54 protein-coding genes, 1 tRNA gene and 1 other RNA gene (1 of these 56 cut by a window edge) are annotated in these 54,817 nt (G+C 71.3%); 19 read left to right on the forward strand and 37 right to left on the reverse strand.

Translation table 11 applies throughout. The features are described from left to right. On the forward strand, positions 1 to 1,303 hold a 1,303-nt coding region (locus IEX89_RS15030), incomplete at its 5' end, for a porin (protein ID WP_188914067.1). Positions 1,304 to 1,401: 98 nt separating this feature from the next. On the opposite strand, the gene IEX89_RS15035 is transcribed toward IEX89_RS15030, so the two are convergent. Both IEX89_RS15035 and IEX89_RS15040 read right to left on the reverse strand, forming a co-directional pair. Further along, entirely contained in the window at positions 1,402 to 2,382 is a 981-nt protein-coding gene (locus IEX89_RS15035; protein ID WP_188914068.1) for a tyrosine-type recombinase/integrase, read from the reverse strand. A 587-nt stretch (positions 2,383 to 2,969) separates the two neighbouring features. After that, positions 2,970 to 3,260: a YggT family protein gene (locus IEX89_RS15040; RefSeq protein ID WP_188914069.1), complete on the reverse strand. Its 291-nt coding sequence runs from the start codon at positions 3,258 to 3,260 to the stop codon at positions 2,970 to 2,972. A gap of 198 nt (positions 3,261 to 3,458) precedes the next feature. Between IEX89_RS15040 and IEX89_RS15045 the strand changes: the two genes are divergently transcribed. Then, positions 3,459 to 3,534, forward strand: a tRNA-Ala gene (locus tag IEX89_RS15045). A 132-nt stretch (positions 3,535 to 3,666) separates the two neighbouring features. On the opposite strand, the gene IEX89_RS24785 is transcribed toward IEX89_RS15045, so the two are convergent. Beyond that, complete coding sequence (locus IEX89_RS24785) at positions 3,667 to 3,894, reverse strand: DeoR family transcriptional regulator (RefSeq protein WP_210317646.1); 228 nt, start codon at positions 3,892 to 3,894, stop codon at positions 3,667 to 3,669. A gap of 4 nt (positions 3,895 to 3,898) precedes the next feature. Continuing rightward, positions 3,899 to 6,133 carry a pyrroloquinoline quinone-dependent dehydrogenase gene (locus tag IEX89_RS15055; RefSeq protein WP_188914070.1) on the reverse strand — a complete coding sequence of 745 codons (2,235 nt, stop codon included), beginning with the start codon at positions 6,131 to 6,133 and terminating at the stop codon, positions 3,899 to 3,901. 171 nt (positions 6,134 to 6,304) lie between these two features. On the opposite strand from IEX89_RS15055, the gene IEX89_RS15060 reads away from it, so the two are divergent. The 3 genes from IEX89_RS15060 (at position 6,305) to IEX89_RS15070 (ending at position 11,382) form a co-directional block, all read left to right on the forward strand. After that, positions 6,305 to 9,169 (forward strand): FtsK/SpoIIIE family DNA translocase, encoded by a 2,865-nt coding sequence (locus IEX89_RS15060; protein WP_188914071.1) that lies wholly within the window; start codon positions 6,305 to 6,307, stop codon positions 9,167 to 9,169. A gap of 110 nt (positions 9,170 to 9,279) precedes the next feature. Then, positions 9,280 to 10,368 carry an outer-membrane lipoprotein carrier protein LolA gene (locus tag IEX89_RS15065; RefSeq protein WP_188914072.1) on the forward strand — a complete coding sequence of 363 codons (1,089 nt, stop codon included), beginning with the start codon at positions 9,280 to 9,282 and terminating at the stop codon, positions 10,366 to 10,368. Between the two features lie 84 nt (positions 10,369 to 10,452). Beyond that, positions 10,453 to 11,382, forward strand: coding sequence for a DMT family transporter (locus tag IEX89_RS15070; protein WP_188914073.1), 930 nt, complete (start codon positions 10,453 to 10,455; stop codon positions 11,380 to 11,382). On the opposite strand, the gene IEX89_RS15075 is transcribed toward IEX89_RS15070, so the two are convergent. From IEX89_RS15075 to IEX89_RS15085, 3 genes are all read right to left on the reverse strand, one after another. Continuing rightward, complete coding sequence (locus tag IEX89_RS15075) at positions 11,337 to 12,842, reverse strand: L-lactate permease (protein WP_188914074.1); 1,506 nt, start codon at positions 12,840 to 12,842, stop codon at positions 11,337 to 11,339. The two genes, IEX89_RS15070 and IEX89_RS15075, sit on opposite strands and share 46 nt — an antisense overlap. A 10-nt stretch (positions 12,843 to 12,852) precedes the next feature. Next, entirely contained in the window at positions 12,853 to 13,617 is a 765-nt protein-coding gene (locus IEX89_RS15080; protein ID WP_188914075.1) for a DUF502 domain-containing protein, read from the reverse strand. A gap of 385 nt (positions 13,618 to 14,002) precedes the next feature. Further along, the gene (locus IEX89_RS15085) at positions 14,003 to 14,599 is read right to left on the reverse strand and encodes a c-type cytochrome (protein ID WP_188914076.1); all 597 of its coding nucleotides are present in this window, start codon (positions 14,597 to 14,599) and stop codon (positions 14,003 to 14,005) included. 268 nt (positions 14,600 to 14,867) lie between these two features. Between IEX89_RS15085 and IEX89_RS15090 the strand changes: the two genes are divergently transcribed. Both IEX89_RS15090 and IEX89_RS15095 read left to right on the forward strand, forming a co-directional pair. Next, positions 14,868 to 15,608 carry a 3-deoxy-manno-octulosonate cytidylyltransferase gene (locus IEX89_RS15090; protein WP_188914077.1) on the forward strand — a complete coding sequence of 247 codons (741 nt, stop codon included), beginning with the start codon at positions 14,868 to 14,870 and terminating at the stop codon, positions 15,606 to 15,608. After that, entirely contained in the window at positions 15,605 to 16,462 is an 858-nt protein-coding gene (locus IEX89_RS15095) for a prephenate dehydratase (protein ID WP_188914078.1), read from the forward strand. The genes IEX89_RS15090 and IEX89_RS15095 overlap by 4 nt, the downstream gene beginning before the upstream one ends. A 24-nt stretch (positions 16,463 to 16,486) precedes the next feature. Here the strand turns inward: IEX89_RS15095 and nudC are convergent, their stop codons facing one another. From nudC to ffs, 4 genes are all read right to left on the reverse strand, one after another. Further along, positions 16,487 to 17,401, reverse strand: coding sequence for an NAD(+) diphosphatase (gene nudC / locus IEX89_RS15100; protein ID WP_188914079.1), 915 nt, complete (start codon positions 17,399 to 17,401; stop codon positions 16,487 to 16,489). Between the two features lie 26 nt (positions 17,402 to 17,427). Continuing rightward, a complete protein-coding gene (locus tag IEX89_RS15105; RefSeq protein WP_188914281.1) occupies positions 17,428 to 17,874 on the reverse strand; it encodes an HIT family protein in 447 nt (148 codons plus the stop codon). Between the two features lie 47 nt (positions 17,875 to 17,921). Beyond that, positions 17,922 to 19,865, reverse strand: a complete 1,944-nt coding sequence (locus tag IEX89_RS15110) for a DNA polymerase III subunit gamma/tau (RefSeq protein WP_188914080.1) — start codon at positions 19,863 to 19,865, stop codon at positions 17,922 to 17,924. Between the two features lie 69 nt (positions 19,866 to 19,934). Beyond that, positions 19,935 to 20,031, reverse strand: an RNA gene (gene ffs / locus IEX89_RS15115) — signal recognition particle sRNA small type. Between the two features lie 167 nt (positions 20,032 to 20,198). Between ffs and IEX89_RS15120 the strand changes: the two genes are divergently transcribed. Next, positions 20,199 to 20,891: an aspartate/glutamate racemase family protein gene (locus tag IEX89_RS15120; RefSeq protein ID WP_188914081.1), complete on the forward strand. Its 693-nt coding sequence runs from the start codon at positions 20,199 to 20,201 to the stop codon at positions 20,889 to 20,891. Positions 20,892 to 20,912: 21 nt separating this feature from the next. On the opposite strand, the gene IEX89_RS15125 is transcribed toward IEX89_RS15120, so the two are convergent. The 7 genes from IEX89_RS15125 to IEX89_RS15155 form a co-directional block, all read right to left on the reverse strand. After that, positions 20,913 to 21,206 (reverse strand): type II toxin-antitoxin system RelE/ParE family toxin, encoded by a 294-nt coding sequence (locus IEX89_RS15125; protein WP_188914082.1) that lies wholly within the window; start codon positions 21,204 to 21,206, stop codon positions 20,913 to 20,915. A gap of 9 nt (positions 21,207 to 21,215) precedes the next feature. Further along, positions 21,216 to 21,443, reverse strand: coding sequence for a type II toxin-antitoxin system ParD family antitoxin (locus IEX89_RS15130; RefSeq protein ID WP_188914083.1), 228 nt, complete (start codon positions 21,441 to 21,443; stop codon positions 21,216 to 21,218). Positions 21,444 to 21,547: 104 nt separating this feature from the next. Then, positions 21,548 to 21,754, reverse strand: coding sequence for a DNA gyrase inhibitor YacG (locus IEX89_RS15135; protein WP_210317647.1), 207 nt, complete (start codon positions 21,752 to 21,754; stop codon positions 21,548 to 21,550). 37 nt (positions 21,755 to 21,791) lie between these two features. Further along, positions 21,792 to 22,439 carry a Maf-like protein gene (locus tag IEX89_RS15140; protein WP_188914084.1) on the reverse strand — a complete coding sequence of 216 codons (648 nt, stop codon included), beginning with the start codon at positions 22,437 to 22,439 and terminating at the stop codon, positions 21,792 to 21,794. Positions 22,440 to 22,504: 65 nt separating this feature from the next. Further along, positions 22,505 to 23,356 (reverse strand): CDP-diacylglycerol--serine O-phosphatidyltransferase, encoded by an 852-nt coding sequence (pssA, locus tag IEX89_RS15145; protein ID WP_188914085.1) that lies wholly within the window; start codon positions 23,354 to 23,356, stop codon positions 22,505 to 22,507. A gap of 31 nt (positions 23,357 to 23,387) precedes the next feature. Then, a complete protein-coding gene (locus tag IEX89_RS15150; protein WP_188914086.1) occupies positions 23,388 to 24,086 on the reverse strand; it encodes a phosphatidylserine decarboxylase in 699 nt (232 codons plus the stop codon). A gap of 97 nt (positions 24,087 to 24,183) precedes the next feature. Beyond that, positions 24,184 to 25,362 carry a pyridoxal phosphate-dependent aminotransferase gene (locus IEX89_RS15155; RefSeq protein ID WP_188914087.1) on the reverse strand — a complete coding sequence of 393 codons (1,179 nt, stop codon included), beginning with the start codon at positions 25,360 to 25,362 and terminating at the stop codon, positions 24,184 to 24,186. 177 nt (positions 25,363 to 25,539) lie between these two features. Between IEX89_RS15155 and IEX89_RS15160 the strand changes: the two genes are divergently transcribed. The 6 genes from IEX89_RS15160 (at position 25,540) to aat (ending at position 30,986) form a co-directional block, all read left to right on the forward strand. Beyond that, on the forward strand, positions 25,540 to 26,964 hold the full coding sequence (locus IEX89_RS15160) for a M48 family metalloprotease (protein WP_188914088.1): 1,425 nt from the start codon (positions 25,540 to 25,542) through the stop codon (positions 26,962 to 26,964). Positions 26,965 to 27,004: 40 nt separating this feature from the next. Next, positions 27,005 to 27,799: a DsbA family protein gene (locus IEX89_RS15165; RefSeq protein WP_188914089.1), complete on the forward strand. Its 795-nt coding sequence runs from the start codon at positions 27,005 to 27,007 to the stop codon at positions 27,797 to 27,799. Between the two features lie 144 nt (positions 27,800 to 27,943). Continuing rightward, a complete protein-coding gene (gene aroQ / locus IEX89_RS15170) occupies positions 27,944 to 28,405 on the forward strand; it encodes a type II 3-dehydroquinate dehydratase (protein ID WP_188914090.1) in 462 nt (153 codons plus the stop codon). Between the two features lie 17 nt (positions 28,406 to 28,422). Continuing rightward, on the forward strand, positions 28,423 to 28,911 hold the full coding sequence (accB, locus tag IEX89_RS15175) for an acetyl-CoA carboxylase biotin carboxyl carrier protein (RefSeq protein ID WP_188914091.1): 489 nt from the start codon (positions 28,423 to 28,425) through the stop codon (positions 28,909 to 28,911). A gap of 11 nt (positions 28,912 to 28,922) precedes the next feature. Beyond that, complete coding sequence (accC, locus tag IEX89_RS15180; RefSeq protein WP_188914092.1) at positions 28,923 to 30,281, forward strand: acetyl-CoA carboxylase biotin carboxylase subunit; 1,359 nt, start codon at positions 28,923 to 28,925, stop codon at positions 30,279 to 30,281. 27 nt (positions 30,282 to 30,308) lie between these two features. Next, positions 30,309 to 30,986, forward strand: a complete 678-nt coding sequence (gene aat, locus IEX89_RS15185) for a leucyl/phenylalanyl-tRNA--protein transferase (protein ID WP_188914093.1) — start codon at positions 30,309 to 30,311, stop codon at positions 30,984 to 30,986. A 43-nt stretch (positions 30,987 to 31,029) separates the two neighbouring features. On the opposite strand, the gene IEX89_RS15190 is transcribed toward aat, so the two are convergent. From IEX89_RS15190 to IEX89_RS15205, 4 genes are all read right to left on the reverse strand, one after another. Further along, complete coding sequence (locus tag IEX89_RS15190; protein ID WP_188914094.1) at positions 31,030 to 31,530, reverse strand: DUF533 domain-containing protein; 501 nt, start codon at positions 31,528 to 31,530, stop codon at positions 31,030 to 31,032. Positions 31,531 to 31,629: 99 nt separating this feature from the next. Beyond that, on the reverse strand, positions 31,630 to 32,271 hold the full coding sequence (gene eda / locus IEX89_RS15195; RefSeq protein ID WP_188914095.1) for a bifunctional 4-hydroxy-2-oxoglutarate aldolase/2-dehydro-3-deoxy-phosphogluconate aldolase: 642 nt from the start codon (positions 32,269 to 32,271) through the stop codon (positions 31,630 to 31,632). Positions 32,272 to 32,300: 29 nt separating this feature from the next. Continuing rightward, positions 32,301 to 32,606 (reverse strand): ArsR/SmtB family transcription factor, encoded by a 306-nt coding sequence (locus IEX89_RS15200; protein ID WP_244645487.1) that lies wholly within the window; start codon positions 32,604 to 32,606, stop codon positions 32,301 to 32,303. Between the two features lie 167 nt (positions 32,607 to 32,773). Then, the gene (locus IEX89_RS15205; protein WP_188914097.1) at positions 32,774 to 33,196 is read right to left on the reverse strand and encodes a protein tyrosine phosphatase family protein; all 423 of its coding nucleotides are present in this window, start codon (positions 33,194 to 33,196) and stop codon (positions 32,774 to 32,776) included. A gap of 239 nt (positions 33,197 to 33,435) precedes the next feature. On the opposite strand from IEX89_RS15205, the gene IEX89_RS15210 reads away from it, so the two are divergent. Beyond that, entirely contained in the window at positions 33,436 to 34,317 is an 882-nt protein-coding gene (locus IEX89_RS15210; RefSeq protein ID WP_188914098.1) for an MBL fold metallo-hydrolase, read from the forward strand. 8 nt (positions 34,318 to 34,325) lie between these two features. Here the strand turns inward: IEX89_RS15210 and IEX89_RS15215 are convergent, their stop codons facing one another. The 3 genes from IEX89_RS15215 to IEX89_RS15225 all read right to left on the reverse strand — a co-directional run bounded on the left by IEX89_RS15215 (position 34,326) and on the right by IEX89_RS15225 (position 37,044). Beyond that, a complete protein-coding gene (locus IEX89_RS15215; protein WP_188914099.1) occupies positions 34,326 to 34,763 on the reverse strand; it encodes a PIN-like domain-containing protein in 438 nt (145 codons plus the stop codon). Then, complete coding sequence (locus IEX89_RS15220; protein ID WP_188914100.1) at positions 34,751 to 35,431, reverse strand: DUF433 domain-containing protein; 681 nt, start codon at positions 35,429 to 35,431, stop codon at positions 34,751 to 34,753. The genes IEX89_RS15215 and IEX89_RS15220 overlap by 13 nt, the downstream gene beginning before the upstream one ends. A 206-nt stretch (positions 35,432 to 35,637) precedes the next feature. Beyond that, positions 35,638 to 37,044, reverse strand: coding sequence for an MATE family efflux transporter (locus IEX89_RS15225; RefSeq protein WP_244645489.1), 1,407 nt, complete (start codon positions 37,042 to 37,044; stop codon positions 35,638 to 35,640). Between the two features lie 248 nt (positions 37,045 to 37,292). Here IEX89_RS15225 and IEX89_RS15230 point away from each other — a divergent pair, with 248 nt between their 5' ends. Next, entirely contained in the window at positions 37,293 to 38,666 is a 1,374-nt protein-coding gene (locus IEX89_RS15230; protein WP_188914101.1) for an aminotransferase, read from the forward strand. Positions 38,667 to 38,711: 45 nt separating this feature from the next. On the opposite strand, the gene IEX89_RS15235 is transcribed toward IEX89_RS15230, so the two are convergent. From IEX89_RS15235 to IEX89_RS15270, 8 genes are all read right to left on the reverse strand, one after another. Continuing rightward, positions 38,712 to 40,103, reverse strand: coding sequence for a TRAP transporter large permease (locus tag IEX89_RS15235; RefSeq protein WP_188914102.1), 1,392 nt, complete (start codon positions 40,101 to 40,103; stop codon positions 38,712 to 38,714). A 5-nt stretch (positions 40,104 to 40,108) separates the two neighbouring features. Next, entirely contained in the window at positions 40,109 to 40,654 is a 546-nt protein-coding gene (locus IEX89_RS15240) for a TRAP transporter small permease subunit (RefSeq protein WP_188914103.1), read from the reverse strand. 94 nt (positions 40,655 to 40,748) lie between these two features. Next, complete coding sequence (locus IEX89_RS15245) at positions 40,749 to 41,111, reverse strand: hypothetical protein (protein ID WP_188914104.1); 363 nt, start codon at positions 41,109 to 41,111, stop codon at positions 40,749 to 40,751. Between the two features lie 131 nt (positions 41,112 to 41,242). After that, positions 41,243 to 41,623 carry a response regulator gene (locus tag IEX89_RS15250; protein WP_210317648.1) on the reverse strand — a complete coding sequence of 127 codons (381 nt, stop codon included), beginning with the start codon at positions 41,621 to 41,623 and terminating at the stop codon, positions 41,243 to 41,245. Positions 41,624 to 41,691: 68 nt separating this feature from the next. Then, positions 41,692 to 42,570, reverse strand: coding sequence for a response regulator (locus IEX89_RS15255; RefSeq protein WP_188914105.1), 879 nt, complete (start codon positions 42,568 to 42,570; stop codon positions 41,692 to 41,694). Between the two features lie 82 nt (positions 42,571 to 42,652). Continuing rightward, positions 42,653 to 43,702 carry a TerC family protein gene (locus IEX89_RS15260; protein WP_188914106.1) on the reverse strand — a complete coding sequence of 350 codons (1,050 nt, stop codon included), beginning with the start codon at positions 43,700 to 43,702 and terminating at the stop codon, positions 42,653 to 42,655. 168 nt (positions 43,703 to 43,870) lie between these two features. Further along, complete coding sequence (locus IEX89_RS15265) at positions 43,871 to 46,402, reverse strand: ABC transporter permease (RefSeq protein WP_188914107.1); 2,532 nt, start codon at positions 46,400 to 46,402, stop codon at positions 43,871 to 43,873. After that, positions 46,399 to 47,154, reverse strand: coding sequence for an ABC transporter ATP-binding protein (locus IEX89_RS15270; protein ID WP_188914108.1), 756 nt, complete (start codon positions 47,152 to 47,154; stop codon positions 46,399 to 46,401). The genes IEX89_RS15265 and IEX89_RS15270 overlap by 4 nt, the downstream gene beginning before the upstream one ends. Positions 47,155 to 47,326: 172 nt before the next feature. On the opposite strand from IEX89_RS15270, the gene IEX89_RS15275 reads away from it, so the two are divergent. Then, positions 47,327 to 47,854, forward strand: coding sequence for a type II toxin-antitoxin system antitoxin SocA domain-containing protein (locus IEX89_RS15275; protein ID WP_188914109.1), 528 nt, complete (start codon positions 47,327 to 47,329; stop codon positions 47,852 to 47,854). Positions 47,855 to 47,903: 49 nt separating this feature from the next. Beyond that, the gene (locus IEX89_RS15280) at positions 47,904 to 48,221 is read left to right on the forward strand and encodes a hypothetical protein (RefSeq protein ID WP_188914110.1); all 318 of its coding nucleotides are present in this window, start codon (positions 47,904 to 47,906) and stop codon (positions 48,219 to 48,221) included. Between the two features lie 31 nt (positions 48,222 to 48,252). Here the strand turns inward: IEX89_RS15280 and IEX89_RS15285 are convergent, their stop codons facing one another. From IEX89_RS15285 to IEX89_RS15300, 4 genes are read right to left on the reverse strand one after another with little or no spacing between them, the layout of a single operon-like run. After that, positions 48,253 to 49,281: an SIS domain-containing protein gene (locus IEX89_RS15285; protein ID WP_188914111.1), complete on the reverse strand. Its 1,029-nt coding sequence runs from the start codon at positions 49,279 to 49,281 to the stop codon at positions 48,253 to 48,255. After that, positions 49,278 to 50,183 (reverse strand): DMT family transporter, encoded by a 906-nt coding sequence (locus IEX89_RS15290; protein WP_188914112.1) that lies wholly within the window; start codon positions 50,181 to 50,183, stop codon positions 49,278 to 49,280. Before IEX89_RS15290 ends, IEX89_RS15285 begins: the two co-directional genes overlap by 4 nt. Positions 50,184 to 50,188: 5 nt before the next feature. Beyond that, complete coding sequence (locus IEX89_RS15295) at positions 50,189 to 52,606, reverse strand: PIG-L family deacetylase (RefSeq protein WP_188914113.1); 2,418 nt, start codon at positions 52,604 to 52,606, stop codon at positions 50,189 to 50,191. A 21-nt stretch (positions 52,607 to 52,627) separates the two neighbouring features. Further along, positions 52,628 to 53,887 carry an ROK family protein gene (locus IEX89_RS15300; RefSeq protein ID WP_188914114.1) on the reverse strand — a complete coding sequence of 420 codons (1,260 nt, stop codon included), beginning with the start codon at positions 53,885 to 53,887 and terminating at the stop codon, positions 52,628 to 52,630. Between the two features lie 183 nt (positions 53,888 to 54,070). Between IEX89_RS15300 and IEX89_RS15305 the strand changes: the two genes are divergently transcribed. Then, positions 54,071 to 54,817, forward strand: partial view of a sugar ABC transporter substrate-binding protein gene (locus IEX89_RS15305; protein WP_188914115.1) — the 5' portion only. 504 nt of this gene lie beyond the right edge of the window; 747 of the gene's 1,251 nt are visible here — the first part of the coding sequence; its start codon is at positions 54,071 to 54,073; its stop codon lies beyond the right edge, outside the window.

The raw sequence follows: 54,817 nt of genomic DNA on the forward strand, positions 1-54,817 counted from the left end.
CTTGGCAAGCGCACAACGTGCAAGCATCGCTGCGAACCGTACCCATTGCTCTGAAAGGGATTTGATCCAGCAAAAATGCCTTTCTAAGACTGCCGATCTTCCGGTCCGCGCCGCGGCGCCGGTCGAGTACGTTCGTATTTGCCCGGGTGATCTCGGAAACGAGGGCTTCTTCGTCATCCCCGGCACCGACAGCTGCCTGCGCATCGGTGGCCGCGTCCGTGCGGAGTATCGTTTCAGCGACGATCTCGACACGGCGGGTATCGCTCGCGTTCAGGACGACGTCACGTTCTTCGCTCGCGGGCAGATCGAGCTCGATCACCGCACCTCGATCGACGGCAACTCGCTCCGGACCTTCATCCGGCTGCAGGGCAACAGCACGGACGGCACCAGCTCGTTCACGCTTGACAACGCCTTCATCCAGTATGTCTTCGCGAACGGCTCCGGCATCACCGCCGGCCGCGTCGGCTCGTTCTTCAACTTCTGGGGCGGCGAGCTGATGTCCGGCGACAACGGCGTCTACGACCCGACGGTCGAGATGCTGGGCGCGACCTTCACGTTCGGTCCCGGCTTCTTCGCCTCGGTGTCGGTCGAGAACGCCAAGGCATCGCGCGACAGCATCTTCGACCCGCTCGGCCGCATCGCCGGCTTCGGCTACGGCGGTCAGCAGCTCCCGAACCTCGTCGGCGCCTTCGGCGTCGCGCAGGCTTGGGGTGGTGCGCAGGTGATGGCCGCGCTGCAGCAGGTGCGTCACAACGCCGACGTTAGCGTCGACGACGAGGTCGGGTTCGCCATCGGCGCCGGCGTGGATATTCTTCTTCCCGCTCTCGGCGCTCGCGATCGTCTGTGGCTCCAGGCGACCTATGCCGACGGTGCCATCAACTACGTCGACGCACCGACCTCGTTCAGCGACTTCAGCGTGGCGACGCACGACGCCTATCTGAACGCTGCCGGTACGAGCCTCTCTACGGCCGACGGTTGGGCGGTGGTCGCCGCTTTCCGCCACACCTGGACTCCGACGATCACGCAGACGATCCAGGGCGCCTACGGCGAGATCAACAACCCGACGGCGGGCTACGTCATGCCGGCGAACACCGTCCTCGCGAGCGGTTCGCCGGTCGACTACAGCTGGTACCAGCTCGGCACCCGCATCGACTGGACGCCCGTCAGCCGCTTCACCATCTCGGCTGACGTCGCGTACACCGCTATCGAGACGGACTACGCTGTTCGCAATCCTCTGACGGGCATTGCCGACGACAACTCGGACCGTTGGTCCGGCCGTCTGCGCATCCAGCGCGACTTCTGATCCGTCACTTCGGATCGACGGAAGCCCCGGCCTCGTGCCGGGGCTTTTCGCGTTTCGGGATGTGTGATGGCCGCACGGTCTGACGAGCGGAGCGCCGGTCACCCCCGGCGCTTCGCCACCTTCTCCATCTCCTCGTGGAGATCGTCGGTGCGCAGGTGTCCGTAGCGGGCGCTCATCTGGAGCGTGCGGTGGCCGAGCACACGGCTGAGCTTGTAGAGATCGCCGCCGGATTGCACCCACCACGACGCGAACGTGTGGCGCAGGTCGTGGAAGCGAAAGTCCATGATCGCCGCCCGCTCGCACGCGGCTCGAAATCCCTTCTTGTTGCAGAGGATCCGGGTTCCGTCCGGCTTGCAGAACAGGTAGCGCGAGCTCGGCCGTCCCGGTTTCGCGATCAGGTCGGCGATCGTCGCGATCGCCGCGTCCGAGAGCGGGACCCGCCGGGGCGAGTTCGTCTTCGTCTCCTGCAGGTGGATCTCCCGGCGCTTCAGGTCGATGGCGTCGAGGGTGAGCGAGAGCAGCTCCTCCTTGCGCATGCCGGTCTCCACAGCCAGGACGAGCTGCGGCTTCAGCGTCTCCGACGCCGCCGCATGCAGCCGCTCGAACTCGCGGCGCGTGAGGAACCGCGTGCGCGGCGGCGCCTCCTTGAGGAATTTCTTGCTCAGGGCCGTGATCGGGTTCGTCTCGAGCCAGCCCCACGCGATCGCCATGGAGCAGACCGTGCCGAGAAAGGCGATGTCGCGCCGGATCGTGGTATCGCTGACGCCGCGCTCCTTTCTTCGCGAGACGAAGAGGGCGAGGGTCGAGCGATCGATCTCGTCGAGCCGCAGGTTCGGGAACGCGGACAGCCAGTTCTTCGCATTCGAGCGATAGGTCCGGCGCGTGCCCTTCTTCACCGTCGCTTCCCGGAAGAAGCGCTCGATGGTCTCTACCAGCGTTTTCGCCTTCGATCCGCGGCTCGGTGCAAGTCGAGCAGATCGTACCAGCGTCTTGACGGAATGACTCGTCCCGAACGACTTCGGCTTGATCGTTTTCGCACCATCACGGCGAAGCGATTTTTCTCTTTCGACGGATAACATCGATCTTATCCACGCTGGACTACATGATCTTTTCTACACCTCCCGTGGGGGCCTTTCGAGACGGGGATCGTTTTTCTCTTCTTCGCTCCGGATGCAACCCGTTCGCGTCTTCCGCCGACTAATGGCCTCGCCGCGTCCCGCGCAAGACGGGTCATAGATGGCCAGCCTCCCGCAGCGGGACAGCTGCGCGGCGAGGCATCGAGGTTGCTCTGCACACCGAGGCATGCGCACGCCCACTTTATAAATACGAAGTTGCACGCAAAAGTTTCTTTTTACGAACCCGTCAGAAGAACGACAGGGAATATAGGTGGGCGAGCTGCGGCGTTCCGCCGCGCTGATAACATGACGATCTACGCGTGAGACGAGGTTGCGTGGCGTTCATGCCACACAGACGAGCGTGCACAAACGCCCAGATCGGCCGCCTGCACTGTCAAGCTTGTTGCCGAAATGCAATCTCTTCGAGGCACGCGTGCGCGGCGGCGAGCCCGCGGAAGCGGCGCGGCACACGCATGCGCAACCGGCCGCGCGCCGCCTCCGGCGCCGGCGAGCAGTCCCTCCAGCCGGCTTTCCCGACGCCGTACGCCCCGTCAGAGGACGGCGGGCGCGACGTCGTTCATCAGGAAGCTGCGCAGGAAGAAGATCAGCAAGAGGAGCACGATCGGGGAGATGTCGATCCCGCCGAGATTGGGCAGGATGTTCCGGATCGGCCGCAGCAGCGGCTCGGTGAGGCGGCTGAGCACGTCGTAGATCGCGCGCACGACGTCGTTGCGCATGTTCACCACGCCGAAGGCGATCAGCCAGCTGAGGATCGCCGAGCCGATGATCAGCCAGGTCAGAAGGCCGAGAACGAGGTCGATCGTTTGGAAGAGCGCGATCATGGAGCCGTCCTGTCCGGGGTCCCTCGTACGCGGGACCGTCGCGCTTCGTTTAGCGGGCTTCGCCGCGCGAAACAATGGCGGCGCGGCGATCGACGCCCGCGCGAAGAGCGTTGACAGGCGCCCCGGACCCCTCTATCAACCGCGCACCCGGACGGCGGCGCCCCCAAGCGCCGCCCGACACGTCCGGCCCGAACGGTCGGGGCTGTAGCTCAGTTGGGAGAGCGCTGCAATCGCACTGCAGAGGTCAGGGGTTCGAATCCCCTCAGCTCCACCAGTTCCGACATCGTCCTTCCCGCCATGGCGACGTAGCTCGTCGCAGCAGCCGGCCGCAGGCGCGCGATCGCCGCCACCGTATCGCCACCGACGCAGGCTCCCGAATGGGGACCGACCCGCCCGCCGACGAGCATCACCGAGACGCCGGGGCGATCGAAGAGCAGCGTGGCTCACCCGCGGCGGCCGTGCGCTCCCGCACCGGCTGCGGTCGGGGCTGCGCCTGCGGCGCCAGCGCGCCGCCATGGACCCCCTCGCAGACGCCCTGCGGCTCGAGCGCGCGCAGATCGCGGCGGAGGGTGTCCTCGGAAGACGGCGAGTTCCGCGGCGCGCGGCGCGAGGCCGTGCACCGCGCCAACGGCAAACCCTCACTCTCCGAGGCGATAGGCCACGATCTGGTCCGCCACCTGGTCCTTGAGGATCGGGTTGCCGCCCACCGCGAAGACGACGTAGTCGACGCCCTCGTGGGTGTAGATCGCGGGGATCGAGACGGCCGGCGCGTGGACGCGGTCCGACCAGATCTCCTCGCCGGTCGCGGCGTTCAGCGCGCGCACCCGCGCGTCCATCGAGGCGCCGATGAAGACGACGCCGCCCGCGGTGACGACCGGACCGCCGAGGGTCGGCGTGCCCCAGTCGCGCATCCCGTAGAAGCCCCAATATTGGCCCATGCCGAAGGGTACCTCGTAGAGCCGCTCGCCGGTCGCGAGGTCGATGGCCGAGAACGTCCCGAACGGCGGCTCCCAGCAGGGAATGCCGGCCCAGTTGCTCCAATCGGTGAGGAGGAAGCCGTAGGGCGAGCCCTCCTGCGGGTAGTAGCCCTGCTCGGCCCCCGATTCGCCTGCGATCTCCTCGTATTCCGCCCGCGGGATCAGCTTGATCAGCTGCACCACGCGCATGGAATTGACGTAGAGGATGCCGCGGCGCGGATCGACGGCGAGGCCCCCCCAGTTCGTCGCGCCCGCGGTGCCGGGATACATCAGCGTCCCCTGCTCGGAGGGCGGGGTGAAGAGCCCCTCGTAGCGGTATTGGTCGCGCTCGCGGGAGCATTGGCCGAGCGACATGATGTCGGAGAGGGCCCACACGTCCGGGATCTCGAGGGCGTTGCTCAGAGGCGCGGGGACGACCGCGAAGGGCTGCGTCGGCGCGGTGACCTCGCCCTGGGCGTCGCTCTCGGGGACGGGGCGCTCCTCCACGGGGAAGATCGGCTCGCCCGTGCGTCGGTCGAGCACGAAGAGGAAGCCTTGCTTCGTCGCCTGGACGAGCGCGGGGACCGTCTCGCCGTTCCGCTCGATGTCGACGAGCGTCGGGGCGGAGGGCGTGTCGTAGTCCCAGATGTCGTGGCGCACGTGCTGGAAGCTCCAGACGATCTCCCCCGTCTCGATGTCGATGGCGCTCACCGAGGTGGCGAGCGGAATCGGGTCGGTGCGGTCGCCGCCCCAATAGTTCGGGCTCGGCGAGGAGACCGGTGCGTAGACGAGCCCGAGCTCCGGATCGGCGGACATCGCGGTCCAGATGTTCGCCGTGCCGGTGCGCGGGATCATCGCCTCGGGGATGAACGCCGTGTCCCAGAGGAGCTCGCCCGTGCGCACGTCGATCGCCAGCAGGTTTCCGGGAGGCGCGACGGAATATTCCCAGTCCATCCCCGCCCAGCCGAGCAGGATCGTGTCGCCGACGATGGTCGGCGGCTGGAGGAGCGAGAACGGGAACTTGTCGTTGACGTCGTTCCACTGGTTGACGTTCAGGACGCCGCCATCGGCGAAGTCCGCGCAGGGCGCGCCGGTGTCGGCGTCGACCGCGTGCAGCTCGGCGTCCATCGTGCCCAGGAAGATGCGCTTCTCGCAGACGCCTTCGCGGCCGCTCTCCCAATAGGAGACGCCGCGATTCTTCAGGGCGGGCTGCGTCAGCGCCTCGAGCGTCGAGCGGCTGTCGTAGGACCAGCGCTCCGCACCCGTGGCGGGGTCGAGCGCGAGGATGCGGTAGAAGGGCGTGCCGAGATAGAGCGTGTCGTTGGCGTAGATCGGCGTCGCCGACCAGACGGTGGCGGGCAGCTCGCCCGATCCGTCGGAGACGTCGCCGGTCTGCACTTCCCAGGCGCGCACCAGGCGATCCACGCTCTGCGGCGTGAAGCTCTCGACGGCGGAGAACTTGCTCGCGGCGAGATCGCCGTGGAAGGACGACCATTCGGGCGCCTGCGCCTGCGCCTCCGCGTTCGGTGCGGGCAGCGCCAGAGTCGCGGCGAGCGGCAGGAGGGCGGAGCGCACGAGCGCGGCCTTGCGCGAGGCGGGCATGACGAGCGCCACGAGGAGGCCGAGGAGCGCGAGCACCATGGCGAGGACGAAGAGCTCCTGCATCAGGAACCACGCCGCGATCGCGGTCAGCACGGCGCCGAGCGCGAGCAGCGCGTCGAGGGCGCCGCGCAGGCCACGCCCGAGCGGGGCGAAGAGGCCGAGGAGCGCGCCGGCCGCGACCGCGACGGCGCCGATCAGCGCCAGGAGCGCGCCGAGCGTCCCGTCGACGCCGGTATGGGCTCCGAAATAGGCCAGCGCACCGAGCACCGCGCCGCAAGCGGCCGGAACGAACACCAGGACATACCGCTTGCGCATCGCTCTCGCTTCTCTTCTGGTTCAGCGAGGGCCCAACGCGGGGCGCACAGGAAGAGTTTCTCGCATTGCTCGGTGAAACGAGATACCGCGCGATGGATGCGGCGTGGTTAAGCGCCCCTTAACTCGGGGTTCCTACCCTTCGGGTCGTCTCTCACCAGCCTCGATCGGACCATGCCCGCACGACGCCGCGCCCCCTCCCCCGCCGACGAGCTCAAGGACGCGTTGCGCGCGTTCCTGCGCCGGCGGCTCGCCGAGACGACGGGGCTCGCGCTCCTCGCCGCGGCGCTGGCGCTCGCGCTGGCGCTGGCGACGTGGTCCGTGGAGGATCCGAGCCTCAACCACGCCACCGACGCGCCGGTGAACAACCTCCTCGGCTTCCCCGGGGCGGTGGCGGCGGATCTCGTCATGCAGCTCGTGGGCCTCGGCGCCGTGGCGCTGATCGCGCCCCTGGCCCTGTGGGGCTGGCAATTGCTGCGTGCGGGAGTGCTGCCGCGTCTCGCGCTTCGCGTGGGCCTCCTCGTCGTCGGCGCGGGCGCGGCCACCGCCGTCGCCTCCGCGCTGCCCGCGACTGCCCGCTGGCCGCTGCCGACGGGGCTCGGCGGCGTGTGCGGCGATGCGCTGCTCGGCGCCGTGCGCACCGTCACCGGCATCGCCGACGGTCCGGCCGCCGCCTTCGTCGGCTTCGTCTTCGCGGGCATCGCCATCCTGTCGCTCACCGCCGCCTGCGGCTACGGCTTCGCCGATGCCGAGGAGGACGAGGAGGATTCCTACGAGGCGCCCGCTCCGCGCCGGCGCGGCCCCATCGACCTCGACGATCTCGACGATCCCGGCCGCGAGGAGGATCCCGGCCGTGCGCTCGTCTGGCTCGGTGCCGTGGCCCACGGCGTCATGAGCGCGCAGGGCGCGGTTCGCCGGGGCGCCGGCCTCGTGCGCGCCGCCATCGCCGCGCCGCGCCGCGACGAGGATTTCGCCTTCGCCGGCGCGAGCCATCGCCGTGAGCCCGTGCTCGACGACGAATATGCGCCGCCCGCACGCCCCGCGCCCCGCCGCCCCGCCCCGCAGCAGGCGGCCCAGCGCCCCGCGCCACGCCCGGCGCCGCAGCGGGCGGAGGCGGACGATTACGGCTACGACGAGGACGCCTACGCGGATACCCACGACGAGGAATATGCGGACGAGCCGCTCGACGCGCTCGACGAGGCGCCCTGGGAGGAGCCGGCCCCTCGTCCAGCGCCGGCACGCCCCGCGCCCGCGCGCCCGGCTCCCGTGAAGCAGGCCGCACCGGCGAAGCCCGTGCGTGCCCGCGCGCCAGAGCCTGAGCCCGAGCCGGAGGACGAGTACGAAGAGGCCTACGACGAGCCGCTCGAGGAGGAGCCGGCGGCGTCCTCGCGCGTCCAGATGCCCGTGACGGCGCTCAAGCCGGGCAAGCGGATCAAGCGCGAGGCCCAGCCGAACTTCCTCGACGAGAGCGACTACGAGCTGCCGCCGCTCCAGCTCCTCGCCGAGCCCAAGCGCTCCGGCACTCCCGCGATCTCCGCGGAGGCGCTCGAGCAGAACGCGACGCTGCTCGAATCGACGCTGGAGGATTTCGGCGTGCGCGGCGAGATCATCAACGTGCGCCCCGGCCCCGTCGTCACGCTCTACGAGCTCGAGCCAGCGCCCGGCACGAAGTCGAGCCGCGTGATCTCGCTCGCCGACGACATCGCCCGCTCGATGTCCGCCGTCTCCGCCCGCGTCGCGGTGGTGCCGGGCCGCAACGCCATCGGCATCGAGCTGCCCAACGCCAAGCGCGAGACGGTCTACCTGCGCGAGCTCCTCGCCTCCCACGATTTCGAGGCGACGAAGCACAAGCTCGCTCTGTGCCTCGGCAAGACCATCGGCGGCGAGCCCGTCATCGCCGATCTCGCCAAGATGCCCCACCTGCTCGTGGCCGGCACCACCGGCTCCGGCAAGTCGGTGGCGATCAACACGATGATCCTGTCGCTGCTCTACCGGCTCACGCCCGAGCAGTGCCGGCTGATCATGGTCGACCCGAAGATGCTCGAGCTGTCGATCTACGACGGCATCCCCCATCTCCTCTCGCCCGTGGTGACGGACCCCAAGAAGGCGGTCGTCGCGCTCAAATGGGCGGTGCGCGAGATGGAGGATCGCTATCGCAAGATGTCGAAGGTCGGTGTGCGCAACATCGACGGCTTCAACGCCCGCGTCGTCGAGGCGTCGGAGCGCGGCGAGGTGATCACGCGCACGGTGCAGACCGGGTTCGACCGCGAGACCGGCGAGGCGATCTACGAGGAGGAGGAGATGGATCTCCAGCCCCTCCCCTACATCGTCGTCATCGTCGACGAGATGGCCGACCTGATGATGGTCGCCGGCAAGGAGATCGAGGGCGCCATCCAGCGCCTGGCGCAGATGGCGCGCGCGGCGGGCATCCACCTGATCATGGCCACGCAACGCCCCTCGGTCGACGTCATCACCGGCACGATCAAGGCGAACTTCCCCACCCGCATCTCCTTCCAGGTGACGTCCAAGATCGATTCGCGCACGATCCTCGGCGAGATGGGCGCCGAGCAGCTGCTCGGCCAGGGCGACATGCTGCACATGGCCGGCGGCGGGCGAATCACCCGCGTGCACGGGCCGTTCTGCTCGGACGACGAGGTCGAGCACGTCGTCACGCATCTCAAGCGCCAGGGCCGCCCGGCCTATCTCGACGCCGTCACCCTCGACGAGGAGGAGGCCGCGGCCGCCGGCGGCGGGGACGACGGCGCCGTCTTCGACAAGGGTTCCTTCGGCGAGCCGGGCGGGGACGTCTACGACCAGGCGGTCGCGGTCGTCCTGCGCGACAAGAAGGCCTCCACCTCCTACATCCAGCGCAGGCTGCAGATCGGCTACAATCGCGCGGCGTCGCTGATGGAGCGCATGGAGCGCGAAGGCATCGTCGGCCCAGCGAATCACGCCGGCAAGCGCGAGATCCTGATGGAGAGCCCCGCGCGCGGCGGGGGTGCCGGCGGCGACCTCGACATGGACGACGACGACGCGTGACGCGGAACGGGAGCGCCCGAGCCCCCGTTTCGCCACAGCCCACGCCTATGTGGGCCGCAGGAACGACGGACGAGCCTCTTCCAGAGGGCTCGACCGGGGAGAAAGACTTCATGGCGCGCACCCGCACGAGAGACACCTTTGCCGCGGCGCTCCTCGCCGGCACGCTGCTCGCTGCCTCGGGCGGAGAGGCCGACGCCTTCTTCTGGCGCCGCGACACGGCGCCCGAGCCGGCCCCGGCGCCCGTCGTCGCCGCGCCGACGGTTCCCGTAGAGGTGCTGCCGCCGCCGCGGCCGATGGCGGTCTCGCGCGTCGCGCCCGCGCCAGGCGTGCCGAGCGCCGCCGGCGGCGGGCCGCTCGCCATCGTGCCCGGTGCCGTGGCGCCGTCCGCGGCGAGCACGGCGACGCCCGTGGCCGCAGCGCCGATCGTGCCCGCCGTCGCTCCCCTGCCGCCGCGCCCGCCGACGGATCTCGCCCGCGGCCCCGCCCCAGAGCCGGCCGCTCCCATCGTCACCGCGTCCGCCGGCGCGATCGCGGTTCCCGCCGCGGCGCCGGCGCCCGTTACCGCGCCCGTGGCCCCTCCCGTGGCCGCCGCGCCGGTGCCCGCGAGCGCCCCCGCGCCCGAGCCCGTCCGCGTCGCCGCTGTGACGCCGGCGACGGATGCGGAGATCGTCGCCGCCGCCAACGCCTATTTCAACGGCATCGACGCGCTCACCGGCCGCTTCTCGCAGGTGGGCAGCGACGGGCGGCGCTATACGGGCATCATCTACGTCGACCGGCCCGGCCGGCTGCGCTTCGAGTACGACGCGCCGGCGACCATCCAGGTGATCGCCGACGGCCGCTCGGTGGTCGTGCGCGACAGCCAGCTCAACACGCAGGACATGTACCCGATCTCGCAGACGCCGCTGAAATTCCTGCTCGGCGACCGCATCCGGCTCGGGCAGGACATCCAGGTGCTCGGCGTCGAGCGCACCAGCGACGAGGTCGACGTGCTTTTGCGCGACAGCACCACCTTCGCCGGGAGCTCCGACATTCGCCTGACCTTCGATCAGGGGCTCTCGGAGCTGAAGGAATGGCGCATCGTCGACGCGCAGGGCTTCGAGACGCGCGTCTCGCTCTCGGGCGTCCAGCGCCATGCGGGGCTCGATTCGGGGCTCTTCCGGATCAATTACGAGCGCCTTCACCGCGACGACACCTATTGAGGCGCGCCGCCGCGGTTTCCTCCGGCGGGCCGAGGGGGTAGACACACCCTCGGCCCGAACCGGGCCCGCATCCGCGAGCCCGTCATGCCTCCCTCCCCCGCCCCGTCGCTCCTCGGCGCCGCTCTCGCGCTGGGCTCGGCCACGTCCTACGGCTCGAACATAGTCATCGCGCGGCTGGCGGCGGATGCGGGGATCAGCGGCGTCGCCTTCGTGTTCTGGCGAACCGCGCTCGTGGTGGTCGGCCTCGTCGCGCTCGCGGCCTGGCTGCGCTGGACGATCCGCGTCCCGCGCGAGCGGTTCGGGCTGATGATCGTGCTCGTCCTCTCGAGCATCGGCGTCGCCGTCTCGTACATCTCGGCCATCGTCTTCGTGCCGGTGACGGTGGCGGCGGTGATCTTCTACACCTTCCCCGTCCTCATCGTGCTCGCGAGCCCGTTCGTGGAGAAGCGCCGGCTGACCGCGCCCCTCGTTTGCGTGGCGATCACGGCCTTCGTCGGCGTCGCCTGCGTCGTCGGTCCCGCCTTCGCCGGCATCGACTGGCGGGGCGTGGCGCTCGCCGGCGCCGCCAGCATCGCCGCCGCGACGCAGTTCTTCGCCGGCAGCGCCGGGCGCGACCTGCCGCTCGCGACGAAGATCTTCTGGATCAACACGGCGACGCTGCCGGCGAGCCTCGGCATCGCGCTGGCCTTCGGGATCATGGCGGGCCCGGCCGATCTCCTCGCCGCGCCGATCGTCGTGGTGCTCGGGACGGTGACCTTCATCGCCGCCTTCACGCTGCAATTCCTGGCGCTGGCGCGGGCGAGCGCGGTCGTGACGGGCTTGTCCTTCTGCATCGAGCCCGTGGTCGCGGCCTTCGGCGCCGCGCTCGTCGTCGGCGAACGGCTCGACGCGCTCCAGATCGCGGGCGTCGCCCTCGTCGTCGCGGCCATAGCCGGCAACGTGCTGATCGAGCGCGGCCGCGCCGCCGCTCAGCGCACGAAGGCGAGCGCGATCAAGCCGCCGGCGAGCGCGTAGGCGAGGCACGCGCTCGCGGTCAGCCGCATCACCGGCCCCTCGCGCCCGGCGAGCCCGACGGTGGCGCCTCCGGCGATGATGTTGTGCGGGCACACGATGTTGCCCACCGCCGCGCCGAAGCTCTGTGCCGCGAGCATCGGCGTCACGTCCAGCGCCAGCGCGCGGGCGGTGGCGGCCTGGAACTCGCTGAGCAGGATGTTGGAGGCCGTGGCCGAGCCCGTCACGAAGGTGCCGAGCACGCCCACCGCCGGCGCGGCAACGGGCCAGAGCGGGCCGATTCCGGCGGCCGCCTGCGCGAGCGTGCCGATCATGCCCGCATGGACCATGATCCGCGAGATGGCGAGCATGGCGAAGAGCGCCGCCACCACCGGCACGAGGCGTCGCGCCGCCGCGCCCATCGCGGCGAGGACGTCGCGCAGGCCGCCGCCATGGGCGGCGACGCCGACGAGAAAGCCGACCATCAGCAGCGTACCCGGATGGTAGAGCGGCTCGAAGCGCCCCGAGAAGCCGCCCTCCAGGGTCCAGGCGAGCGCGATGGCGCGAAGCCCCTCCTGCACCGGGGGCAGGAGGCGCGTGGCGAGAATCAGCGCCAGCAGCACGCCGTAGGGCAGGACCGCACGGGCGAGCGCGCGCAGATCCATCGCCTCCGCGCCGGGCGCGCTCCCCCGCGGGGCGATGCGCCGCGCGATCGGCGCGAACAGGAGGAGCCCCACGAGCGCGCCGCCGAGCGTGGGCACCTCGGGACCCGCCAGCGCCGCGAGCGCGAGCGAGGGACCGAAGAAGCAGGCCGCGGCGAGCAGCGCCAGGCCCCAGTCGATACGCCGCAGCGGCCCGTCGGCGGCGAGCCTCAGGAGGAAGAGGACGAGCACGATGCCGGCCACGGCGTGCATCGCCGCCGTCCGAACGGCGATGGCGCCGGCATCCACACCCGTGATCTCGGCCTGAGCGATGATCGGCGTGCCCACCGCTCCGAAGCTGACCCCCGCGGCGTGCCCGATGAGCGCGAGCGCCACCGCCTTCAGGGGCGAGAAGCCCAGCGAGACGAGGAGCGGTGCGGCGAGCGCAACGGGGGTACCGAATCCCGCCGCCCCCTCCATGAACAGCGCGAAGAAATAGCCGACGAGGAGCGCCAGCGTGCGCGGGTCGTCCGAGATCCGTGCCAGCGCCCCGCGGATGGCGCCGAAGGCACCGGCGCGCTCCTGCGCCTCGTAGAGGCACAGAGCGGGAAAGACGATCCACAGGATCGTCGCCGCGGTGAAGGCCGCCTCCGCGACGGAGAAGCCGACGGCCCGCGCGGGCCCGAGATCGGGCAGCACCGCCTCGCCGAAGCCGAAGACCAGGAGCGCGATCGCGAGGGCCAGCGCGAGCCCGACGGACCCCGCCTTCGCCGCCGACCAGTGCCAGCCGAGCATGAGCGCGAGAATGGCTGCGAGCGGGGCTCCCGCCGCGAGCGCCTGCATGGAGCCTCCTTCAGCTCGCCGCGTCGACGGGGTCGCGCACGGGTGCGGGGGCGGAAGCGGGGGCGGGCGTCGGCTCGGGCGCGACCGGCGCCGGCGGTTGGACGATCGGGCGGTCCCCGGGCTTGCCCGGATTCATCAGGATGCGGCCCGGCGTCATCGCGCCGCCCGAGACGATGAAGGACATGGCGTCGTTCGCCGACCAGTCGAGATAGACGAGCCGCGTCGTCGGCACGAGCTCGACGTAGCCCGAGGTCGGGTTCGGCGTCGTGGGCACGTAGACGGCGGCGATCTCCTCGCCCGTGTCGTCGGCCGTGAAGGTCGCCGTGACGAAGCCGAGCGCGCGCATGTCGCGGGACGGAAACTCGATGAGCACCACGCGCTGGCCCGACGAGTTGCCGGTCTGGAGCGAGTTCAAGAGCGTGCGTGTCGCCGAGTAGATGGTCTTCACGAGAGGCACGTAGTCGATCAGGCGGTCGACCGCGCGCAGGATGCGCCGGCCGATGACGGCGTTCGCCGCCCCGCCGATGACGTACAGCGCCACGAACACGACGACGAGGGCGAGCGTCGACTGGAACCAGCCCTGCGCCAGCAGATCCGCGAAGACCGCGTAGTCCGAGCGGACGTTGCGCGCGAAGGTCAGCACGAAGGGCCGCCCCGTCGCCACCAGGATGTCGATGATGAACGACACGGCGACGAAGGTCACCCACAGCGGGATGACCACGAACAGCCCCGAGAGGACGTTGCGACGGATGCGGAGATGCGAGTGCGAGCTCATCGATCGATGTCGTGGCGGACGGGGGCGAGGTCCCTCGGCGGGGACGGATGTACGCTACACAAGCGAAGCCCGCCGCGCGACCCCGCAGAAAGCGTGAGCCGAGCCATGCCTTCCGCAACGTGCCCTCGCGACGCGCGACAGCGGCGAGAGTTCCCTCCTTCCCTGTAGGGGAAGGTGGCTCGGCGAAGCCGAGACGGATGGGGCGCGCGGGACGCGCGTTCGGCGCAGCCGAAACGGACGTGCGGACCCGGACACCGAGGCTTCCGCTTCGCGGAACACGCCTCGCGGCGTGCCACCTCCCCTGCAGGGAAGGAGAGGTGACCTCCAACGAAAGAAGGCCGGGACGATGCCCGGCCTTCGAAGGGATTGCGATGCTGCGAAGCCCTCACTGGGCCGCGGCTTCGTCCGTCTCCGCGCCGCCCTCGACGGCCGCCTCGGCCTCCGGCAGCGGGGGCGGGTTCTCGGTGATCGAGGCGAGGTAGGTGATGATGTCCGCGCGCTCCTGGCCCGAGCGGATGCCGGCGAAGGCCATGGAGGTGCCGGAGATGTAGCCGCGGGGGTTCTCGAGGAAGGCGTAGAGCTCGTCGTAGCCCCAGACCTCGCCGGCGGCGCCGCGCTCGGCGAGCGCGGACGAATAGCCGAAATTGTCGAGGTGGGCCTTGGGGCCGCCGACGATGTCGTAGAGGTTCGGGCCGACGCCGTTGGCGCCGCCCTGATCGAAGGAGTGGCAGGAGGCGCACTTGCGCACGGCGGCCTCGCCGCGGCCGACGTCGGCGCTGGCGAGCAGGATCGGCAGCGGCTCCTCCGCCGGGGCCGCCTCGGCGACCTCGGTCTCGGCGCCCTCGGGCAGCGGCAGGGCGTAGCCGGCGATGCCGGCGGGCTCGGGCTCGAACACGATGTCCGAAAGGATGCCCATGCCGACCACGAACAAGAGCGCGCCGAGCACGGCACCCATGATCTTGTTGAGCTCGAACGAGTTCATGCCAGACTCCAAGCTGCCGCAGCGGCGGACGCGGACCATAGAACGGGGTGCGGGGCGCGCGCGTGCGCGCATCCCACGGCGGCGGTTGCTTAGACTCATTCGCAGGCGCCGACAACGAAAAACGGCGGGTCGCGTCGTCGCACGGGCGGGTCCGCGCATGCGCAGGCGCGATGACAAACGCCGCACGGCTTGCTAAAGCCTCGCGCTCCCGAGCGGAAGCGCATCAGCGAACCCGAGGGAAAGCGCCACAGGAAGCGCCGGATACGCCATGTCGGACCCCCTCGTCCTCATCCCCGCCCGCATGGCGGCGACGCGCCTGCCGGGCAAGCCGCTCGCCGACATCGCCGGCACGCCGATGATCGTCCACGTCTATCGCCGCGCGGTGGAGGCGGGCATCGGCCCCGTGGCGGTGGCGACCGATTCGCCCGAGATCGCCGCCGCCGTCGAGGCCGCCGCCGGCACCGCCGTCATGACGCGCGCCGACCACCAGTCCGGCTCCGACCGCATCCACGAAGCCGCCGAGATCCTCGACCCGGAGGGCCGGCACGACGTCGTCGTCAACGTTCAGGGCGACTTCCCCACGATCGACCCGCGCGCCATCGCCGCCGCGATCCTGCCGCTCGCCGATCCCGCGGTCGCCATCGGCACGCTCGCGGGCGAGATCACCCGCGCCGACGAGCGCTCGGACCCGAACGTGGTCAAGGTCGTCGGCAGCGCGATCGCGCCGGGGCGCATGCGCGCGCTCTATTTCACCCGCGCCACCGCCCCCTGGGGCGAGGGCGCGCTCTACCATCACGTCGGCCTCTACGCCTATCGCCGGCGCGCGCTCGCCCGCTTCGTGGCGCTCGCGCCCTCCCCGCTCGAGACCCGCGAGCGGCTCGAGCAATTGCGCGCGCTCGAGGACGGCATGCGCATCGACGTGACGATCATCGACGACGTGCCCTTCGGCGTCGATACGCCCGACACCCTGGCGCGCGCCCGCGCCGCCCTCGAAGGCTCCTCACCATGACGAACATCATCTCCTACCAGGGCGAGCCCGGGGCGAACTCCCACATCGCCTGCCGCGAGGTCTATCCCGGCTGGACGGCGCTGCCCTGCCCCACCTTCGAGGACGCCTTCGCGGCCGTGACCGACGGCGAGGCGCGGCTCGCGATGATCCCCATCGAGAACTCGGTGGCCGGCCGCGTCGCGGACATTCATCATCTCCTGCCGGATTCGGGCCTGCACATCGTGGGCGAGTTCTTCCTGCCCATCCATCACCAGCTGATGGGGACGACGGGCGCGACGCTCGCCACCATCAAGTCCGTGCAGAGCCACGTGCAGGCGCTCGGCCAGTGCCGGCGCACGCTGCGCAAGCTCGGGCTCCAGGCCATCGTGGGCGCCGACACGGCGGGCTCCGCCCGTCAGATCGCGGAAGCGGGCGACCCCACGCGCGCGGCCATCGCCTCGCGGCTCGCCGCCGAGGTCTACGGGCTCGACATCCTCGCCGAGGACGTGGAGGACGAGGCGCACAACACGACGCGCTTCATCATCCTGTCTCCCGAGCCGGCGCGCATCCCGCCCGGCGGCGATTGCGTCACGAGCTTCGTCTTTCGCGTGCGCAACATCCCCGCCGCCCTCTACAAGGCCATGGGCGGCTTCGCCACGAACGGCATCAACATGACGAAGCTCGAGAGCTACATGATCGAGGGGCAGTTCACCGCGACGCAGTTCTACGCCGAGGTGGACGGCCACCCGGAGGAGCCGCCGCTCAGGCGCGCGCTGGAAGAGCTCGCCTTCTTCTCGCGCCAGCTCACCGTGCTCGGCACCTACCCGGCCCATCCCTTCCGCGCCAACCTGCGCGACCGCGAACCGGGGGAATGATCGAGCCCGGGGAGTAGGGGCGCCTCACCCTTCGACGAACAGCCGCACCAGGTGGTGCGCGATGGCGACCGGCGGCGGCACGCGCAGGCCGTCGGGATGGGTGTTGGCGAGCATGAGGCGCACCTCGTCGCGGGTGAACCAGCGCGCGTCCTCGAGCTCGTCGCGGTCGATGTCGAGGGCGTCGCCCTCGGCCTCGCCGACGCAGCCGAGCATCAGCGAGGAGACGAACGGCCAGGGCTGCGAGAGGGCGTAGGAGACGCGCCCCACGCGCACGCCCGCCTCCTCGAAGGTCTCGCGGCGCACCGCGTCCTCCATCGTCTCGCCGGGCTCGACGAAGCCGGCGAGGCAGGAGTAATTCCCCGTCGGAAAGCGCGCCTGGCGGCCGAGCAGGCAGCGATCGCCGTGGCGAATCAGCATGATCACGACGGGGTCCGTGCGCGGGAAATGCTGGGTGCCGCACGCAGCGCAGTCGCGCCGGTAGCCCGACGCGGAGAGCGCCGTCGGCGCGCCGCAAGCGGCGCAGAAGCCGTGCCGGCGATGCCAGGAGAGCAGCGACTTCGCCTGCGCGAGGAGGCCGATCTCGCGCTCGGGCACGAGCCCCTGCGTCGCGAGCCCGCGCAGGTCGCTCGGCATCATGGAGGGGCGCGCGGCGATCGTGTCGAGCGCATCCTCGGCGGTCGCGGCGGCGAGGACGGGGCGGTCGTCGAGGGTGCCGAGATAGATCTGCGTCGTGACCGCGAGGCCGTCGAGCGCCGGGCGGGGATGGAGCGCGCTCGCCGCGTCGCCTTCGCCGCGCAGGATCGGCGTGTCGCCGGCGAAGAGCACGCTGAGCGCATGCGCGTCCTGCGCATGGCGCGCCAGCGCCTCGCCGCCGCGCTCGCTCGTGTGGCGGACGAGGCCGTTCACGGCGAAGCCGAGCGGCGGGGTGTCGTTGGTCATGAGATCGAATCTCCGAGGCCGGCGGCTCAGGCCGCGGCGAAGGCCGTGCGCAGCCGCTCGAGGAGCGCCTGCGCCGCATGCGGCGGATAGGGGATGCGCGTGCCCTGCCCCCAGACCGGCCCCGGCCAGGCGGGGTCCGAGGCGAAACGCGCGATGACGTGGACGTGGAGCTGCGCGACCATGTTGCCGAGCGTACCCACGTTGATCTTGTCGGGCTTCGCCACCTCCAGCAGCACGCGCGAGGCGATGCGGATCTCGGCCATCAGCGCGGCGGCGTCAGCCTCCGAGAGGTCGGCGATCTCGACCATGCCGGCCCGGCGCGGCACGAGAATCAGCCAGGGATGGCGGGCGTCGTTCATGAGGAGCACGCTGGAGAGGGCGAGATCGCCCACGGGGACGGTGTCGCCGTCGAGCCGGGGGTCGAGGGCGAAGCCGGTCTCACGGGCAGGCGTTTCGGGAGCGGGATCGTTCATGGCGCGAGCATAGAGCCCGGACGGCGGCGTGGCCATGGGGTGGACGATCAGAGCTCCTCGTCCTCGGGCGGCGGCGCCATCGGCTCGGCGGCTTCCGAGATGCCGCCGGCGTTCGGGGCCTCCTCGTCGTCCTCCGCGGGCGCGCGGTCGCGCACGTCGACGATCTGGGCGCCGGGGAAGCTCGCGAGCACGCTCTGGACGAGGGGGTGGTTCTGCGCGCCGCGGCGGCGCTCGCGGGCGGCCTCGGCGGCGACCTCGGCGAGCGGCGGCGCGCCCTCCTCGCGGGAGAGCGCGACGATCCAGCGCCGGCCGGTGAGCTCGCCGAGCTTGCGGGAGATCTCGTTGGGGAGATCGCGCCGCCCGCTCTCCGCGAGCGCGAACTCGAGCCGGCCGTCCTCGTAATGGACGAGGCGCACGTCGCATTCGAGCGCCCGCTTGAGGCCCACGTCCCGGCGCTCGCCCACAAAGGCGACGAGGTCCTCGAAGCGCGCGAGCCGGACCGCGGGCACCGCCGCGGGTGTCGGCGTCGCGACGGGGGCCGCGGACGGCTCCGGCCGCGGGCTCGACGGGACGGCGGAGAGGAGCGCCTTCGCCGACGGCAGCGGCGCGCGCGCGCCGCCGCCGCCCGAGGCGGCCATCGCCTCGCGCGCCGGCGGAATCGGCGGCTCGTCGAGGGACGCGGACGGACCGTCGCCGGTGCCGCTCGTCCGGGAGGGCGCGGGAGGGCTCGCGGGGACGGCGCCGGAGCCGTCCTTGAGCATGCGCAACGCCTCGTCGGGCGTCGGCAGGTCGGCGGCGTAGGCGAGGCGCACGAGCACCATCTCGGCCGCGGGCATCGGGCGCGGCGCCTGCGAGACTTCCGGGATCGCCTTGAGCAGGATCTGCCAGGCCCGCGAGAGCGCCCGCACCGAGAGCGTCTGCGCGTACGCGCTCGCGCGGGTGCGCTCCTCCTGGGAGAGCGTCGGATCCTGGTCGGCCTGGGGCACGAGCTTCATGCGCGTCGTCAGGTGCGTGAAGGAGGCGAGCTCCTGGAGCACCATCGCCGGGTCGGCGCCGTTGTCGTACTGGTCCTTCAGCGCGCCGAAGGCGGTCTCGACGTCGCCCCTCATCACGGCTTCGAACAGATCGATGATCTTGGCGCGGTCGGCGAGGCCGAGCATGTCGCGCACGGTCTGCGCGGTCACGACGCCCGCCCCGTGGGCGATGGCCTGGTCGAGCAGCGAGAGCGAATCGCGCACCGAGCCCTCCGCCGCCCGCGCCAGTGCGGTGAGCGCCTCGGGCTCGACCTCGACGCCCTCCAGCCCGCAGATCTTGGCGAGATGCGCCACCAGCGTGTCACCCGGCACGCGCTTGAGGTCGAAGCGCTGGCAGCGCGAGAGGATGGTGACGGGGACCTTGTGGATCTCGGTCGTGGCGAAGACGAACTTCGCGTGCGGCGGCGGCTCCTCCAGCGTCTTCAGGAAGGCGTTGAAGGCCGCCGTCGAGAGCATGTGCACCTCGTCGACGATGTAGACCTTGTAGCGCGCCGAGACCGGTGCGTAGCGCACCGCGTCCGAGATCTGGCGGATGTTGTCGACGCCGTTGTTGGAGGCGGCGTCGATCTCCAGGACGTCGATGTGGCGGCCCTCGACGATGGCCTCGCAATGGCGCCCCATCTCCTTCAGGTCGATGGTGGGGCCGCCCGAGCCGTCCTCGCGCTCGTAGTTGAGGCCGCGTGCGAGGATGCGCGCCGTCGTCGTCTTGCCCACGCCGCGCACGCCCGTGAGCATCCATGCCTGCGGGATGCGGCCGGTGGCGAAGGCGTTGGAGAGCGTGCGCACCATCGCTTCCTGGCCGATCAGGTCGTCGAAGGAGCGCGGGCGGTACTTGCGGGCCAGCACGCGGTAGGGCGCGGGGGCGGCGGAGGCGCCGGCCGGCGGCGCGGTCGCGAGACCCGGGAAGGCCGGCTCGTCGGGGGAAGGCGGGGGAGCGTCGTGCGTCTCGTCGGTCATCGTCTCGTCGCCGTCGCGGCTCTGGCGGGGACTGGCGCGAGACGCGTAAGAGCCGCGCGAGGAGAAAGGGGTGGGAGGCTGGACGAGAACCCGTTCGGTCTCGTTAGGGCTGCTTCCTTCCGGACCTGACCCGGTTGGCGAGTGAGACGTCCCTCGCCAACCTCCCGGCCCCGTATATGGACCGCCGGGAGCGGCGATGCAAGCGCGCGATGGGCCGTCCACAGCGGGGCGTCACCGGCGCGACGATGCAACTCTTCGTTTGACAACCGGCACTAGAGTAAGTACTATCACTTAGCGGCAACCGGCCGCGAGCGTCACTCGAAAGCGAACCTCATGCGCAAGATCGGCATCGTCGGCGGGCTCAGCTGGGTCTCCAGCGCCGCGTACTACCAGCGTCTCAACGAGCTCGCGACGCCGGCGGACGGAGGGGTCGTCTCGCTCCCCCTCGTCCTCGAGAGCGTCGACCGCGCGGCCTTCATCGACGCCGTCGTGGCGCGCCGGGACGAGGCCGCCGCGCGCGATCTCGTCGTGTCCGCGGCGAAGGCGCTGGAGGCCGCAGGCGCCGAGGTCGCGCTCATCGCCTGCAACGAGGTGCATCGCTTCATCCCGGCCATCGCCGAGGAGGTACGCGTGCCCTTCGTCCACATCGTCGACGCCGTGGCGACGGGCATCCGGACCGCCGGCATGACCAAGGTCGGCCTGCTCGGCGTACGCAAGACGATGGAGGGCACGTTCTATTCCGAGCGCCTCGCGCCGCTCGGCATCGAGACCATCGTGCCGCGCGAGGCGCGCCGGCAATTCGTGCACGACGCCATCTACGACGAGTTCGTCCGCAACGTCTTCACCGAGGAGGCGCGGACCGGCTACCTCGACGTCGTCCGCGAGCTGGCGGAGGACGGCGCCCAGGGCGTGATCCTCGGCTGCACCAAGATCCCCCTCCTCCTGCGCCCGGGCGACGCCGCCGTGCCGCTCTTCGACACGATCGACCTGCATTGCCGCGCGGCGCTGGAGGCGGCGCGGGGGTGAGGGCGCGACGCAAGACGCCGGTCACACGGGATTGACGATCCAATCTTCACGAGCGTGCCGGATGCGCACGACGGCTACGTCGTCGCTCTCGTCGACGACGTAGACGATCACGTGGGATCGTACCGGATGGAGCCTCACAGGGGGTGAGAGGTCTCGCCTCTCGCGTGCTGCGCGCGGGTGCTCGGCAAGGAAATCGAACGCAGCACGAAACTCTCGGCCGTATGCCGCCGCGCGAACGGCGCCGAACAGCTTCTTGCTCTCACGCAATATGCGGACGAGATCCGCGTTCGCGGCTTTGGTGAGACGCCATGTCATCGCGAGCGACTACTTCAGTGCCTCGGCGATGATCTCGTCGATCGACTTGTCGCTGAAACCGCTCTCCAGGCCCTCCGTCACCAAGATCTGCATCGCCGCGATCTTCTCCCGGCGCTCCTGGTCGCGGCGGATGAGGTCTCGGACGTAGTCGCTCGAATTGGCGTAGCGGCCGGTCTCGGTCTGCGCCTCGACCCAGTCCTTCATCTCGTCGGGAAGGGACACGTTCATCGTCGCCATCGCTCTCTCCTCGCCTCGTCGTCTCGCGTCGTCGTCTCGCGTCGTCGTCTCGGAAGTCACGATCGCCGGGCTTGGCAAACCTTGTCAACCCGGCTGCGCGCCGCTCACTCCTCCTCGTCGGCGTCGGCGGAGCGGTCCTCCTCCACCACGGGCACGGCGTAGGCGCCGGTGAACCAGCGCTGCAGGTCCACGTCCGCGCAGCGCTTGGAGCAGAAGGGGCGGTACTTCACGATGGTCGTCTTGCCGCAGATCGGGCAGACGCTGTCCTCCATCGGCCTCAGGTCGTCCTCGTTCACCGTCTTTCGCGCCATATCACCTCCGTCGACCGCTTCCGATTCCCTAGGCTGCTCAGGCGGCGTTGAGCCACGAGAGGCGCACAGGGTAGCCCTCGCCTTCCAGCAGCGAGACGGTCTCGTAGATGGGGAGCCCCACCACCGCCGGGTAGGAGCCCACGAGCTTCACCACGAAGGCGCCGGCGAGTCCCTGGATGGCGTAGCCCCCCGCCTTGCCGCGCCATTCGCCGGAGGCGAGGTAGCTGTCGATCTCGTCCTGCGAGAGGCGCTTGAAGCGCACCCGCGTCTCGACCACGCGCTCGCGATAGCCGTCCTTGGGCGTGACCACGCACACGCTCGTGTAGACCCGGTGCTGGCGCCCGGAGAGGAGCCGCAGGCACCCCGCCGCCTCGTCGACGATCTCCGCCTTGGGCAGGATGCGCCGGCCCACCGCCACCACCGTGTCGGCCGAGACGAGATAGGCCCCCTTCAAGGCCTCGTCGGCGCGGGCGACGCGGGTCGCGGCGCGCGCCTTCTCGGCGGCGAGGCGCTTTGCGAGGTCGCGCGGCTTCTCGAGCTTCAGCGGCGTCTCGTCGACGTCGGCGGGCAGGAGCGCGTCGGGATCGAGCCCCACCTGCTGGAGCAGCTGGAGGCGACGCGGCGAGGCGGAGGCGAGGACGAGCTTGGGGCGCCATTCGCTCTCGCGCGAACCGAACAGGGACACGGGGCTTCATCCTTCTCAGCGAGCGGCGTGGAACCTAGCCGCCCGCGCGGCGCTTGTGAACGCCCTCAGGCGCCCGTGTCCCCGATCTCGACCGCCGCCGCCCGCGCTTGCGCCTGCTCCGCCGCGTGGCGCCGGGCGAGCTTGCGGTAGCGCTGCACGCCCACGGGGATGGTCGCGAGGTAGACGAGAACGGCCAGCGCCAGCATGGCGAAAGGGAACGAGACGACGAGCGCCACGAGGGCCACCGCTCCCACGAAGAGCGGCAGCACCCGCTCGCGCGGCACCTGCTTGCCCAGCGTCTTGCCCGAGTAGGTCGGCACGGTGGAGACCATCATGATCCCGATCACGACGACGTAGGCGAGATTGAAGGGGGAGGCGACCTCGCTGTTCGCCGGCACGCCGAGGAAGAAGAGGTAGATGGGCAGGAGCGCGGCGAGCGCGCCCGCGGGCGCGGGCATGCCCACGAAATAGTTCTTCTGCCATTCCGGCCGGTGCGGATTGTCGAGCGCCACGTTGAAGCGCGCGAGGCGCAGGCAGGAGGCGATGGCGAAGACGAGCGCCCCCGCCCAGCCCACGCCGCCGGCGTCCGACAGCGTGAAGGAATAGAGCACGAGCGCCGGCGCCACGCCGAAATTGACGAAGTCGGCCAGCGAATCGAGCTCGGCGCCGAAGCGCGAGGTGCCCTTCAGGAGCCGCGCCACGCGCCCGTCCACGGCGTCGAGCATGGCGGCGACGAGGATCGCGTAGATCGCGACCTCGAGCCGCCCTTCGTAGGCGAGTCGGATCGCGGTGAGCCCGAGGCACAACGCGAGCAGCGTGATCAGGTTGGGCGCGATGACGCGGAACGGCACCGGCTTGAAGCGGCGCCGGCGCGGCTCGTTCGGATCGGGGGCGAAGGGGGCGAAGAAGTCGCTCATGACGGGGCAACGGGCACGAAGCCGCCTCGGTTCACGACGAGCGGAAACGCCGCGGCGGCTCGTCCGCGCGCAGGTCCGCGAGAACGGTCTCGCCGGCGATGGCGTTCTGCCCGAAGCCGACGAGCGGGCGCGCCGAGAGCGGCAGGTAGACGTCGAGCCGAGAGCCGAAGCGGATCAGCCCGAAGCGCGTGCCCGCCTCGATCTCCTCGCCCTCGCGCACGAAGGAGACGATGCGCCGCGCGACCAGCCCCGCGATCTGCACGACGGCGATCTTGGTGCCGTCGGCGTCGATGACGAGGGAATTGCGCTCGTTGTCCTCGCTCGCCTTGTCGAGCTCGGCGTTGAGGAACAGCCCCTTCGAATAGACCTGCTCGACGATCCGTCCGGAGACCGGCGCGCGGTTCACGTGGCAGTTGAACACGTTCATGAACACGGAGATGCGCGTCATCGGCTCGCGCGGCAGATCGAGGTCGTCGGGAGGGATCGCCGTCGTGATCAGGCTCACCCGCCCGTCCGCGGGCGAGACGACGAGGCCCTCGCGCACCGGCGTCGTGCGCGGCGGGTCGCGGAAGAAGTAGCAGACCCACACCGTGATCACGAGGCCGATCCAGAACAGCGGCTCCCACAGGAAGGCGAGCGCGATCGAGGCGCCGGCGGCGATGGCGATGAAGGGCCATCCCTCCCGGTGGATCGGGACGAAGACCTTGCGGACGGATTCGACGAGGGACATCGCGGATACTCTGGGCGGGTCGGGACATCAGCGCATGCGGGATCGCGCGCCCGGGGTCAACTCCCGCGCCGTCGAACGGTCCCTTTTCGGAGGCGCGTCACGTGCGCCGCAACAGCGCCCCGATCCGCCGCACCCCCTCCCGGCACTCCTCGAAGGCGCCCGCGAAGGAGAGGCGCAGCCAGCGCTCGCCCTCGATCGGGTCGAAGTCGACGCCCGGCGTCGCGGCGACGCCGGCCTCGTCGAGGAGGCGGCGCGAGAAGTCGAGGGAGGAATTCGTGAAGCGCGAGACGTTCGCGTAGACGTAGAAGGCGCCGTCCGCCGGGTGCAGCTCGTCGAGGCCGATACGCGGCAGCTCCTCGAGCAGCATCGCGCGGGTTCGAGCATAGCCCGCCTTCACCGCCTCGAGCTCGTCCGTGGCCTCGAAGGCCGCGAGCGCCGCGACCTGCGAGAGGTAGGGCGCGGAGATGTAGAGGCTCTGCGCCAGGCGCTCGATGGGCCGCACGAGGCGGTCGGGCACCACGAGCCAGCCGATGCGCCAGCCGGTCATGCAATAATATTTCGAGAACGAGTTGACGATCACCGCGTCCGGATCGAAGCGGAGCGCCGTCTGGGCCGGGGTGCCGTAGGTCAGGCCGTGATAGATCTCGTCGGAGACGAACCACAGCCCGTTCTCGCGGCAGGTCCGCGCGACGGAGGCGAGCGTCGCCTCGTCCATCATCGTGCCGGACGGGTTCGCCGGGCTCATGGCGAGCGCGCCGGAGAGCGGCGTGCGCGCATGCGTCGCCGCGAGCGCCTCGCCGGTCATGACGTAACCCGTCGCCCGCTCGAGGGGGATCTCCACGGGCTCGACGTCGAGGGCGCGCAGGATGTTGCGATAGGCCGGATAGCCCGGCGCCGTGATGGCGACCTTCGATCCCGGCGCGAACATCGCCATGAAGGCGAGGACGAAGCCCGCCGACGAGCCCGTCGTCACCACGACGCGCTCCGGCGACACCTCCACCCCGTAGGCCTCGCGATAATGACGCGCGATGCGCTCGCGCAGCGGCGCGATGCCCAGCGCCTCCGTATAGCCGATGCGGCCTTCATCGATCGCCGCCTTCGCGGCCTCGCGGGCGGCGCGGGGCGCGGGCGCGGAGGGCTGGCCGACCTCCATGTGGACGATGCTCTCGCCGCCGCGCTCCTTCACCGCGGCGCGGGCGAGCACGTCCATGGCGAGGAAGGGCGCGACCGCTTCGGCGCGCGCGGCGATCGCGGGCGGGTGCGGGGCTCTCGTCATCGAACGTCTCCGGGGATGCGCAGCGGGCGCGACGGCGAGAGCGACGTCTCGGCGCGGCCGACGAAACCGTGATTTGACCATGTTCGGGGCTAGCCTGTACCCGTACTTCCCCCGGAGCCGCAAGCGCCGGGCGCACATCGGACGAGCCGGAATGCGACGAGCTGGACGAAACGAGCGATGACGACGCCGCGACGCCTCCCCCATCCCGCCCTCTCCGCCGGCCTCGCGCGCACGGCCCGCGGCGTGCTCGCGATCGTCCTTTCCGCCGCCCTCGCGCTGCTGCCTGTGGCGAGCGCGCAGGCGCAGGGACGCTCCCTCTCCATCGTGCGCGACGCCGAGATCGAGCGGCTGCTCATGGACTATGCCCGCCCGATCTTCCGCGCGGCCGGCGTCAGCTCGGACGCGACGCGGATCGTGCTGATCAACGACCGCAGCTTCAACGCCTTCGTGGCGGACGGGCGGCGGATCTTCATGAACATCGGCGCGCTGATGCAGGCGGACACGCCCAACGAGATCATCGGCGTCATCGCCCACGAGACCGGGCACATCGCCGGCGGGCACCTGGCGCGGCTGCGCGAGGAGGTGGCGAACGCGCAGGTCCTCTCCGTCGTCGGCATGCTGCTGGGCGCTGGCGCCATGGCCGGGGCCATCGGCGGGGGGAGCAACGTCGGCAATCCCGGGCTCGGCGCGTCGGGCATCTTCTCGGGCTCGCAGGAGCTCGTGCGCCGCAACCTCCTCTCCTACCAGCGCTCGGAGGAGCAGGCGGCCGACATCGCCGCGGTGCGCTACCTCAACGCAACGGGGCAGTCGCCGGTGGGAATGATCACCACCTTCCGCCGCTTCGCCGATTCGGGCCTGTTCCGTTCGAGCGCGCTCGATCCCTACCTGATGAGCCATCCGCTGCCGGCCGAGCGCGTCTCGCAGCTCGAGCGGCTCGCGGCCGAGAGCCCCTATCGCGACCGGCGCGACCCGCCGGCGCTGCAGCGCCGCCACGATCTCGCCCGCGCCAAGCTGTTCGGCTTCGTGGACAGCCCCGAGAGCGTGCTGCGCCGCTATCCGCCCCACGACGCGTCCGCCCCCGCACGCTATGCCCGCGCCGTCGTCGCGCACCGCACCGGGCGCTCGCGCGAGGCGGTGGAGCTGATGGACGGGCTCATCCGGGAGGAGCCCGGCAACGCTTATTTCCACGAGCTGCGCGGCCAGCTGCTGCTCGAGAGCGCGCGCCCGCAGGAGGCGACCGAGTCGCTGCGCCGCGCGGTCTCCCTCTCCGAGGGCGCGCCGACGATCCGGGTGCTCTACGGCCAGGCGCTCATCGCGCGGGGCGACGGCGGCAGCCTGGAGGAGGCGATCGTCCAGCTCGAGCGCGCCACCCGCGCGGACCGCGAGGCGCCGGAGCCCTGGCGCCACCTCGCCATGGCCTATGGCCGCACGGGCCAGATCGGGCTCGCGGAGCTCGCCACGGCGGAGTACTACATGGCCGCGGGAGACGTCGTGAACGGGCAGACGCAGGCCTTCCGCGCCATGCGCAGCCTCGTCGAGGGCTCCCCCGCCTGGCGCCGCGCCAAGGACATCTACGACTTCGTTCCCGAGAACCGGCGCTGAGCCGCCACCAGTCCACGCTCCAGACAGGACCGCCGACCTCATGACCTCGCTCCTCGCTCCATTCGCCACCCTGCGCCGCACGGCGCTCGCCGCCGTCCTCGCGGCGGGTGCGCTCGCGACCGCTCCGGCCATCGCCCAGGAGACCCCCTTCAGCGAGGCCGAGCGCGACGCGATCGGCGAGGTGGTGCGCGAGTACCTCTTGGAGAACCCGGAGCTCATGCGCGAGGTCTTCGCCGAGCTCGAGCGCCGCCAGGTCGCGGAGCAGGAGGCGCGCCAGCGCGAGGCGATGACCGCGATGCGCGACGAGCTGTTCGACGCCGACCACGACATCGTGCTCGGCAACCCGGAGGGCGACGTCACGCTGGTCGAGTTCTTCGACTACAATTGCGGCTTCTGCAAGCGGGCGCTCGGCGACGTCATGGCGATGATCGAGCGGGATCCCGAGCTGCGCGTCGTCCTCAAGGACTTCCCCGTGCTCGGCCCGGGCTCGCTCGAGGCCGCGCGCATCGGCGTCGCCGCCACCGAGCAGATGACGCCCGAGCAGGCGGAGCGCTTCCACATGGAGCTGCTGCTCACCCGCGGCCAGGTCGACGGCGCCCGCGCGCTGGCGGTGGCCGAGGAGATGGGCCTCGACATGGCCGCGCTGGAGGAGGCCGTGAACGGCGAGCGCGTCGCCGAGATCATCACGACGAACATCGACCTCGCCGACCGCCTCGGCCTCACCGGCACCCCCGCCTGGGTGGTGGGCGACGGCGTCATCTTCGGCGCTGTGGGCGTGGAGCGCCTGACGGAAGCGGTGGCGAACGCCCGCGAATGCGGCTCGGTGAGCTGCTGAGGCGGGCCCGCGTCCGTCCCGCCCAGGCGTGGAGGAGCGCGCCCGCCGCGACGCTTCCCCCTTCCGTCGCGCGCCTCGACCCGCTATGACGGCGCGTCCGGCGCGCGCTCGCACGCGCGCCACTCGTCCCGTTCGGCGCAAGGCATGCACGCGATCCACGTCCTCAACGGCCCCAACCTGAACCTCCTCGGCAAGCGCGAGCCGGAGATCTACGGCCGCGCGACCCTCGCCGACGTCGAGGCGGAGCTGCGGGCGCGGGCCGAGGCCGAGGGCGTGGCGCTCACCTTCCTCCAGTCGAACGACGAGGGCGCCCTCGTCACGGCGGTGCAGGAGGCGGGGCTCGCGGGTGCGGGCATCGTCGTCAACGCCGGCGCCTACACCCACACCTCGATCGCGCTGCGCGACGCCATCGCAGGGTCCGGCGCGCTCGCCGTCGAGGTCCATCTCTCGAACGTGCACGCCCGCGAGAGCTTTCGCCACCGCTCGATGATCGCGCCGGTCTGCATCGGCGTGATCGCCGGGTTCGGGACGCAGAGCTACGCGCTCGGCTTCGACGCCTGCCTCGCGGCGCTTCGCCGGCGCGCGGACGAGCCGGCACGTCGGTAACAGGAGCAACACGACACATGGCCAGGAACAGCCCCTTCGATCCCGAGCTCGTGCGCGAGCTCGCCGGGCTCATCTCCGAGACGGACCTGACCGAGATCGAGGTCGAGAAGGGCGACCTGCGCATTCGCGTGGCGCGCCAGCCGGCGCAGGTGGTGAGCGTCGCCGCTCCCGCCGCGCACGTCGCTCCGGCGGCTCCCGCGCCGGCCCCGGCGGCGGTGGCGGCGGCGGCGCCGTCGGGCATGCCCGCGGCCAAGGCCTCCCCGCGCGAGCATCCCGGCGCGGTCACCTCGCCGATGGTGGGCACCGCCTATCGCCGCCCCTCCCCGGACGCCAAGCCCTTCGTCGAGGTCGGCGCCAAGGTCGAGGCCGGCCAGCGCGTGCTCTTGATCGAGGCGATGAAGACCTTCAACGACATCGTCGCGTCCCGGTCCGGGACCGTGACGGAGATCTTCTTCGAGGACGGCCAGCCGGTCGAGTTCGGCGAGCCCCTGATGATCATCGAATGACGGGCGAGCGGATGTTCGACAAGATCCTCATCGCGAACCGGGGCGAGATCGCGCTGCGCATCCTGCGCGCCGCCAAGGAGCTCGGCATCGCGACCGTCGCGGTCCATTCGACCGCCGACACGGACGCGATGCACGTGCGCCTCGCCGACGAGAGCGTCTGCATCGGGCCTCCGCCCGCGCGCGACAGCTACCTCAACATCCCCGCCCTGATCTCCGCCTGCGAGATCACCGGCGCGGACGCGATCCATCCCGGCTACGGCTTCCTGTCGGAGAACGCCCGCTTCGCCGAGGTGCTGGCCGACCACAAGATCGCGTTCATCGGCCCCAAGGCGGAGCACATCCGCATCATGGGCGACAAGATCGAGGCCAAGCGCACGGCCAAGCGCCTGGGCATCCCCTGCGTGCCCGGCTCGGAGGGCGGCGTCGCCGACGAGGACGCGGCCAAGCGCGTGGCGGCCGAGATCGGCTATCCGGTCCTGATCAAGGCGGCCGCCGGCGGCGGCGGGCGCGGCATGAAGGTGGCGCGCACGGAGGACGAGCTCTCCCACGCCTTCGTCACGGCCCGCACGGAGGCGAAGGCCGCCTTCGGCGACGACGCGGTCTACATCGAGAAATATCTCGAAAAGCCCCGCCACATCGAGATCCAGGTGCTCGGCGACGGGCGCGGCAACGCGATCCATCTCGGCGAGCGCGACTGCTCGCTCCAGCGCCGCCACCAGAAGGTCTGGGAGGAGGGCCCCTCCCCGGCCCTCGACCCGGCGGAGCGCGCCCGCATCGGCGGCATCGTCGCCAAGGCGATGCAGGAGCTGCACTATGCCGGCGCCGGCACGGTGGAATTCCTGTACGAGAACGGGGAGTTCTACTTCATCGAGATGAACACCCGCATCCAGGTGGAGCATCCCGTCACGGAGATGATCACCGGGATCGACCTCGTCAACGAGCAGATCCGCATCGCCGCCGGCGCGCCGCTCTCGGTGACGCAGGAGGACGTGCGCTTCGAGGGGCATGCGGTGGAATGCCGCATCAACGCCGAGCACCCCGCCACCTTCCGTCCCTCGCCCGGGACGATCACCTACTTCCATCCGCCGGGGGGCCTCGGCGTGCGGGTCGATTCGGCGGCCTATCAGGGCTACCGCATTCCTCCGCACTATGATTCCCTCGTGGGCAAGCTCATCGTGCACGGGCGGACCCGCAACGAGTGCCTGATGCGCCTTCGTCGGGCGCTCGACGAGTTCGTCGTCGATGGGGTGGACACGACGTTGCCTCTTTTCAGGACGCTGGTTCGGAACCAAGATATCCAGAACGGGCTCTACGACATCCACTGGCTCGAGCATTTCCTGAAGACCGGGGGGCTGGACGAGACCCGGTAGCCCACGGTCGCCACGCGGAACCCCCGGATGCACAGCGGCATCGTCCAGATCACGCCGGAGATCGTCCTGCGCGCCTACGCCGCGGGGATCTTCCCCATGGCGGAGAGCGCCGACGATCCCGGCATCTACTGGGTGGAGCCGCGCGAGCGCGGCATCATCCCCCTCGACGGCTTCCACGTGAACAAGCGGCTGGCGCGCACGGTCCGCTCGGACGCCTTCGAGGTGCGCATCGACACGGATTTCGAGGGAATCATCGACGGCTGCGCCGCGCCGGCGCAGGACCGCGAGAAGACCTGGATCAACACCCGCATCCGGCGGATCTACGGGGACCTGTTCGATCTCGGCTACTGCCACACGGTGGAGGTCTGGGAGGGGAGCACGCTCGTCGGCGGGCTCTACGGGGTGAGCCTCGGCGCCGCCTTCTTCGGCGAGAGCATGTTCCACACGGCGCGCGACGCCTCCAAGGTCGCCCTCGTGCACCTCGTCGCCCGGCTCAAGCGCGGCGGCTACATGCTGCTCGACACGCAATTCGTCACCGACCACCTGGCCCAGTTCGGCGCCCGCGAGGTCTCGCGGCGCGAGTACAAGCGCCTCCTCGGCGAGGCGCTCGCCTACGAGGCGCGCTGGGACGCGTGGCCGACGGGCGAGACGATCCCCGGGGCCGTCGCCCTCGACATGATCGCCACGCCCCGCGAAGGAAAATGATCTTCCCGCGAGGAGGGGATGATTCGCTCCTCGCGGGCGCGAATCACTTGCCCCCGAATCGCTCCTCGATGGCCGCGACCTCGCCGGCCTGGAGATCCATGCGCTCGGCGAGGAGGCGCAGGAACTCGCGCTCCTGCATCGTGTCGGGCTCGATGACGAGCCGTGCCGCCGCATAGGTGCGCGCCGCCTTCTCGGGCGTGCCGACCGCATCGGCGATCTCCTCGATGTCCCGCGGCCAGGAGATCTCCTCGTCGAGGAAGGCGCGGTCGGCGGGGTCGAGGCCGGAGTCGCGCATGGCGTCGTGGATCCGCTCGCGCTCGGAGCCGTCGACGACGCCGTCGGCGGCGGCGGCCGCGATCATCGTGCGCACGAGGAGGAGCGCCTCGTCGTCGTCGACGCCGGCGAGATCGAGCCGGGGCGGTGCCTCGGCGCCGTCGTCGTGGGAGGAGATCGCGGTCGTCGCGAGGTTCGCGCCGCCGCGGGCGCGCCGCGCGGTGCGGCCGAGCGTACCGGCGAGGCTCGAGAGCAGGCGTGTGGCGTCCATCGTGCGTCCCCTTCGTGCGATCTCACGCGGCGAGCGCGATGCTCGCCCGAGACCCGGAGAACGCGAGGGCGCGAACGGCCGTTCCGAGACGGGGTGCGCTCAGCCGCGGGGCAGCGCCGCCGCCTCTCGGGCGAGGCGGGCGATGGCGGCGAAATCGCCCTTCGCCACGAGGGCGTTGGGCGTCACCCAGGTACCGCCGACGCACACGACGTTGGGGCAGGCGAGGTAGGCGGGCGCGCTCTGCGCATCGATCCCGCCCGTCGGGCAGAAGCGCAGGGACGGCAACGGCCCCGCGATGCCCTTGAGCCAGGCGGGACCGCCTGAGGCGGCCGCCGGGAAGAGCTTCAAGACCGAGAAGCCGCGCTCGTGCAGCGCCATGGCTTCCGACACCGTGGCGCAGCCCGGCATGGCGGGGATCTGCGCCTCGGCGAGCGCGTCCGCGAGGCGCGGGGAGGTGCCGGGCGTGACGATGCCCGTCGCGCCCGCATCCGCCGCCTCGCCGATCTGGCTCGGGGAGACGATGGTGCCCGCGAGCACGATCGCCTCGGGCGCCCCGTGCGCGATGGCGCGGATCGCGTCGAGCGCGCGCGGCGTGCGCAGCGTCACCTCGACCACGGGCAGCCCCGCGGCGACCAGCGTCGCGGCGAGCTCGGCGGCGAGGTGCGGGTCCTCGATCGTGACGACGGGAATGACGGGGGCTCTCGCCGCCGCCTCGAGCAGGAACGTGTCGTGCGCGCGCATCGCTGTGGTCTTTCCTCGGGCGGCGCCCGTCAGGTGCAATAGAGCCGGTAGAGCGTCCCGATCAGCTCGCGCGCCTCCGGCGAGGCGAGGCGGTAGTAGATCGTCTGGCCCTCGCGGCGGGTGGTGACGAGGCCCAGCGCCCGCAGCTTCGAGAGATGCTGCGAGAGCGCCGACTGGCCGAGACCCACGGACTCGGCGAGCACGCCGACGGAGACCTCCTCGTCCATCATCCGGCACATGGCCATCAAGCGCTTCGAATGCGCCAACGCCGAGAGGAGCTCCGCCACCTCTTCCGCCTTCGGCGCGAGCGCAGTGAGATCGTCCGTGGTCGCCACCCGCGTGTCATCCTCCGTGAATCGCACGCAACATGGCGGTGTCGCGGCGCTTGGGCAAGGTCTGGGGTCGACCTCCGCGTACGGTTCCTGCCCTTCGGGAAGAGGCAGGGCCGCGCGGCTGCCGTCGTCGATCGCGAGAGCGGCTGTCACGGCGTCGTGCATCGGGATCAGCCTCGTTCGAGATAGGGCCTGAGCCCAGAGAGGTCGTAGCCCGCGCCTCCGGCGATGGAGAGGATCTCGTCGGGGGCGCGCGCGCCGGCCTGGGTGAAGGCCCACAGCGTCGCCGAGCGCGTGCCCGAGCGGCAGAAGGCGAGCGTCGGCCCGTCCGTCTCCGACAGGGCGGCGTCGAAGGCGGCGACGTCGTCCATGGTCATGGCGCCGGAGACCACCGGCACGTGCCGGTAGGCGAGGCCGACGCGGGCGGCCTCGGCCTCCATCGTGGCGCTCGGGGGCTGGTCGGGGCTTTCGCCGTCGGGGCGATTGTTGATCACGGTGGTGAAGCCGGCGGCCTTGACCGCGGCGAGGTCGTCGGGCGCGATCTGGGGCGCCACGGAGAGCTCGGGGGTGAGGCGGCGGATGTCTGCGGTCATGGTGTCTCCTGTCGTCTCGCCGGGCGCGGCCGGACGTCCTCGCCCGCGACAATGGCGACGCGCGGCGGCAGGATCAATCCGCGAGGACCGACCGGGGCGCCGCCTGCGGAAGATAGACGTCACGCGCCCGTCGTTCAAGATGTTGCTAAATTAGTTTTTACTGATATATTGCACGGCACGACGAAAGGGGCGCCCCGCCGCGCCCCCTTGCCTGATCTCGCAAAGATGGAGGACATCCCATGAGCCAGCCCGTCATCCGCGCCTTCTTCGACGAGCCGACGAACACCGTGAGCTACCTCGTCGCCGATCCGCAGACGAAGGAGGCCGCGATCATCGACCCGGTCCTCGACTACGACCACAAGGCCGGCACCGTCACCACCTCCTCCGTCGAGACGATCCTCGCCGCCGCCGAGGAGGCCGGCTATCGCGTCGTCTGGGCGCTCGAGACCCACGCGCATGCCGACCATCTCTCGGGTGCGCCCTACGTCAAGGCGAAGACCGGCGCCAGGATCGGCATCGGCGAGCACATCAAGGAGGTGCAGCGCATCTTCCGCCCGGTGTTCAACGCCACCGACCTCAAGACCGACGGCTCGGACTTCGACCACCTCTTCACGGACGGCGAGACCTTCCGCATCGGCGCGCTGGAGGCGGAGGTGCTCTACGTGCCGGGCCACACTCCCGCCGACATCGCCATCAAGATCGAGGACGCCGTCTTCGTGGGCGACACGCTGTTCATGCCCGATTTCGGCACGGCGCGCGCGGACTTCCCCGGCGGCGACGCCCGCAAGCTCTTCCGCTCGATCAAGCGGCTCCTGGCGCTGCCGCCGCAGACGCGGCTGTTCATGTGCCACGACTACAAGGCGCCCGGGCGCGACGCCTATGCCTGGGAGACGACGGTCGCCGAGCAGCGGCGCGCCAACAAGCACGTCCACGACGGCGTGAGCGAGGACGATTTCGTCGCCATGCGCACCGCCCGCGACGCCACCCTCGCCGCCCCGACGCTGCTCCTGCCCTCGATCCAGGTGAACATCCGCGCGGGCCGCTTCCCGGCCAAGGAGGCGAACGGCGTGCACTACCTGACGATTCCCGTGACCTTCAAGTCGGAGGCGCATGTGGGGTGAGCGTGCGCTCACCCGGTCGACGCTGCCGTCTCCGCCGCCGTGTGGGGGAGCGGCAGGGCGATAGGGTAGAAGCGCCCGTTGCGCTTCAGGTCGAAGAGGAAGGGTGACGTGCTGCGTGTCGCGAGATCGATGAGCGGCGCATGCCGCCGGACGAAGATGCACAGCGACGTCCAGCGGTCTTCGCTGGCGCACGGCAGGTAGAAGCACCGTACGCCGTGCTGCACGATCGCGAGCGCTTCGTTGTCGCGAACGTGGAAGCGCCGATCCTGGGACAGGACAACCCAGTTCTTGCGCCCGACGATCGACAGCCACTCGTCGTCCGGCATGTCGTGAGCGAAGCGCTCGCCTTGATGCCAGCGAATCTCGGCGGGCGGCTTCAGAGACGCCAGCGCTCTCGGAAGCCGCTTGCCGAAGGTTCGATCGAAGAAGAGGGTCAGCTGGTCCAACGCTCTGGCCGCCCGCGACTCGTCTCGACGCCTTCGAAATGCAGCGCCGCCTCGACCTCCGAGACGTCGAGGTCGAAGTCGTCGGCGATCTCCGCCGGGGCCTCGCCGCTCTTCCAGCGGTCCCGCAGGACCCAGGTGGCGACGCCACGCACATTCGGGGCGCCGAAGGCCCGACGCGGATCGAGCCGTATCGGGCTGTCGACACCGTCGAGCCTCCAGGAGAGCACCGCACCGATCTCCGGATCGTAGTCGAACTCCCGCAGGCGGCCGGCGAGAATGCCCCGCCAAGCGAGCTGACCGTCGTCCGTCACCGTGATCAGCCGCTCCTTCGCGAGGCCGCCGAGCTCGCGGTCGTAGTCGATGAAGAGCTTCGCGCCGTAGGCGGCGAACCTATGCTCGGCGAACGGGAAACGCGCTTGGAACTCTCGCTCCATGTACCCGCGGGCCGCTCGGATCGCGCCGAGCGGAACCCCTGCTTGCCGCATGGCGGCGACGACGCCGATCTCGATCAGCTGAAGATATGAAAGCGCGGTTCGAGCATCTCGCGACGCGATGGCGGACGTCCCGCCGGAGGGCGGTACCTGCCATCGCACGACGGTGTCGGTGGAGGTGCGCGCATAGCGAGCCGCTTCCCGCACCTGATAGGCCGGGACCTCGAGCCGCTCCATCCACGCGGATTCCCTCGATATCAACGCTCGGCCCATCGCAGACGATTTCCATCGACCATGCTTTTGCAGCTAACGATTAGTTGCCAGATTGTCAATGGTGAAATCGGATACAGCATTAAACGATTACAAGTAGAGTCGTCTCGCGAACTGGTCGTCACCTCGTACACGACCTGCGCATCCGCTGCTCGCTCCCGCCGCGATGCCGATCAAGCCCGCTCCAAGACGTCCACGGGTCGTGCCGTCTCCACCGCCCCCTCTCTCGTCTCCAGCGCCCGCACCGTCCAGAACGCGGTGGCGATCGCCACGCAGCCGAAGCCGACGGAGCCGAGGCCGACGCCGGCGAGCACGCCTTCGGGGCCGGCGAGGGCGGCGCCGGCATAGGCGAAGGGAAGCGTGCCGAGCGTGGCGCGTCCCCAGTTGAAGGCGGTCGAATAGAGCGGGTAGCCGAGATTGTTGAACGAGGCGTTGGCCACGAAGAGCAGCCCGTTGAAGAACCAGACCGGGCCGGCGATCAGGCAGAAGAAGCGCACGAGGTCGGCCGCCGCCCCGGTGATGCCGAAGAGCGCCACGATCTCGTGGCGCAGAAGCACGAGCGCCGCCCAGGTGACCACGACGTAGAGCGCCGCGACCAGCATCGAATCGCGCAGGATCGTGCGCATTCGGTCGTAGCGCAGCGCCCCCCAGTTCTGGCCGAGGATCGGCCCCACCGCACCCGAGAGCGCGAACAGCCCGCCGAAGGCGAGCGGCACGAGGCGCTCGACGATGGCGTTGCCGGCGATGGCCTCGTCGCCGAAGCGCGCGATCACCGCCGCCGCGAAGCCCGCCGCGACGGGGCTCGCCACCGCCGTGAGGACGGCGGGGCCGGCGATGTATGCCATCGGCGCGGCGTGCGTCGCCAGATCGGTGCGGCTCGGGCGCGCGAGGAGGCCGTGGACGCGCCAAACGCCGTGGAGCCCCACCACGAGGAAGATCGCCCGCGAGACGATCGTGCCGATCGCCGCGCCGTGCCAGCCGAGATCGAGCCCGAAGATCAGGATCGGGTCGAGCACCGCGATGACGAGCGCGCCGGACAGCGTGACGTACATCGCCCGGCGGGCGTCGCCCACCGCCCGCAGCACGCCGGACGCGCCCATGCCCACCGCCATCAGGATGTTGGCGGGAAGGACGATGCGCACGAACTCGGTGGCGACACGGTGCGCTTCGCCGGTGGCGCCGAGAAGGCCCATCACCCACGGGGCGAGCGGCCAGACGATCGCGGTCGCGACCGTGGCGGCCAGCACCGTCCAGGTCAGCGTCGAGGCGGCGAGCCGGCGCGCCCCGGCCCGGTCGCGGGCGCCCAGCGCGCGCGAGGTGAGCGCCGTCGTCGCGATCATCAGGCCGACGTTGATGGAGGTGACGAAGAACAGGAGGATGGTGGCGAGCCCCACGCCCGCGGTGATCGCCTTCACGCCGAGCCGCGAGATGTAGAGGAGCGAGAGCAGGTCGACGAGGAAGATCGCCACGAGCCCGACGGCCCCCGTCGTCGTCATCACGAGGACGTGGCGGAGCGTCGAGCCCGAGACGAAGCGTCCCTCTTCCTGGGAGGCCGTCTTCCCGGCCTGAATGCTCGTCAAGTCGTCTCTCCTCGGGCCCGGCGGGGCGGCGTACGGTAGCGCTAGCGCCCTTCCTCGAACAGATGAGGGCGAGACCGAGGTCCGCAACCGCGCGCAAGCGCGTCCTTGCACGAGAGTGTGTCCTTGCACGAGAGGCCGCCGCGCGCGGGGCGCGGATCGGCCACCTCGCCTGCGGGTTCCTGCGGGCTTTCCCCGCGCGCGCCGCGCGCCTAGGCTCGCCCGCAGACCGCGCTTTCGGAGCCTCCCCCGTGCTGACCAACCTCGCCGCCCGCGACGTAGAGACCCTCATCCACCCCTACACCCACCTCGACAAGTTCCGCGAGACCGGACCGATCGTGTTCGAGCGCGGCGAGGGCGTGCACGTCTTCGACACGGCCGGGCGCCCCTATCTCGAAGGCATGGCGGGGCTGTGGTGCACCTCGCTCGGCTACTCGAACCGCGAGCTCGCCGAGGCCGCCCGCGAGCAGATGGAGAAGCTGCCCTTCCAGCACATCTTCTCCGGCCGCTCGCACGATCCGGCCATCGCCTTGGCCGAGAAGCTCAAGGAGATCGCCCCCGTCCCGATCTCGAAGGTGACCTTCTGCTCCTCGGGCTCGGAGGCGAACGACACGCAGGTGAAGCTCGCCTGGTACATGTCGAACGCGCTCGGTAAACCGCGCAAGAAGAAGATCATCGCGCGCACCAAGGGCTATCACGGCGTCACCGTCGCCTCGGCCTCGCTCACGGGGCTGCCGGCGAACCACGCGCTATTCGACCTGCCGATCCAGAACGTGCTCCACACCTCGTGCCCGCATCATTACCGCTTCGCCGAGGCGGGCGAGACCGAGGAGGCCTTCTCCGCGCGCCTTGCCGCCGAGCTCGAGGAGATGATCCTGCGCGAGGATCCGGACACGGTCTGCGCCTTCATCGCCGAGCCGGTGATGGGCGCCGGCGGCGCGCTCGTGCCGCCCGCGGGCTATTTCGAGGCGATCGGCGCCGTATGCGCGAAGTACGACGTGCGCGTCATCGCCGACGAGGTGATCTGCGGCTTCGGGCGGCTCGGCACCATGTTCGGGAGCCAGCGTCTCGGCATGGCGCCGCACACGATCTCGGTCGCCAAGGCCATCACCTCGGCTTACATGCCGCTGGGTGCGGTGATGCTCGACGAGCCGATGTACCAGGCGATGCTCGAGGGCTCGCGCGAGGTCGGCACGTTCGGCCACGGCTTCACCTATTCCGGCCACCCGACCGCCTGCGCCGTGGCGCTCAAGACGCTCGAGATCTACGAGCGCGAGCGCATCGTCGAGGGCGTCGCGGCCAAGGAGCCGCATTTCCTGCACCGGCTCGCGGCGCTCGAGGAGCACCCGCTCGTCGGCGAGGCGCGCGGCCTCGGCCTCATCGCCGGCATCGAGCTCGTCGCCGACAAGGCGACGAAGCGTCAGTACGAGGTCAAGGCCGGCGTCGCGGCCAAGGCGATCGCCTTCTGCCAGGAGGAGGGGCTCATCCTGCGCAACCTCATGGGCGATCGCATCGCGATCTGCCCGCCGCTGATCATCACGCAAGCCGAGATCGACGAGCTCTTCGACAAGCTCGGCCGCGCGCTCGATCGCACGCTGGACTGGATCGCCTCCCAGGGGATGTGAGGACGTCGAACGGGGAGCCGGTCTCGGCCGGCTCCCCGCCCGCCTTCAGCCGTAGATCGCCTTCGGCAGCCAGGTGACGATCTCCGGGAAGGCGAAGAGGATCGCCAGTGCCCCGATCTGGAGGAGCACGAAGGGAATGATCCCCTTGTAGATCGTGCCCGTCGAGACCGAGGGCGGGGCGACGCCGCGCAGGTAGAACAGCGCGAAGCCGAAGGGCGGCGTGAGGAACGAGGTCTGCAGGTTCACGCCGACCATCACGCCCAGCCAGACCGGATCGACGCCGAGGGTGAGCAGGATCGGCGCCGTGATCGGGATCACGATGAAGATGATCTCGAACGTGTCGAGGATGAAGCCGAGCAGGAACATCAGCGCCATCACGGCGATCGTGGCGGTCAGCGCGCCGCCGGGAAGGGCGGTGAGCATGTCGTGCACGAGCGCGTCGCCGCCCATCATCCGGAAGACGATGGAGAACACCGAGGCGCCGAGCAGGATCACGAACACCATGGAGGTGATCGTCGCCGTGGCGATGGCCACCTCGCGCAGGATCGAGAGGCTCGTCTTGCCGCGCAGCGTCGCGAGCAGCATGGCGCCCACGGCGCCCACCGAGGCCGCCTCGGTGGGCGTCGCGATGCCGCCGAGGATCGAGCCGAGCACGGCGACGATGAGGGCGAGGGGCGGCGCCAGCGCGACGAGCACCTCGCGGGCGAGGTTCCCGCGCTCGGCCGCCGGCACCGGCGTCGCCGGGCAGGACGCGGGATCGCGCCACGCCTTGAAGACGACGAAGCCGAGATAGAGCCCGACGAGCAGGAGCCCGGGAAGCACGGCGCCTGCGAAGAGGTTCCCCACCGAGACGGGAGCCGGGGCGAAATTGCCCTTCGCCATCTGCACCTCGGCATTGATGCCCGCCAGCATGTCGCCCATGAAGATGAGCACGGTGGAGGGCGGGATGATCTGGCCGAGCGTGCCCGAGGCGCAGATCACGCCGGTGGCGAGCTTGGGGTCGTAGCCCGCCCGCAGCATGGCGGGCAGCGAGATCAGGCCCATCGTCACGACGGTGGCGCCGACGACGCCCGTCGAGGCGGCGAGCAGCGCGCCCACCAGCACGACGGAGATGCCGAGACCGCCGCGCAGGTCCCCGAAGAGCCGCCCCATCGTCATGAGCAGCTGCTCGGCGATGCGTGATCGCTCGAGCATCACGCCCATGAAGATGAAGAGCGGCACCGCGACGAGCACCTCGTTCGTCATGAAGCCGATGTAGCGCGAGGCGAGGCTGCCGAAGTTCGAGGGGTCGAAGGCGCCGAGCGACCAGCCGATCGCGCCGAAGATCAGGGCCGTGCCCGCGAGCGTGAACGCCACGGGAAAGCCGAGCATCAGGACGCCGATGACGCCGAAGAACATGAGGCCCGCCAGGACCTCGCCGATGAGGACGGGATCCATGGCGCTCACTCCTCGGGATAGGCGCTGCGGGGGTCGATCAGGTCCTCGCGCCCGGCGAGCACCAGGATGCTGCGCGCGGCCATGGAGGCGCCCTGGAGCGCCACGAGGCCGGCGAAGACGAGGATGAAGCTCTTGAGCACGAAGAGCCCGGGCATGCCGCCGTAATTGGCGGAGGCTTCCGCGAGCCCCCACGAGCGCACCACGAACGGGTAGCCGTAGAGCGCCACGATCGCCGCGAAGGGCCACAGGAAGGCGACGACGCCGAGGAGGTCGATGGCCGCCTTCGTGCGCAGCCCGGCCGGGCGGTAGAAGATGTCGACGCGCACGTGGTCGCCGCGCAGGAGCGCGAAGCCGGCGACCGCCGTGAACATGGCGCCGTTGAGCCAGACGTAGAGGTCCTGCATCCAGACCTGCGTCGTCGCGAGCACGTAGCGCTGCACGACGACGGTGAAGCAGACGAGGACGATGGCGAGGGAGAGCCAGGAGAAGGCCTCCCCGATCGCGCGATTGAGCGCGTCGACGGCTCGCATGAGCCGAGAGAGGGCGAGCATGGGGATTGTCCACGGAGCGCGGCCGCGCGCCGCCTATGCGGGCGGGGCGAGGAGCGCGCGAGAAGGGGATGGCGGGAGGAAAGAGGGCGAGCGCTCAGGCGACGCCGGGCGGTCCCGTCGGGCAGCGCTCGCGCGGTGCGCGCGATCCCTGGACGACGGCCTCGCGGCCGGATCGCGCGCCGCAGAGCGCGGGCGTGGGGTCGAGCGCAGGCGGGCTCGCGAGGAGGACGCTCTTCCCGGCACCGTCCGTGGACGCGCCGGCTCCGCCGCGCTCGGCCGCGCGGCTCTCGCGCAGGCCCGACGACGTGCGTCTATCGACCTCGATCGCGGTCTCGCCGAGCGCCGCGATGTCGCGCACGGAGGCTTCCGCGCGCGCGTCGAGCCGCAGCTCGACGAAGGCGAGCTGGAGCAGCGCGGCGACGGCGAAGAACAGGAGCGCACGCCAGCGGGGCGTCATGCGGGTCGGATCCGGCGGCGCCGGGCCGCGAGGCTGCGGTGGCGCCGTGCTTCTCTTACGCCGACCCGCCGCCGCGCGCGAGGAGAACTTTAGTCCCGCGAGCGTGGCCGCACGCTGCGCGCGCCGCGTCCTCAGCTCTCCCGGTCGCGCTCCGCACGCAGGCGCTTGATGCGGTCGAGGACGGATTTCGGGTCGTAGGGCTTGGGCATGTCAGGGCCGTCCTCGCAGAGATCGGCGGCGTGGTCGACCGCCTTGTCGAGGGAGCCGGCGAGGATCACGGTCGCCTCCGGATGGGCGCTCGCGACGAAGCCGCGCAGCGCGAAGGCCGTCTCGGTGCCGGGAAGGCGGGCGTCGACGAGGACGACGTCGATGCCGAGCGCCGCCTCGGCGAGGAAGGTGCGCGCCTCCTCGGCGCTCGAGGCCTCGACCACGCGAAGCCCGCACTCGCGCAGGAACTCGGCGAGCTGGTTGCGCACGATGACGTCGGCATCGACGAGGAGGACGGTGTTCACGGGCGCGTCTCCGATAGGCTGGTGCGGACCCGGCGAGCGCTCGGGGCGGGGGCACTCCGGGCGAGCGTTCAGTCCGTCGAACCGCTGTTCCCCACGAGCCGTTCCAGCGCGGCGCGCACGGCTTCGCTGGAGACCGGCTTCCTGACGAACACGTCGGCGAGGGCCGCCTCCTGCGGCTCGAGGTGCCCGGAAATGACGATGACGGGCATCGCCGCATCCCGCTCACGGGCGAGCGTCGCGAGCGCCAGGCCGTCGATGGCGCCGGGCGTGCGCACGTCGGTGACGATCGCGTGGATCGGCTGACCGGACCCGAGCATGCCGGCGCCCTCCTCCGCCGTCGCGCATTCGACGACGGCGAAGCCGGCGTCCCGGAACGTCTCGGCGAGATCGAGCCGAACGAGGGGCTCGTCCTCCACGAGGAGGATCGTCGTGCGGGAGCGCTGGGCGTGTTCGGCGACGGGGGCGATCATCGCTGGCGAGACATGAGGTGCGCTCCGAAATTCGGTCAGAATGCGAACGTCCTGAAGCGGCACCGCTTCCATCGCGATGCCCGCGGGCTGCGTACCGAGCGACGCCATGCCACTCGATCCCGGCGGCGCGCGCAAGACCGCTTCGGAAGAAGTGATCGAGACCAACTTTTGTTCCCGCACGTAAGCGATGCATCTGCGCCCGAGGCGCACGAGGCCGATCGCCACCGGCAGGACCAGCCCGAGCCAGATCTCCGCGACGGCGAGGCCGGCGAGCGCGCCGATCCCCGCGGCGAGGGCGAGCGCCGAAGGCGTGCCGCCGAGCGCGGTGAGCGCACCGAGGCCGGCGGCGCAGAGCATGGCGCCCAGCCGCACGATGCCGCGCCGGCCGCTCGCGAGCGTCAGCGCGAGCGTAGCGAGGGCGACGAGGGGGCTCGTCGCGAGGTCGAGCCACAGGGCGAAATGGGAGAGGGCGGCCATCGGCTCATGCCGTTCTTGCGTCTCGTGCCGTTCTCGAAGAGCGCGCCGCCGGGCATGGGAGCCCGGCGGCGCGATCCGTCGATCAGGTCGCGCTGTCGGGCAGCGCACCCGAAGCCGCGGGCGGGACCGGAGCGACGACCGGCACGGCCGCCGTCTCGCCCCTGCGCGTCTTCCAGAGGCTGAAGGCGAAGCCGGCGAAGAGCAGGCCGAAGGTCACGCCCAGCGAGACCGGCGGGGGAAACTTCTCCCAGCCCATCACGTCGGCGATGAAGATCTTCGAGCCGATGAAGACCAGCACCGCGGAGAGCGCGTATTTCAGGTACTCGAACCGGTGCACCAGCGCCGACAGCATGAAGAACATCGCCCGCAGCCCGAGGATGGCGAAGATGTTCGAGGTGAAGACGATGAACGGGTCCGTGGTGATGGTGAAGATCGCCGGGATCGAATCCACCGCGAAGATCACGTCCGCGAGCTCGACGCACACGAGCGCCAGGAAGAGCGGCGTCGCGTGCCAGGCGAGACGCCCGGTCTTGTGCGAGGGCAGCTTCAGCCAGAAGCGGTCCTGGTCCACGCGATCGGTGACGTGGAACCGCTTGCGCATGAACTTCAGGACGGCGTTGCCCTCGACGTCGTAATGATCGTCGCCGCCCGCCGACAGCAGCATCTTGATGCCGGTGAAGATCAGGAAGGCGGCGAACAAGTAGAGCACCCAGTGGAACTGGGCGACGAGGCCGGCACCCAGCCCGATCATGATGCCGCGCAGCACGATCACGCCGAGAATGCCCCAGAACAGGATCCTGTGCTGGAAGGCGCGCGGGATGGCGAAGTAGGAGAGGATGACGCCGATGACGAAGACGTTGTCCATCGAGAGACTCTTCTCGACGGCGTAGCCCGTCAGGTACTGCATGCCCGAATCCGGGCCGAGGTACCACCAGACGAAGCCGCCGTAGGAGAGGCCGAGGCCGATGTAGAACAGCGAGAGGAGGATGCTCTCGCGCAGCGCGATCTCGTGGGCCTTCCTGTGCAGGACGCCGAGATCGAAGGCGAGGATGAGCCCGACGACGCCGAGGAAAGCGATCCACAGCCAAGCGGGCTTGCCGAGAAACTCGGCAAACAGGAACGTGAGCTCCATTTTCGGGGGTGACCGGCGCCGACGAGCCGATGCGAGGATCCGACATCGCGGGGTGGTCGGCTCATTCCCGCCAGAGGGGCCCGGATCCTGGTTGTGCGCCGGTTTCGCACGAAACCGCACGCTCGGCAAGTGGAATCGCGCGCCCCGCCGAGATGCCGCACCCGCGGCTCACCCGGCGAGCCGGCGCACCAATTGCCCGCGTCCGCGCGGCGCGGCGCCGAGGCCGCCGACGATGCCGGCTGCGAGGGCGGCGGCGAGGCCGAGCGCGAGCGGGAGCACGAGCGCGACGATGCCCGGCGCGAAATCGACGCGAAGCCCCGCGCTCGCCAGCCAGAAGCTCCCCGCGAGCCCGGCGCCGCCGCCGACGAGCGCCGCCAGCGCGCCGATCGTCCCGGCTTCCGCGAGGCGCGCCGCCGCGATCTCCCGGCGCGAGGCGCCCACCAGCGTGAAGGCCAGCGCCTGCCGCTCGCGGGAATCGACGTCGGCGGCGACGATGGCGGTGAGCGCCAGCGCGCCGACGACGAGGAGGAGCCCGGCGATGGCGAGAGAGGCGAGCCCTGCGCCCTCGACGACGCGGGTGAGGTCGTCGACGATGCGGCGCACGTCGATGGCCGTGACGCCGGGCGCATCGCGCGCGAGATCGGCGACGAGGGCGTCCACGGCCGCGTCGGTCTCGCCCTCCAACGTCACGATCCAGGAATGGGGCGCGTCGCGGAACGGCACGGGGGAAGCGACGAGCAGGAATTCCGGGCGGAAGGTGCGGTGGTACTCCATGCGGATATTGGCCACCTCCGCCGTGAAGGAGCGGCCCAGCACGCTGAAGGTCAGCGTGTCGCCGGGCACGAGGTCGAAAGCCTCCTGCACGTCCTCCTCCGCGGAGACGAGGGGCGGGCCGGCATAGTCGACGGGCCACCACGCGCCGCCGAGGAGCTCGGCGCCCGTCGGCTCCGCCGCCCAGGCGAAGGACCGATCTCCGGAGATCACCCAGTCCTTGTCCTCGCGCACCAGCGCTTCGGCGGCCGGGACGCCGTTCACGGCGGTGATCGTGGCGCGCATGAAGGGCGAGGCCTGCAGGCCGCCGAGAAGCGGGTCGGCCTCGACGCGCGCCGTCAGCGGCCCGATGCCCGCCTGCTGAACGTCGAGGAGGACGAGATCGGGAATGCGGTCGGGAAGCTCGGCCCGCAACGCCGTATCGAGCGAGCGCTGCGCGCCGACGACCGCCGTGATCCCGGCGATGCCGATGCCGATGGCGACGGCGCGCATGGCGGCCTTGGCGGGATCGTCGAGCCCCTGCAGCGCCACGCGGGCGACGAAGCCGCGCGGCTTCACCCGCGCGGCGGCGCGCGCCACGAGCCAGCCGGCGCCGGCGAGAAGCGCCGCCGCGAGGACGAGGCCGAAAGCGGCGGTGGCGGCGAGGATCTCGTCGGGAAGGCCGAGGATCGCGAGGAGGATCGCCGCGGCGATGGCGGCGGCGCCGAGCGCCGCGTCGCGCGGGCGGGGCGTCGGGATCGTGTCGGCGCTGCGCATGGCGGCGCCCGGCGGCGTGCGCGCCGCGCCCGACAGCGCGGACGCGCAGGCGCCCGCGATGCCGATGGCGAGGGTGAGCGCCGCGAGCGCACCCGCCGAGGCGAGCGCCGCCGGCTGCCAGGGCAGGTGGAGCCGCGCGGCGAGGAGGTCCATGAGGACGAACGCGAGCACGCCCGCGCCGGCGAGCCCCAGCGCGATGCCGATGCCGGCGGCGATCGCCACCAGGACACCGTGGAGCGCGACGACGAGGCCGGGCTCGGCGCCGGACAGCCGATAGAGCGCGATGGTGCGCACGCGCCGCCCGATCCAGACCCGCGAGGCCGCCCACGCGCCGGTGAGCCCGATGGCGAGCGCCACCATGGCGGCGATGCCGAGGAAGGTGGTGACCCGCGCGACCGTCTCGCGTACGCGATCGCCGGCATCCGCCGGGGTCTCGAGCTCCCAGCCGCGCTCGGGCTCCAGCGCGGCGACCGCCGCGGCGAGCGCCTGCGCATCGCCGTCATCGGCGCGGAGGCGGTAGCGATAGTCGACGAGCCCCTGCGAGGAGAGGAGGCCTGCGGCACGACCGGCCGCCTCGGACACGATCACCCGCGGCCCGACGAGGAAGCCCGCGGAGAGCCGGTCGGGCTCTCGCAGGAGCACGGCGCGGATCTCGAACGTGCCGCCGCCGAGGGTCATCGTGTCGCCCACCGAGAGGCCGAGCCGCGACAGCAGCGCCGGCTCGACGACCGTGCCGGGCAGGCCCTCGCGCTCGGACAGCGCCTCGGCGAGGGTCGGGACGCCGTCGGCGCTCTGCGCGAGGGCGATCTCGCCGACCAGCGGATAGGCGTCGTCGACCACCTTCGCCTCGACGGGCGTGCGCGCGTCGCCGGCGATGGCCGTGGAGCGCAGCTCGGAGACCTCCGACAGCGTTCCCAGATCCGCGAGCCGCACCACGAGATCGGCGTCGAGCGGCGCGTTCACCACCTCCACGGCGACGTCGCCGCCGAGCATGATGGTGCCGTTCTCCGACAGTGCGCGGGAGAGCCCCGCGCCCAGCATCCACACCGCGCCGAGCATGAAGGCGGCGATGGCGACGCAGGCGATGAAGAGGCGCAAGCCGGCGATGCCGGCGGCGAGCTCGGCGCGCACGAGGCGCCGCAACGGCGAGATCCCGGACGAAGCGCCGCTCATCCCCGCGCTCCCGCCGCTACGGGGTCCCGAACCACGCGCTCCTCGACGATGCGCCCCTCGTCGATGGCGACGATGCGGTCGCAAGCCCGCGCCAGCGCCTCGTCGTGGGTGACGAGGACGAGAGCCGCACCGCTCGCGCGGGTGAGCGAGAACATCACCTGCGCGACATGCTCGCCCGTGCGCCGGTCGAGATTACCGGTGGGCTCGTCGGCGAGGACGAGACGCGGGCCGGCGACGAAGGCGCGCGCCACGGCGACGCGCTGCTGCTCGCCGCCCGACAGCGAGGAGGGGCGATGCGACATGCGGTGCCCGAGCCCGACCTCGCGCAGCATGGCTTGCGCCGCGGCCTCGCCGCCCTCCTCGCCGGCGAGGACGAGAGGCAGCGCCACGTTCTCGAGCGCGGTCATGGCCGGGACGAGATGATACGCCTGGAAGACGATGCCGATGTCGCGCCGCCTGAGCGCCGTGCGCGTGCGCTCGTCGGCGCTCTCGAGCGCGGTCCCGAGCACCCGCACGCTCCCCCCGGTGGGCGTCTCGAGCCCGCCCACGACGGCGATGAGCGAGGACTTGCCCGAGCCCGACGGCCCCGTCACCGCGACGATCTCCCCCGCCCGCACGGCGAGGTCGACGCCCCGCAGCACCGCGATCTCGCCCTCCGGCGAGGGATAGGAGAGGCGCAGGTCGACGAGGGAGACGACGACGTCGGACGGTTTCGCGGGAGAGGGAGGAAACGAGGTCTCGGGAGCGTGCACGCGCGGGGGCCTCCGGAAGGGATACGGAGGAGATCTATGCACCCGCGCCGCCGTGTCGAGCCGGCTACCGGCGGTTCGGCGCACGCGAGGGCCGGCCTCACGCGAGCGTGAACGGGAGGCGAGCAGCGCGCTGGCGATTGCGCCGTTCGCGGCAGCCACCTATCTTGACCGCATGATCCGCTTCAAGTTCGCGCCCGACAAGGCCTACGCGGCCTTGCACATGATGGTGGACGCCCATTCCGGCATCGATCTGCATGCCGCGCTGAAGGCGTGCTACTTCGCGGACAAGACGCATTTGAACGCGCACTATCGCCCGATCTTCGGCGCGACCTACCGCGCCATGCGCTTCGGCCCGGTGCCGCTCGAGATCTACGAGATGGCGAAGGGCGAATCGCTGTGGCTCGCGGAGCTGGAGGTCGACGGGGTGCCTTGGTCGCTCGAAGGATATCGCCTGCAGCGCAGGGTCGCCCAGCAGGTCGACACGTCCCCGCTCTCGCCCAGCAACCTCGAGCACCTTCGAGCGGGTCTCGATCTGTCGCTCTCGATGAGCTTCACCGAGCGCACGGCGGCGACGCACGGCGCGGATTGGCAGGCCGCCGAGCTCGGCCTGATGCAGTACGAGGACATGCTGGAGGAGCGCCCGGAGAAGAGCGAGATCATCGCCTCGCTCCGGGAGAAAGCCCGCTTCATGAGGCTCTGACGTGAGCCTCATCAGACCGAGGCAGGTCATCGTCATACCGGACGACACGGTGCGGCCGCCCAAGCCGAAGATGGTGGCCTGCGTCGAGCCGACGCTCGGGCTCTTCTACAGGATCAATACCAAGCGATGGCCGCCGGCCGTCAAGCTGGTGCGCGATCCGCTGCATCCGTTCCTCGACCACGACAGCTATCTCGAATGCGGCGATCCGCTGGAGCTGGACGACTACATCGTCGACGCCAGCCTGCGCCGCAACGGCGTCGTGGGCGAGGTCCATCGAAGCCTGAGCAACGAGATCGTCGGACTGCTCGCCCTGGCGACGACGCTGCGCGAAGGCGATCGCCGGAAGATCATCGAGGCTCTCTCCTGAGAGGATCGCCTCCCTTCCCGCACCTTCTCCCTCACACGGTCCGCGTCACCTTCGCGAGGTGCGACGGGGCGTCCGGGTCGTGGCCGCGGGCGCGGGCGGCTTGCTCGATCACGCGGTAGAAAGCGCACAAGGCCACGAGCGGATCGAGGAGCGGGGCGCCGGTCGCGGCGGTGCGCAGGCCCCCGTGCGAGGGGTCGGCCACGGGGCCGACGACGCGCACCTGCGCGCCCTGGCCGGCGAGCCCGTCGAGGGCGCGCTCGCTCGCGGCGCGTGCGGCGTCGTCCGCGACGAAGGCGAGGACGGGGAAGCCCGCGGCGACGAGCTGCTTGGGCCCGTGCTGCACCTCTGCGAGCGAGATCGCCTCGGCATGGAGCGCGGCCGTCTCCTTGGCCTTGAGCGCCGCCTCGCGGGCGACGCCGTAGCCCGGCCCGCGGCCGAGCACGAAGAGCGAGCGCGCCGCCACGAGCCCTTCGACGAGCCCCTCGACGTCGCCCTCGCTCGGCGCGGCGAGCGCCTCCGGCAGGGCCGCGAGCCCGGCTGCGAGGGTCGCGTCCCCCGAGGCGGCGGCGACGATGCCGGCGAGGAGCGCGGCGGATGCGAGGCAGGTCTTGGTGGCCGCGACGCTCTTCTCCTCCCCCGCGTGCAGCGGCACGACGAGGTCGGCGCCCGCGGCGAGCGGGCTGTCGGCGACGTTGACGAGGGCGATCGTCGTCGCCCCGCCTTCCCGGGCCGCCTTCTGCAGCGCGATGATGTCCGGGCTCGCGCCCGATTGCGAGACGGAGATATGCACCGCCCCCTCGAGCCGCAGCCGCGCCCCGTAGGCGGAGGCGACGGAGGGGCCGATCGAGGCGACGGGGATGCCGAGCACGATGGCGCTGAGATACTCGAAGACGCTCACCGCGTTGTCGGAGGAGCCGCGGGCGGCGGTGGTGATCAGCGGCGGCGGCGCATCGGCGAGGCGCCGGCCGATGCGCGCCAGCGTCTCGCGCTCGCACGCGAGGGCGCGGGCGACGACCGCGGACGCCTCGTCGGTCTCGGCGCGCATCAGGCTCGTCGTCATCGGCTCTCTCCGTCGGCTTTCGGTGGGGGCGAGGATGCTCTGCGGGCGGTGCGCGCGTCGAGATGCAGGATCACGACGATGAGCGCCGCGCCCGCCACCATGCCCCAGGTCGGCCGCTCCCCGAAGACGAGATAGCCCGTCGCGGCGGAGAAGACGATCGACAGGTAGCCGATCGGCGCGAGCACGCTCGCGGGTGCGGCCCGGTAGGCGCGCAAGAAGCAATATTGGCCGGCCTGCGCGAGGAGCCCCGCGCACACGATCGCCGGCAGGTCGTCGGGCGAGAGCGCCACCCAGGCCGCGCCGGCGAAGGGCGCGGTGAGGATCGCGAGGCCCAGCGTATAGAACACCATCATCACGGTGGGGCTCTCCGTGCGCAGCGCCCGCGTCTGCACTGCGGCGAGCGAGCCGAACAGCACCGAGGCGCCCGCCGCGAGAAGGCCCACGTTCCACACGGCGCCGGAGGGCGCGATCATCACGACGACGGCGCCGAGCGCTGCTATCGCGTAGAGCCAGCGCGCCCGCATTACGCGCTCGCCGAGCAGCAGCACCGCGAGCGTCATGGCGACGAGGGGGCGGGTGAAGCCGATGGCCGTCACCAGCGCCAGCGGCAGCGCGGCGAGCGCGGCGAAATTGCCGGTGAGCGCCGCCGCGTTGCACGCGACGCGGAAGGCGTGGCGCCCCGCGCGGCGCGTGCCGATCACCTCGGCGCGATGGCGCCAGACGAGGGGCGCGATGGCGACGAGCCCGATCGTCGCGCGCAGGAACACGAGCTGCACCGCCGGATAGGTCGCGCCCTGCGCCTTGACGATCGCCGCCATGATCGACACGAGCGTCATGTCGGCGAGGAGCCAGGCGATGCCCGCCCGGCTCTCGTCGGCGCTCTCGCTCGCGAGGCTCGCCATCGCTGTCAGGAGGCCGGCTGGACGAGGTTCGCCATCAGCCGGAAGGCACCGGGGACGAGCCGGTCGAGCTGGTGGTGCAGGACGAGGCTCGTGTGCGTGTGGCGCCCGCGCCCGATCCGCGCCGAGACGAGCGCCCCGTCGAGCGGCGCCTCGCCGGGATCGTTCATGGCGAGCAGCGGCTCGTAGGCGGGATCGCGCTCGGCGGCGAAATAGAGCCCGCGCTCCTTGTCCCAGCCCTCCCAATCGGCGGGTCCGATGCGGTTGGGGCCGGCGAGGAGCGGGTGGTCGGGCGCGCGCACGGTGACGGGCGCGGCCGGGTTCGTCACCCGCCAGCGCAGCGACGGCGAGCCGATGGCGAGCGGGCGCGGCGGCGTCGCGGCCGGGTCCCAGGCGTCGCTCGGGCGATGGTAGAGCGTCACGAGATGCCCGCCGCCCTCGACGAAGGCGTGGAGGCGCGCCGTCGCCGCCGTGAGATCGGGACGCAGCTTGAAGGCGAAGATTCCCACCACGATCGTCGTGAAGCGGGTCAGGTCGCCGGCGAGATCCGCGGCGGTGAGCATGGCGACGTCGAGCCCCATGCGCTCGAGCCACGTCCCCACCCGGTCGGCGCCACCGCCGACATAGCCGATCCGCGCACCTTCGGGGAGCGCGAGGTCGAGGGCGATGAGGCGCAACATAGCCGGCTCACGATAGGCGGTCGCGCCGATATGCGGGTAGCGGATCGGGGTGATCCGCCAGGCCGGGCCCGCGTCCGTACGAGCGGGGAATTGGTGGAGGCCGGGCCGGAGATCCCCGCTCGCTTCGATGCGCAGGCGGCCCTCGCCGCCGGTGACGCGGAAGCCCTCCGGCGTGTCGAGGGCGATCTCCGGCCCCTCGACGGAGATCGCCCAGGCGCGCCTGGGATCGGCGAGCGGCGCGATGATCGCATCCGGCGAGAGCGCGACGGAGGACGTCGGGGCGATGGCGAAGGCGTCCGCGAGATCGAGGCGCGCTTTCGCGCGACGCCCGCCGATCGTCGCTTCGATCGTTGGGACGAGGGGGCCGTTGCCGCCGATCGCGTTCCAGTCCGGCGGGTAGAGCGGCGAGAGCGGCGCGTCCTGCGCGGCCGCGAGGGCGAAGCGGAAGGCCGCGTCGCCGTCCTCGTCCCGCTGCCGCTCGGCGGAGAGGCCCGCCGGCGTCTCGACGGTGACGGCGATCTCCTCCGCCGCACCGGTCTCCGCGACGCGGACGTCGAGCCTTCCGCTCTCCCCCGGCGCGAGGCGGGCCGGCCGCGCCTGCGCTGAGACGACGAGCCCGCTCGCCTCGACGAGGGCGGCGTCGAGCGCGAGCGCGGTGCGCTCTAGGCGATGGCCGTGCAGCATGAGGAAGCCCGCATCCGCGTCCGCACGCGCCCGGTCGAGAGCGCCCGCCGCGGCGGCGAGCGCCTCGACGATCCGCGCGCGATCGGGGAAGGCGGCGAGCGCCGCATCGATGGCGTAGCGCGCCGCCACGAGATCGCGGGCGGCGGCCTCCGTTCCCGCGAGCGGGGCGAGATCGGCGAGCGTCGCGGGAAGGCCGTCGAGGAGATGCGCCTCGTGCGCCCCCGCTCCGGCGGGTCCCTCGACGAGGTGGAGCGCGTAGGCGCGCCGCGCCGTGTCGCGGAAGGCGCCCATGCCCTGGCTCGCATGGTAGAAGCGCGAATATTCGCCGATGCGGTCGTATTCCGCACCGCTGATCGGCTCGCGGCCGGGGATGGCAATGCGCAGCGTCTGCGCCGGCGGCGGGGTCTCGTCGTCGTAGGTGTCGCCGCCGCCGGACCAGGCGGGGAGATAGGCCTTCGTCACGCGCCAGGGCGCGAGCCCGTCGAGCGCATGCTCGGGATGAGCCTCCGGGTCCGCCGCGACCGGGATCGCGGCGAGCGCCGCACGGGTCATGGCGCGGTGGTGCCCGTGCTGGCCCGGCACGTCGAGGAAGGTCGGCAGCACGATGTCGGGGCGCCAGCGCCGATAGGCGCGCACCAGCCGCTCGACGATGCGCGCCTCGCCCCAGCGCGACAGCGTGTCGTCGCCGTTCTTCGAGAAGCCGAAATCGTGCACCGGATCGCCCGGCCCGTGCCCGAGCCACACGACGTCCGCGTCGAGCTCGCGGGCGGCCTCCTCCATCTCGCGGGTGCGCAGGACGCCGAGCGCGCCGACGCGCTCGGGCCCGAGCGCGTTCTGCCCGCCCTCGCCGCGGGTGGAGCAGGCGACGGCGACGGAAAGCCCCATCCCGTAGCGCAGATAGGCGAGGAGGCCGGAATGCTCGTCGTCGGGATGCGCACCCGTGTTCATGAAGGCGCACACGCCGCGAAGCCGAGAGAGGCGGCGGTGCAGGCGCAGGATCGCCGGGTCCGCCCTGTCGCGGGCGAGGCGCTCACGGGCGCTCGGTTCGGGGAGGCTGGTCATGTGGGGGCGACCTTCTCGTTCTCATCTCGGCGTCGCACGTGAAGCGGCGGCGCTCGCGGTGTCGAGCTTGGGTGTCAGCGTGTCGAGGACGGGGAGGGAGGCCGCGCCGAGCGCCGCCGTCAGCTGCCCGGTCTGGCCGCGCACGACGCGCGGCATCGCCCGCGCCCGCCGGCTCGCCACCGAGACCGGCAGCGGGTCGAGAGCGGCGATGAGCGCGTCCGTCAGGGCGTCCGGCATCACCCCGCCGAAGACGATCGTCTCCGGGTCGAGGATGTTCTCGAGCGTCGCGATCATCGGCGCGAGATGCGCCGCCGCCTCGCGGATCCAGGCGGAGAGCGTCGGGTCGCCGTCGGCGAGGAGCCGCTCCAGCGAGGCCGCGTCCGGCGCCGGCACGGCGTTCGCCGCGAGGCGCTCGCGCAGGGCCTGGAGCGAGGCGTACTGCTCCAGGCAGCCACGCTGGCCGCATTGGCACGCCCGCCCGCCGGGAGCGACGACGGCGTGGCCGATCTCGCCGGCATTGCCGAAGGCGCCGCGATAGGGCCGGCCCTCGTGGATGATCCCGAGGCCGAGGCCCGCGCCGAAATAGAGCAGGCAGAAGGTCTGGACGTGGCGTCCCGCGCCGAAGAGCCGCTCGCCGACGGCGGCCGCGGTAGCGTCGTTCTCGACGACGACCGGGCGCCCCACCGCCTGCGACAGAGCCGGGCCCGGCGCGATGCCGCCCCAGCCGGAGAGCGTGGTGGGGCCCACCGACGTCATGCCCTCGATCTCGAAGGGTCCCGGCATGACGACGCCGACCCCGAGCACGTCCGGCGGCGCGGCGTCCGCGGCGGCGCCCGCGAGAAGCGCGGCTTCGAGCGCCGCGATCTCGGCGGCGACGCGCGGCAGGACGACCTCCGGGATCGTGTCCTCGAGCGCCGAGACGCGCTGCGCGCGCAAGCCGCCCGCGAGGTCGAGCGCGACGGTCACGACGTGGTCGGCGGCGATCTCGACGCCGATCGTGACGGGCCCGTCCGGATTGACCGCGAACTGGATCGGCGGCTGGCCGCGCCCGCGGCGCAGGCGCCCCACCTCCACGAGGAAGCGCTCGGCGACGAGCTCCTCGACGATGTTCGCCACCGCCTGGGGCGTGAGATGCGCGAGCTCGGCGATGCGCGTGCGGCCCACGGGCCCGTGCACGCGCACGACGTCGAGCACGACGCGACGATTGTGGCTCCTGTTGCGCTCGGGATTGCTCCCGATCGCCACGCGATGCCCGCCCGTCGCTCGTCCAGCCTGCCTCATCCGCCGCACCTCCGCCCGCCAGCATCGGCGAGCGCTCCGAATAACTCAAGTGGATTATTTTATTGACAGGAGACGAGCCGGCTCGGATCCTGACGGCGAGTGAGCCCCCACGCTGCGCTCGACCAGAGACGGGACATGCCGGGCGGCCGGGATGCGGCCGAACCGGTCCATGCGGAGGAACTGATGCGCAAGACCCTCTTGAAGGCCGGCCTTCTCGCCGGCGCCGGCCTCTTCGCCGCCAATGCGGCGCAGGCCGTCGAGATCGAGTACTGGCAGTACGTGTTCGACGCCCGCGTCAAGGCGATGGACCAGCTCATCGAGAATTTCGAGGCGGCCAACCCGGGCGTCACCGTCGAGCACGTCACCTTCCCCTATGCCGACTACCAGACGCGCGTCGTCGCCGCCCACGCGGCCGGTCGCGGGCCTGACGTGGTGCAGCTCTTCTACGGCTGGACGGACAATTTCGTCGACGGCGGCATCCTGCAGCCGCTCTCGCAGGAAGCCTTCCCGCCGGCCGAGATCGAGGAGGACTTCTTCCCGATCGTCACCGCGATGAAGCGCGAGGGCGCGTATTACGGCCTGCCGACCGCCGTGCGCTCGCTGGCCCTGTTCTACAACAAGGACCTGTTCGAGGAGGCCGGCCTCGATCCCGAGAACCCGCCGCAGACCCTCGACGAGTGGGTCGCCGCCGCCGAGGCGACGACGAAGCGCGACGGCGCCGGCAACATGATCTCGGCGGGCACCACGCTCGACATGGCGGGCCAGGATCACCATTGGTGGCGCGAGGTGCTCGTGCGCCAGTTCGGCGGCGCGCCCTACACGGACGACTACCGCACGGTGACCTACGACGGCGACGCCGGGCGCGAAGCGCTCGAATGGTACACGAGCCTGCAGACCGAGAAGGGTGTCGGCGCCGCCGGCTTCATGGAC

The organism is Salinarimonas ramus (assembly GCF_014645695.1).
GTDB classification, from domain to species: Bacteria; Pseudomonadota; Alphaproteobacteria; order Rhizobiales; family Beijerinckiaceae; genus Salinarimonas; species Salinarimonas ramus.

Bases quoted from the DNA above. Each gene is read 5' to 3' on its own strand.
- IEX89_RS15275 (WP_188914109.1), top strand. From the start codon at position 47,327: ATGATCCGCTTCAAGTTCGCGCCCGACAAGGCCTACGCGGCCTTGCAC.
- IEX89_RS15035 (WP_188914068.1), bottom strand. From the start codon at position 2,382: ATGTTATCCGTCGAAAGAGAAAAATCGCTTCGCCGTGATGGTGCGAAA.
- IEX89_RS15090 (WP_188914077.1), top strand. From the start codon at position 14,868: ATGTCGGACCCCCTCGTCCTCATCCCCGCCCGCATGGCGGCGACGCGC.
- IEX89_RS15055 (WP_188914070.1), bottom strand. From the start codon at position 6,133: ATGCGCAAGCGGTATGTCCTGGTGTTCGTTCCGGCCGCTTGCGGCGCG.
- accB (WP_188914091.1), top strand. From the start codon at position 28,423: ATGGCCAGGAACAGCCCCTTCGATCCCGAGCTCGTGCGCGAGCTCGCC.
- eda (WP_188914095.1), bottom strand. From the start codon at position 32,271: ATGCGCGCGCACGACACGTTCCTGCTCGAGGCGGCGGCGAGAGCCCCC.
- pssA (WP_188914085.1), bottom strand. From the start codon at position 23,356: ATGAGCGACTTCTTCGCCCCCTTCGCCCCCGATCCGAACGAGCCGCGC.
- IEX89_RS15105 (WP_188914281.1), bottom strand. From the start codon at position 17,874: ATGAACGATCCCGCTCCCGAAACGCCTGCCCGTGAGACCGGCTTCGCC.
- IEX89_RS15150 (WP_188914086.1), bottom strand. From the start codon at position 24,086: ATGTCCCTCGTCGAATCCGTCCGCAAGGTCTTCGTCCCGATCCACCGG.
- IEX89_RS15080 (WP_188914075.1), bottom strand. From the start codon at position 13,617: ATGAGCTCGCACTCGCATCTCCGCATCCGTCGCAACGTCCTCTCGGGG.
- IEX89_RS15060 (WP_188914071.1), top strand. From the start codon at position 6,305: ATGCCCGCACGACGCCGCGCCCCCTCCCCCGCCGACGAGCTCAAGGAC.
- aat (WP_188914093.1), top strand. From the start codon at position 30,309: ATGCACAGCGGCATCGTCCAGATCACGCCGGAGATCGTCCTGCGCGCC.
- IEX89_RS15085 (WP_188914076.1), bottom strand. From the start codon at position 14,599: ATGAACTCGTTCGAGCTCAACAAGATCATGGGTGCCGTGCTCGGCGCG.
- IEX89_RS15205 (WP_188914097.1), bottom strand. From the start codon at position 33,196: ATGACCGCAGACATCCGCCGCCTCACCCCCGAGCTCTCCGTGGCGCCC.
- IEX89_RS15135 (WP_210317647.1), bottom strand. From the start codon at position 21,754: ATGGCGCGAAAGACGGTGAACGAGGACGACCTGAGGCCGATGGAGGAC.
- IEX89_RS15155 (WP_188914087.1), bottom strand. From the start codon at position 25,362: ATGACGAGAGCCCCGCACCCGCCCGCGATCGCCGCGCGCGCCGAAGCG.
- IEX89_RS15120 (WP_188914081.1), top strand. From the start codon at position 20,199: ATGCGCAAGATCGGCATCGTCGGCGGGCTCAGCTGGGTCTCCAGCGCC.
- IEX89_RS15285 (WP_188914111.1), bottom strand. From the start codon at position 49,281: ATGACGACGAGCCTGATGCGCGCCGAGACCGACGAGGCGTCCGCGGTC.
- IEX89_RS15075 (WP_188914074.1), bottom strand. From the start codon at position 12,842: ATGCAGGCGCTCGCGGCGGGAGCCCCGCTCGCAGCCATTCTCGCGCTC.
- IEX89_RS15245 (WP_188914104.1), bottom strand. From the start codon at position 41,111: ATGACGCCCCGCTGGCGTGCGCTCCTGTTCTTCGCCGTCGCCGCGCTG.
- IEX89_RS15210 (WP_188914098.1), top strand. From the start codon at position 33,436: ATGAGCCAGCCCGTCATCCGCGCCTTCTTCGACGAGCCGACGAACACC.
- IEX89_RS15295 (WP_188914113.1), bottom strand. From the start codon at position 52,606: ATGACCAGCCTCCCCGAACCGAGCGCCCGTGAGCGCCTCGCCCGCGAC.
- IEX89_RS15220 (WP_188914100.1), bottom strand. From the start codon at position 35,431: ATGGAGCGGCTCGAGGTCCCGGCCTATCAGGTGCGGGAAGCGGCTCGC.
- IEX89_RS15130 (WP_188914083.1), bottom strand. From the start codon at position 21,443: ATGGCGACGATGAACGTGTCCCTTCCCGACGAGATGAAGGACTGGGTC.
- IEX89_RS15160 (WP_188914088.1), top strand. From the start codon at position 25,540: ATGACGACGCCGCGACGCCTCCCCCATCCCGCCCTCTCCGCCGGCCTC.
- IEX89_RS15300 (WP_188914114.1), bottom strand. From the start codon at position 53,887: ATGAGGCAGGCTGGACGAGCGACGGGCGGGCATCGCGTGGCGATCGGG.
- aroQ (WP_188914090.1), top strand. From the start codon at position 27,944: ATGCACGCGATCCACGTCCTCAACGGCCCCAACCTGAACCTCCTCGGC.
- IEX89_RS15110 (WP_188914080.1), bottom strand. From the start codon at position 19,865: ATGACCGACGAGACGCACGACGCTCCCCCGCCTTCCCCCGACGAGCCG.
- IEX89_RS15165 (WP_188914089.1), top strand. From the start codon at position 27,005: ATGACCTCGCTCCTCGCTCCATTCGCCACCCTGCGCCGCACGGCGCTC.
- IEX89_RS15265 (WP_188914107.1), bottom strand. From the start codon at position 46,402: ATGAGCGGCGCTTCGTCCGGGATCTCGCCGTTGCGGCGCCTCGTGCGC.
- IEX89_RS15260 (WP_188914106.1), bottom strand. From the start codon at position 43,702: ATGGAGCTCACGTTCCTGTTTGCCGAGTTTCTCGGCAAGCCCGCTTGG.
- IEX89_RS15235 (WP_188914102.1), bottom strand. From the start codon at position 40,103: ATGGATCCCGTCCTCATCGGCGAGGTCCTGGCGGGCCTCATGTTCTTC.
- IEX89_RS15240 (WP_188914103.1), bottom strand. From the start codon at position 40,654: ATGCTCGCCCTCTCTCGGCTCATGCGAGCCGTCGACGCGCTCAATCGC.
- IEX89_RS15255 (WP_188914105.1), bottom strand. From the start codon at position 42,570: ATGGCCGCCCTCTCCCATTTCGCCCTGTGGCTCGACCTCGCGACGAGC.
- accC (WP_188914092.1), top strand. From the start codon at position 28,923: ATGTTCGACAAGATCCTCATCGCGAACCGGGGCGAGATCGCGCTGCGC.
- IEX89_RS15125 (WP_188914082.1), bottom strand. From the start codon at position 21,206: ATGACATGGCGTCTCACCAAAGCCGCGAACGCGGATCTCGTCCGCATA.
- IEX89_RS15190 (WP_188914094.1), bottom strand. From the start codon at position 31,530: ATGGACGCCACACGCCTGCTCTCGAGCCTCGCCGGTACGCTCGGCCGC.
- IEX89_RS15065 (WP_188914072.1), top strand. From the start codon at position 9,280: ATGGCGCGCACCCGCACGAGAGACACCTTTGCCGCGGCGCTCCTCGCC.
- IEX89_RS15290 (WP_188914112.1), bottom strand. From the start codon at position 50,183: ATGGCGAGCCTCGCGAGCGAGAGCGCCGACGAGAGCCGGGCGGGCATC.
- nudC (WP_188914079.1), bottom strand. From the start codon at position 17,401: ATGACCAACGACACCCCGCCGCTCGGCTTCGCCGTGAACGGCCTCGTC.
- IEX89_RS15095 (WP_188914078.1), top strand. From the start codon at position 15,605: ATGACGAACATCATCTCCTACCAGGGCGAGCCCGGGGCGAACTCCCAC.
- IEX89_RS15040 (WP_188914069.1), bottom strand. From the start codon at position 3,260: ATGATCGCGCTCTTCCAAACGATCGACCTCGTTCTCGGCCTTCTGACC.
- IEX89_RS15070 (WP_188914073.1), top strand. From the start codon at position 10,453: ATGCCTCCCTCCCCCGCCCCGTCGCTCCTCGGCGCCGCTCTCGCGCTG.